The organism is Escherichia sp. Lx600-2 (genome assembly GCF_036662595.1).
GTDB lineage: Bacteria > Pseudomonadota > Gammaproteobacteria > Enterobacterales > Enterobacteriaceae > Escherichia > Escherichia coli.
Genome location: NZ_JAYQWM010000037.1, coordinates 1 through 43,545 on the forward strand (window position 1 = coordinate 1; position 43,545 = coordinate 43,545).

General features: G+C 50.6%; 41 protein-coding genes and 2 pseudogenes. 18 read left to right on the forward strand and 25 right to left on the reverse strand.

Features of this window, described 5'->3' with window-relative positions; all coding sequences use genetic code 11:
- Both ydjO and cedA read right to left on the reverse strand, forming a co-directional pair.
- Positions 1 to 237: pseudogene (ydjO, locus tag OQV04_RS14410) on the reverse strand (protein YdjO); the annotation flags it as partial.
- Positions 238 to 525: 288 nt separating this feature from the next.
- The gene (cedA, locus tag OQV04_RS14415) at positions 526 to 789 is read right to left on the reverse strand and encodes a cell division activator CedA (protein ID WP_001241561.1); all 264 of its coding nucleotides are present in this window, start codon (positions 787 to 789) and stop codon (positions 526 to 528) included.
- A gap of 182 nt (positions 790 to 971) precedes the next feature.
- Here cedA and katE point away from each other — a divergent pair, with 182 nt between their 5' ends.
- Positions 972 to 3,233: a catalase HPII gene (katE, locus tag OQV04_RS14420; protein ID WP_032280983.1), complete on the forward strand. Its 2,262-nt coding sequence runs from the start codon at positions 972 to 974 to the stop codon at positions 3,231 to 3,233.
- A 46-nt stretch (positions 3,234 to 3,279) separates the two neighbouring features.
- Here katE and chbG read toward each other — a convergent pair whose 3' ends face one another.
- From chbG to osmE, 7 genes are all read right to left on the reverse strand, one after another.
- Complete coding sequence (chbG, locus tag OQV04_RS14425; protein WP_032280984.1) at positions 3,280 to 4,038, reverse strand: chitin disaccharide deacetylase; 759 nt, start codon at positions 4,036 to 4,038, stop codon at positions 3,280 to 3,282.
- Positions 4,039 to 4,050: 12 nt separating this feature from the next.
- Entirely contained in the window at positions 4,051 to 5,403 is a 1,353-nt protein-coding gene (celF, locus tag OQV04_RS14430) for a 6-phospho-beta-glucosidase (protein WP_088376190.1), read from the reverse strand.
- A gap of 103 nt (positions 5,404 to 5,506) precedes the next feature.
- Complete coding sequence (chbR, locus tag OQV04_RS14435; protein WP_000983653.1) at positions 5,507 to 6,349, reverse strand: transcriptional regulator ChbR; 843 nt, start codon at positions 6,347 to 6,349, stop codon at positions 5,507 to 5,509.
- Positions 6,350 to 6,356: 7 nt separating this feature from the next.
- Positions 6,357 to 6,707 (reverse strand): PTS N,N'-diacetylchitobiose transporter subunit IIA, encoded by a 351-nt coding sequence (gene chbA, locus OQV04_RS14440; RefSeq protein ID WP_000968919.1) that lies wholly within the window; start codon positions 6,705 to 6,707, stop codon positions 6,357 to 6,359.
- A gap of 50 nt (positions 6,708 to 6,757) precedes the next feature.
- Entirely contained in the window at positions 6,758 to 8,116 is a 1,359-nt protein-coding gene (gene chbC / locus OQV04_RS14445; RefSeq protein ID WP_000073041.1) for a PTS N,N'-diacetylchitobiose transporter subunit IIC, read from the reverse strand.
- 84 nt (positions 8,117 to 8,200) lie between these two features.
- Positions 8,201 to 8,521: a PTS N,N'-diacetylchitobiose transporter subunit IIB gene (gene chbB / locus OQV04_RS14450; protein WP_000412169.1), complete on the reverse strand. Its 321-nt coding sequence runs from the start codon at positions 8,519 to 8,521 to the stop codon at positions 8,201 to 8,203.
- A 299-nt stretch (positions 8,522 to 8,820) separates the two neighbouring features.
- Entirely contained in the window at positions 8,821 to 9,159 is a 339-nt protein-coding gene (gene osmE / locus OQV04_RS14455) for an osmotically-inducible lipoprotein OsmE (RefSeq protein WP_032280986.1), read from the reverse strand.
- 201 nt (positions 9,160 to 9,360) lie between these two features.
- Between osmE and nadE the strand changes: the two genes are divergently transcribed.
- Positions 9,361 to 10,188 carry an ammonia-dependent NAD(+) synthetase gene (nadE, locus tag OQV04_RS14460; protein WP_000175052.1) on the forward strand — a complete coding sequence of 276 codons (828 nt, stop codon included), beginning with the start codon at positions 9,361 to 9,363 and terminating at the stop codon, positions 10,186 to 10,188.
- A gap of 229 nt (positions 10,189 to 10,417) precedes the next feature.
- Positions 10,418 to 11,305 carry an excinuclease Cho gene (gene cho / locus OQV04_RS14465; RefSeq protein WP_000252379.1) on the forward strand — a complete coding sequence of 296 codons (888 nt, stop codon included), beginning with the start codon at positions 10,418 to 10,420 and terminating at the stop codon, positions 11,303 to 11,305.
- Here the strand turns inward: cho and ves are convergent.
- The 7 genes from ves to astC all read right to left on the reverse strand — a co-directional run bounded on the left by ves (position 11,265) and on the right by astC (position 18,885).
- Positions 11,265 to 11,840, reverse strand: a complete 576-nt coding sequence (gene ves, locus OQV04_RS14470; protein WP_000455601.1) for an environmental stress-induced protein Ves — start codon at positions 11,838 to 11,840, stop codon at positions 11,265 to 11,267. The two genes, cho and ves, sit on opposite strands and share 41 nt — an antisense overlap.
- Before the next feature lie 202 nt (positions 11,841 to 12,042).
- Positions 12,043 to 12,528 (reverse strand): ATP-independent periplasmic protein-refolding chaperone Spy, encoded by a 486-nt coding sequence (spy, locus tag OQV04_RS14475; protein ID WP_332642140.1) that lies wholly within the window; start codon positions 12,526 to 12,528, stop codon positions 12,043 to 12,045.
- Positions 12,529 to 12,857: 329 nt separating this feature from the next.
- Entirely contained in the window at positions 12,858 to 13,826 is a 969-nt protein-coding gene (gene astE / locus OQV04_RS14480) for a succinylglutamate desuccinylase (RefSeq protein ID WP_032280989.1), read from the reverse strand.
- Positions 13,819 to 15,162 carry an N-succinylarginine dihydrolase gene (gene astB / locus OQV04_RS14485; protein WP_032280991.1) on the reverse strand — a complete coding sequence of 448 codons (1,344 nt, stop codon included), beginning with the start codon at positions 15,160 to 15,162 and terminating at the stop codon, positions 13,819 to 13,821. The genes astE and astB overlap by 8 nt, the downstream gene beginning before the upstream one ends.
- Positions 15,159 to 16,637, reverse strand: a complete 1,479-nt coding sequence (astD, locus tag OQV04_RS14490; RefSeq protein ID WP_032280992.1) for a succinylglutamate-semialdehyde dehydrogenase — start codon at positions 16,635 to 16,637, stop codon at positions 15,159 to 15,161. The genes astB and astD overlap by 4 nt, the downstream gene beginning before the upstream one ends.
- A complete protein-coding gene (astA, locus tag OQV04_RS14495; RefSeq protein WP_000989419.1) occupies positions 16,634 to 17,668 on the reverse strand; it encodes an arginine N-succinyltransferase in 1,035 nt (344 codons plus the stop codon). The genes astD and astA overlap by 4 nt, the downstream gene beginning before the upstream one ends.
- Complete coding sequence (astC, locus tag OQV04_RS14500; RefSeq protein ID WP_000082006.1) at positions 17,665 to 18,885, reverse strand: succinylornithine/acetylornithine transaminase; 1,221 nt, start codon at positions 18,883 to 18,885, stop codon at positions 17,665 to 17,667. Before astC ends, astA begins: the two co-directional genes overlap by 4 nt.
- A gap of 445 nt (positions 18,886 to 19,330) precedes the next feature.
- Here astC and xthA point away from each other — a divergent pair, with 445 nt between their 5' ends.
- From xthA to ynjE, 9 genes are all read left to right on the forward strand, one after another.
- A complete protein-coding gene (xthA, locus tag OQV04_RS14505; RefSeq protein WP_000673927.1) occupies positions 19,331 to 20,137 on the forward strand; it encodes an exodeoxyribonuclease III in 807 nt (268 codons plus the stop codon).
- A 166-nt stretch (positions 20,138 to 20,303) separates the two neighbouring features.
- The gene (locus tag OQV04_RS14510; RefSeq protein ID WP_247806696.1) at positions 20,304 to 21,014 is read left to right on the forward strand and encodes a TVP38/TMEM64 family protein; all 711 of its coding nucleotides are present in this window, start codon (positions 20,304 to 20,306) and stop codon (positions 21,012 to 21,014) included.
- Positions 21,015 to 21,018: 4 nt separating this feature from the next.
- Complete coding sequence (gene ydjY / locus OQV04_RS14515; protein WP_045177809.1) at positions 21,019 to 21,696, forward strand: lipoprotein YdjY; 678 nt, start codon at positions 21,019 to 21,021, stop codon at positions 21,694 to 21,696.
- Positions 21,697 to 21,711: 15 nt separating this feature from the next.
- Positions 21,712 to 22,419: a TVP38/TMEM64 family protein gene (locus OQV04_RS14520; RefSeq protein ID WP_032280996.1), complete on the forward strand. Its 708-nt coding sequence runs from the start codon at positions 21,712 to 21,714 to the stop codon at positions 22,417 to 22,419.
- Positions 22,419 to 22,967 carry a carboxymuconolactone decarboxylase family protein gene (locus tag OQV04_RS14525; protein ID WP_032280997.1) on the forward strand — a complete coding sequence of 183 codons (549 nt, stop codon included), beginning with the start codon at positions 22,419 to 22,421 and terminating at the stop codon, positions 22,965 to 22,967. The genes OQV04_RS14520 and OQV04_RS14525 overlap by 1 nt, the downstream gene beginning before the upstream one ends.
- 9 nt (positions 22,968 to 22,976) lie before the next feature.
- Complete coding sequence (locus tag OQV04_RS14530; RefSeq protein ID WP_021577572.1) at positions 22,977 to 24,143, forward strand: ABC transporter substrate-binding protein; 1,167 nt, start codon at positions 22,977 to 22,979, stop codon at positions 24,141 to 24,143.
- A complete protein-coding gene (locus OQV04_RS14535) occupies positions 24,116 to 25,651 on the forward strand; it encodes an ABC transporter permease subunit (RefSeq protein WP_032280998.1) in 1,536 nt (511 codons plus the stop codon). Before OQV04_RS14530 ends, OQV04_RS14535 begins: the two co-directional genes overlap by 28 nt.
- Positions 25,651 to 26,304 (forward strand): ATP-binding cassette domain-containing protein, encoded by a 654-nt coding sequence (locus OQV04_RS14540; protein ID WP_032280999.1) that lies wholly within the window; start codon positions 25,651 to 25,653, stop codon positions 26,302 to 26,304. Before OQV04_RS14535 ends, OQV04_RS14540 begins: the two co-directional genes overlap by 1 nt.
- Positions 26,305 to 26,370: 66 nt before the next feature.
- A complete protein-coding gene (gene ynjE, locus OQV04_RS14545; RefSeq protein ID WP_032281000.1) occupies positions 26,371 to 27,678 on the forward strand; it encodes a thiosulfate sulfurtransferase YnjE in 1,308 nt (435 codons plus the stop codon).
- 8 nt (positions 27,679 to 27,686) lie between these two features.
- On the opposite strand, the gene OQV04_RS14550 is transcribed toward ynjE, so the two are convergent.
- Complete coding sequence (locus tag OQV04_RS14550) at positions 27,687 to 28,307, reverse strand: CDP-alcohol phosphatidyltransferase family protein (protein WP_247806698.1); 621 nt, start codon at positions 28,305 to 28,307, stop codon at positions 27,687 to 27,689.
- Positions 28,308 to 28,393: 86 nt separating this feature from the next.
- On the opposite strand from OQV04_RS14550, the gene nudG reads away from it, so the two are divergent.
- Positions 28,394 to 28,801 carry a CTP pyrophosphohydrolase gene (gene nudG / locus OQV04_RS14555; protein ID WP_000781877.1) on the forward strand — a complete coding sequence of 136 codons (408 nt, stop codon included), beginning with the start codon at positions 28,394 to 28,396 and terminating at the stop codon, positions 28,799 to 28,801.
- On the opposite strand, the gene OQV04_RS14560 is transcribed toward nudG, so the two are convergent.
- Positions 28,767 to 29,039 (reverse strand): YnjH family protein, encoded by a 273-nt coding sequence (locus OQV04_RS14560; protein ID WP_000085233.1) that lies wholly within the window; start codon positions 29,037 to 29,039, stop codon positions 28,767 to 28,769. The genes nudG and OQV04_RS14560 overlap by 35 nt on opposite strands.
- A gap of 235 nt (positions 29,040 to 29,274) precedes the next feature.
- Between OQV04_RS14560 and gdhA the strand changes: the two genes are divergently transcribed.
- Positions 29,275 to 30,618, forward strand: coding sequence for an NADP-specific glutamate dehydrogenase (gene gdhA / locus OQV04_RS14565; protein ID WP_000373043.1), 1,344 nt, complete (start codon positions 29,275 to 29,277; stop codon positions 30,616 to 30,618).
- A 116-nt stretch (positions 30,619 to 30,734) separates the two neighbouring features.
- Here gdhA and OQV04_RS14570 read toward each other — a convergent pair.
- The 4 genes and pseudogenes from OQV04_RS14570 to OQV04_RS14585 all read right to left on the reverse strand — a co-directional run bounded on the left by OQV04_RS14570 (position 30,735) and on the right by OQV04_RS14585 (position 35,579).
- A pseudogene (locus OQV04_RS14570) lies at positions 30,735 to 31,774 on the reverse strand (DUF1266 domain-containing protein).
- Positions 31,775 to 31,901: 127 nt separating this feature from the next.
- Entirely contained in the window at positions 31,902 to 33,863 is a 1,962-nt protein-coding gene (gene topB, locus OQV04_RS14575) for a DNA topoisomerase III (protein WP_032281001.1), read from the reverse strand.
- A 4-nt stretch (positions 33,864 to 33,867) separates the two neighbouring features.
- A complete protein-coding gene (gene selD / locus OQV04_RS14580) occupies positions 33,868 to 34,911 on the reverse strand; it encodes a selenide, water dikinase SelD (protein WP_001298241.1) in 1,044 nt (347 codons plus the stop codon).
- Between the two features lie 116 nt (positions 34,912 to 35,027).
- A complete protein-coding gene (locus tag OQV04_RS14585; protein ID WP_000339283.1) occupies positions 35,028 to 35,579 on the reverse strand; it encodes an NAD(P)H nitroreductase in 552 nt (183 codons plus the stop codon).
- Positions 35,580 to 35,739: 160 nt separating this feature from the next.
- Here OQV04_RS14585 and sppA point away from each other — a divergent pair, with 160 nt between their 5' ends.
- The 4 genes from sppA (at position 35,740) to pncA (ending at position 40,222) form a co-directional block, all read left to right on the forward strand.
- Positions 35,740 to 37,596 (forward strand): signal peptide peptidase SppA, encoded by a 1,857-nt coding sequence (sppA, locus tag OQV04_RS14590; protein ID WP_032281002.1) that lies wholly within the window; start codon positions 35,740 to 35,742, stop codon positions 37,594 to 37,596.
- A gap of 115 nt (positions 37,597 to 37,711) precedes the next feature.
- Positions 37,712 to 38,422: an SIMPL domain-containing protein gene (locus OQV04_RS14595; protein ID WP_032281004.1), complete on the forward strand. Its 711-nt coding sequence runs from the start codon at positions 37,712 to 37,714 to the stop codon at positions 38,420 to 38,422.
- Positions 38,423 to 38,553: 131 nt separating this feature from the next.
- A complete protein-coding gene (gene ansA / locus OQV04_RS14600) occupies positions 38,554 to 39,570 on the forward strand; it encodes an asparaginase (protein ID WP_001170162.1) in 1,017 nt (338 codons plus the stop codon).
- A 10-nt stretch (positions 39,571 to 39,580) separates the two neighbouring features.
- Entirely contained in the window at positions 39,581 to 40,222 is a 642-nt protein-coding gene (pncA, locus tag OQV04_RS14605; protein ID WP_032281006.1) for a bifunctional nicotinamidase/pyrazinamidase, read from the forward strand.
- A 92-nt stretch (positions 40,223 to 40,314) separates the two neighbouring features.
- Here pncA and OQV04_RS14610 read toward each other — a convergent pair whose 3' ends face one another.
- From OQV04_RS14610 to OQV04_RS14620, 3 genes are all read right to left on the reverse strand, one after another.
- Positions 40,315 to 41,673, reverse strand: a complete 1,359-nt coding sequence (locus tag OQV04_RS14610) for an MFS transporter (RefSeq protein ID WP_247806707.1) — start codon at positions 41,671 to 41,673, stop codon at positions 40,315 to 40,317.
- A 117-nt stretch (positions 41,674 to 41,790) separates the two neighbouring features.
- The gene (locus OQV04_RS14615) at positions 41,791 to 42,549 is read right to left on the reverse strand and encodes a DeoR/GlpR family DNA-binding transcription regulator (protein ID WP_000719088.1); all 759 of its coding nucleotides are present in this window, start codon (positions 42,547 to 42,549) and stop codon (positions 41,791 to 41,793) included.
- Positions 42,550 to 42,685: 136 nt separating this feature from the next.
- A partial coding sequence (locus OQV04_RS14620; RefSeq protein ID WP_247806705.1) for an aldo/keto reductase occupies positions 42,686 to 43,545 on the reverse strand: 860 nt, incomplete at its 5' end.

The following is a 43,545-nucleotide window of genomic DNA, read 5'->3' on the forward strand; positions in this document are numbered from 1 at the left end:
ATCAAAACTAAGTGCTGGCGCTCTTGGCTTTGAGGCATCATAGTTAATGTTAGACATATAGGCAATCATATAATTAAAGTTTGATTCTGCTATTTCATCGCAGTCACATTGACCCGTTGATATAAAGAAAGTGAGTGCTGTCATAGTAGACTGCAGCCTTTCTTTAAAAGAGTCGAAAGCCAGGCTTTTAATATTTAAATCACCATAATTACTCTGTATTAAGTTTGTAGAAAACATCTCCCGCCTCATATTGTTAACAAATTTATTATCTCATTTAAATCTAAGTCATTTACAATATAAGTTTAAGAGCGACGCCACAGGATGAACTATCAAAAATAGCTCATCATGATTAGCAAAACTTAACCATTTTAAAATAAATAAACAATTAAAGAAAAAAGATCACTTATTTATAGCAATAGATCGTCAAAGGCAGCTTTTTGTTACAGGTGGTTTGAATGAATGTAGCAATGAAATACAAAATTTCAGGCCATGTACCTCCCGGCAAAACCGGGAGGTACGTAATCCTTACTCAGTCACTTCCCCTTCCTGGCGGATCTGATTTGCCCAACGCTGGGCGGATTCAGGCACAGTAAACGCCGGTGAGCGCAGAAATGACTCTCCCATCAGTACAAACGCAACATATTTGCCACGCAGCATCCAGACATCACGAAACGAATCCATCTTTATCGCATGTTCTGGCGGCGCGGGTTCCGTGCGTGGGACATAGCTAATAATCTGGCGGTTTTGCTGGCGGAGCGGTTTCTTCATTACTGGCTTCACTAAACGCATATTAAAAATCAGAAAAACTGTAGTTTAGCCGATTTAGCCCCTGTACGTCCCGCTTTGCGTGTATTTCATAACACCGTTTCCAGAATAGTCTCCGAAGCGGGGTCTAGCTGGTGGTCTATAGTTAGAGAGTTTTTTGACCAAAACAGCGGCCCTTTCAGTAATAAATTAAGGAGACGAGTTCAATGTCGCAACAAAACGAAAAGAACCCACATCAGCACCAGTCACCACTACACGATTCCAGCGAAGCGAAACCGGGGATGGACTCACTGGCACCTGAGGACGGCTCTCATCGTCCAGCGGCTGAACCAACACCGCCAGGTGCACAACCTACCGCCCCAGGGAGCCTGAAAGCCCCTGATACGCGTAACGAAAAACTTAATTCTCTGGAAGACGTACGCAAAGGCAGTGAAAATTATGCGCTGACCACTAATCAGGGCGTGCGCATCGCCGACGATCAAAACTCACTGCGTGCCGGTAGCCGTGGTCCAACGCTGCTGGAAGATTTTATTCTGCGCGAGAAAATCACCCACTTTGACCATGAGCGCATCCCGGAACGTATTGTTCATGCACGTGGATCAGCCGCTCACGGTTATTTCCAGCCATATAAAAGCTTAAGCGATATCACCAAAGCGGATTTCCTCTCAGATCCGAACAAAATCACCCCAGTATTTGTTAGGTTCTCTACCGTTCAGGGTGGTGCTGGCTCTGCCGATACCGTGCGTGATATCCGTGGCTTTGCCACCAAATTCTATACCAAAGAGGGTATTTTTGACCTTGTTGGCAATAACACGCCAATCTTCTTTATCCAGGATGCGCATAAATTCCCCGATTTTGTTCATGCGGTAAAACCAGAACCACACTGGGCAATTCCACAAGGGCAAAGCGCCCACGATACTTTCTGGGATTATGTTTCTCTGCAACCTGAAACTCTGCACAACGTGATGTGGGCGATGTCGGATCGCGGCATCCCCCGCAGTTACCGCACCATGGAAGGCTTTGGTATTCATACCTTCCGCCTGATTAATGCCGAAGGGAAGGCAACGTTTGTACGTTTCCACTGGAAACCACTGGCAGGTAAAGCCTCACTCGTTTGGGATGAAGCACAAAAACTAACCGGACGTGACCCGGACTTCCACCGCCGCGAGTTGTGGGAAGCGATTGAAGCAGGCGATTTTCCGGAATACGAACTGGGCTTCCAGTTGATTCCTGAAGAAGATGAATTCAAGTTCGACTTCGATCTTCTCGATCCAACCAAACTTATCCCAGAAGAACTGGTGCCCGTTCAGCGTGTCGGCAAAATGGTGCTCAATCGCAACCCGGATAACTTCTTTGCTGAAAACGAACAGGCGGCTTTCCATCCTGGGCATATCGTGCCGGGACTGGACTTCACCAACGATCCGCTGTTGCAGGGACGTTTGTTCTCCTATACCGATACACAAATCAGTCGTCTTGGTGGGCCGAATTTCCATGAGATTCCGATTAACCGTCCGACCTGCCCTTACCACAACTTCCAGCGTGATGGCATGCATCGTATGGGGATCGACACTAACCCGGCGAATTACGAACCGAACTCGATCAACGATAACTGGCCGCGCGAAACACCGCCGGGACCGAAACGCGGCGGTTTTGAATCATATCAGGAACGCGTGGAAGGAAATAAAGTTCGCGAGCGCAGTCCATCTTTTGGCGAATATTATTCCCATCCGCGTCTGTTCTGGCTAAGTCAGACGCCATTCGAGCAGCGTCATATTGTCGATGGTTTCAGTTTTGAGTTAAGCAAAGTCGTTCGTCCGTATATTCGTGAGCGCGTTGTTGACCAGCTGGCGCATATTGATCTCACTCTGGCCCAGGCGGTGGCGAAAAATCTCGGTATCGAACTGACTGACGACCAGCTGAATATCACCCCACCTCCGGACGTCAACGGTCTGAAAAAGGATCCATCCTTAAGTTTGTACGCCATTCCTGACGGTGATGTGAAAGGTCGCGTGGTAGCGATTTTACTTAATGATGAGGTGAGATCGGCAGACCTTCTGGCCATTCTCAAGGCGCTGAAGGCCAAAGGCGTTCATGCAAAACTGCTCTACTCCCGAATGGGTGAAGTGACTGCGGATGACGGTACGGTGTTGCCTATAGCCGCTACCTTTGCCGGTGCGCCTTCGCTGACGGTCGATGCGGTCATTGTCCCTTGCGGCAATATCGCGGATATCGCTGACAATGGCGATGCCAACTACTACCTGATGGAAGCCTACAAACACCTTAAACCGATTGCGCTGGCGGGAGACGCGCGCAAGTTTAAAGCAACAATCAAGGTCGCTGACCAGGGTGAAGAAGGGATTGTGGAAGCTGACAGCGCCGACGGTAGTTTTATGGATGAACTGTTAACGCTGATGGCAGCACACCGCGTGTGGTCACGCATTCCTAAGATTGACAAAATTCCGGCGTAAATATGGATAAGGTCACGTCCCCTGGGGAGTGACCTTACCACCTTACTTACACATCAAGATAACTACCCAACCGATAACCACGCTCAGCAATTGCATATTTCAACGACGCTGATGTCAGCACTTCCAGCTCCGTTAACCGTGGGAAACAGTAAGCACTCTGGCGAATCGTATTATCGACAAACGCCGGATGGCACATGACTTCCAGCGAGCGTTCCCCGCGATGGCTGGAATCATCAAGCACTTGCAGGAACAGTGCCTCGCTAATCTCTTCACCATAAAACGCGCTACTGAATCCGTGCGAACTGCGCAGATTAGCCGGTAAATCACCAGCGTTAGATAGCGGCTGACGGTCGATGCGCAACGCAATCCCCTCTTCAGCCGCAAACCTGGCAACAATAGGGACAATCTGCGGGAACATATGCACATGATGATGGCTATCAAGATGCGTAGGTTTGCGTCCAAATAGCTCAATGAAACGCAAATACTGACTGGCAAGCTCCTGAGTAATTTCTTCCAGCGGTAAAGCATCTTCTTCTGCCAACTGCCAGATCCATTTTCCCAGCACACCATCGCGGGTTAACCCCGGCATAGCTGTCAGTGGCTTGCCCATAGTAAGGACAAAGTGCATCCCTATGGCCAGACTCGGTTCATCACGACTCAACTGCACCGCATGGTCAATAGCCTGCCCATTCACCAGCGCCGTCGTCGATGTGACAACCCCATTGCGACAGGCCTCGATAATGCCGTAGTTCTGACCTTTGCTTAAGCCAAAATCATCGGCATTAACAATCAGTAAGCGTTCCATAATCAGCCTCGGTTAATGTGCTTTTTTAAGCTCTGCGATGCAGTCGGCAAAATTTGGCAGCCATTTCTCGTGCGCCAGAATCATCTCGCGTGCCAGCAGCTCAGCATCGCGATCGGAATGCACCAACGGACTAAGGTTTAGCGCCAGTAACACATCGTTAAATTCTCCGCTAAGTGCGGCGTTGCTGGCAGCAATCTCGAAGCCTTTAATGGTGTGAATCAGCCCCATCACTTTATCATCGAAATGCGTAATGCGCGGATGTGGCGTCGCGCCATCGCGCCCCAGCTTACAGGTCATTTCTACCGCCCAGTCTGCCGGAATATTATCAATATGCCCATGATGCGGGATATTAACGTAATGTTCTGCTTGCTTGTCGTTGTAGATAGCGTTGATCACTTCGCACGCTGCATCAGAGTAATAAGCCCCACCGCGCTGTTCCAGTTCTTTCGGCTTAACTTTCAACTCCGGGTTTTTATACAGCTCAAAAAGTTGTTTCTCGACTTTCTGTACTACCTGCGCTCGTGCGCCGCCTTTGTAGTATTCGCCCATTTCAATAGCCAGCATCTCTTTTTGCTTGAAGTAATAAAGCAAATAAGAACACGGCAACAGATTCAGAGAACGAATTAAGCCTTCGCTAAATGGCAGATCGAAAATATTTTTAACGCCAGATGCTTTTAACTGCCCGGATGCCACACCATCAAGCAATTCGGCAAAGCGCGACTTGCCATTTACCAGCACATCCTTAATGAACACCATATGGTTGAGGCCGAAAAGATCGATAGATAAATCATCGCTGTCTTTCAGCATCAGAACATCGCGAATAAACATCTTCATGCCGATCGGAATATTACACACGCCGATAAAGCGTTTAAATCCGGTATGACGATAAACGGCTTCAGTGACCATTCCCGCCGGGTTAGTGAAGTTAATCACCCATGCATTCGGACAAAGTTCTTCGACATCTTTTACGATGTCAAAAATCACCGGAATGGTACGCAGACCTTTAAACAGACCGCCCGCGCCGTTGGTTTCCTGACCAAGATAACCATGACTTAATGGAATACGTTCATCCAGTTCGCGCGCCGGTAATTGGCCTACGCGCAGTTGGGTAGTAACGAAATCAGCATCTTTCAATGCTTCGCGGCGATCCAGCGTTTTATAAACCTTCATCGGGACGCCAGCGTTATCAATCATCCGTTGGCAGAGATCGAAAATAATATCCAGTTTAGCTTTGCCACCTTCGACATCCACCAGCCATAATTCGCTGACCGGCAATTCGTGATAACGCTTAATAAATCCTTCCAGTAACTCCGGGGTATAGCTGCTCCCGCCACCAATAGTGACGACTTTTAATTTCTGGCTCATAATTTCTCCCTTCAGTACAGAATACTGATATCTGGCATATCTGCCCCCCGGACATAAATAACCCAGCAACAGGACAGATATGTGAATTGTCAGGTATAACGACTTACTGATTAAATTCAGTCAATTTCTTACGATAGCTCTTAGGCGTAAAGGACGTTAATTTCTTAAACGTTTTAATAAACAAACTCGGGCTACTATAACCGGCCTCAAACGCAATATCCGTCACTGAATAGTTGGTCATTTCCAGTTGTTTTTTGGCAAAATTAATACGGATTTCATTAATAATCTGCATTGGCGTTTTGCCATAATATCGTTGAGTCGCTCGCGTCAAATATTCCTGTGATTTGGCTGACAACGTCACCATATTCTCCAGCGCCGATTCACTAAACTGCTCTTTATCATGCATCTTTTCTACCGTACTTTTCAGCCACTGCGGTACATCATCAATCACCTGTTCTTCGCGGTAATGACGTAAACGGTTAATGACATAAAAAGTAACCATCTCAACAAACTCTTCCAGCCCTGTTTCGCGGAAATTCAATGAAGAAATCACTGTTTCCACATAGGTGAGAAAAGCGTTATTGGTCCGGTATACCTGCGAAGCGACAAAGCAATAAGGCAACAACGGCAGGTAATGCTGCTCAAAAAAGCGTTTACTGATCCCAACGTTCAATATACGCGTGGCACCAAACTCATAAAAACTTTGATGGTGCGAACCTAACGGAATAAAAACAAAATCGCCCCGTTCCAGTAACACGCGCTTACCGTTAATCTCCTGGAAATAACGCCCGGTTAATACCAGAGTAAATTCATAATAGTCGTGCTGATGCAGTCCGCTGATACTCTCAGTTTTGTTATAGATAAACACATGGAAGTTTTTGCCATTAAACAACTGCTGTTCTCGGGCAGTGGCAATTTCCGGCGCGTTAATCACTGGCTGCATCATCGACTCCTTATGCCTTCAGTTTTTCATGAAGCTCAATTAATTCAGTAATCAGTTCACGCGCAAGCATGGACGTCATTAAATGATCCTGAGCGTGGACCAGCACCAGACTCACTTTCATCTTACCTTCGCCCGCATCGCCTTCAATCAGTTTCGTCTGTACCAGATGCGCTTCATTCAATGCCATCCGTGACTGATCCATCATGGCTTTTGCTGCGGCAAAATCGCCCTGCTTCGCCTGTTTCAGTGCCGCATACGCCAGGCTGCGCGCTTGTCCGGAGTTGATGATAAGCCCCATCACCACTTCTTCCAGCTCTTCAGCTTCCGTTTGCGTATCGGGAATATTATCGAGATCCATCATACATCGTTCCTCTCTATTCTTACCGGCACGATTACCCGTACCGGCATCGATTAAAATTTCAGGGCGTTAGCGATATCTTCTTCGCTCTCTTCTTTATCAATCGCGTTTTGTGCTTTGTTAGCCACCACAACAAAGGGCAGATAAATTAACGTTGCGATACCAAGGTTGAAGAGTGCAACCAGCAATGCGGCGACGCTACCGTTGGTGTTAAAGAAGGCTCCCAGACCGGTTGGCATGGTCCACGGTGCAATATTGGTCACCGGAGGAATAATGCCCATGTAGTACGCTGCCAGGGTGATTGCCGCCAGAATCGGTTGTACCAGTACAAACGGGATAAACATCACCGGGTTCATGATAATTGGCAGACCAAACAGAATCGGTTCGTTAATCTGGAAGATGCCGGACGGCAGCGCCAGTTTTGCCACCTGACGATAATCAGCACGGCGAGAGGCGATAAAGATAGCCAGGATCAGGCCTAAAGTCGCACCACTGCCCCCAAGGAAAATAAAGGAGTCCAGCATCGGCTTGGCCCAGATATGGAAGGTCTTACCGGCTGCCAGCGCCGCTTCGACGGAACCATATTGCTGATAGGTCGCGATATTTTCCAGCGCCCACGGCGTCATAATGCCGTTGTCCAGTGCGGTCAGCGCCAGCGCGCCATGAATACCGAAGAACCAGAGCAGTGGAACAAAGATCACATAGGCCCAGCCCACCACGCTACCCAACGATGCCAGTGGGGTTGAGATGGTATCCATAATGATCTGATGGAAGTTGGTGCCCCAGGTATTCAACGCCCAGGCAATAATCCCCATCACGGAAAGAATAATAAAGCCGGGAATTAATGCCGAGAAGGAACGCGATACTGAAGCAGGTACGCTGTCGGGCAGTTTAATGACCCAATTGCGGCGGACAATAAAGGTAAACATTTCTGCCACCACCAGGCCAATAATAATCCCGGAGATGATATTCGCCCCACCTAACCAGTTTGCGCCAACCGCATAGGCCTCACCGACACTATATGGGGTGACGGTCATAAATGCTGCAACGGATAACAACCCAGCCGCCAGCGCATCGACTTTACGCTCTTCTGCCAGCGCCATGCCAATAAAGAACGGTGCCATTAAAGACATTATCCCTAATGTTCCGTTATATACGTTGCCGCCAATACCTTTCAGACCATTAAGTGTTTCAATGGTTGAGGCGTCGAGGCGAATACCTAAGGAATAAAAAAACGACCCCTCCCCAAAGCTTAGAAAAACGTTGTTAATTAATACAAACATGGCCCCCGCAAGGGTTAACGGCATTAAGCGAATAAAGCCATTTTTGATTGCATTAACGTGTGGCTGCTTTCCTATTTTAACTGCAAAAGGGAGGAGTACCTTTTCAAGCGATGCAATAACATTACTCATAGAAAAATACCCTTAAAAACCGCAATTTAAATATTGCGGTATTGATTTATGAAATAACTCTTTGACGGGAAAATTTAAAATAAATTAATTTGCTGCGGCTTTTTTAATCGCTGCAACCGCAGCCTTAAGCACGCCTAAACCATCGACTTTGCCATAAAGCAGCGAGTCAATTACTTCAACCGGTTTGTTGGGTAACAAACGCTGGATTTCGGGCAACATATAAGCAATCTGCGGCCCTAATAACACGACATCGGCATTCTGACCTTTTTCACCAGCCAGTGTTTCCGGAAATGCTTCAATAATGACCGGAACTTCATATTTTTCTGCCTGTGCGCGCATTTTTGATACCAGTAAAGAGGTAGACATGCCCGCAGAACAAAACAGATAAATGTGTTTCTTTTCCATAAAACTGCCCTCATCGACGATTATCTGTCAGCCAGACACTCCGCAAGCCTTAACCTGCTTCCATGCTCTGGGTAACTTGCGAAACCAACATGACTTTTTTTGTGGCTGAAAGGAGTATACGGTATAGACCTGAGCAATAGTATTTCTTTGACCTTATAAATTGTCTCTCCTTGACCTGCGGTTATGACCCTCTTCACATTTCGGGCAAATAATTCGCGAAGATAATTAAGAACTCAGGCCAAAAAAAAACCGGCGCAATGGCCGGTTTCCGTTGTTACTCAAGCTTTCAGACGAAGTGATTACTTCGCAGCCTGTGGATCAGTGTCGTATTCAGCACAGGTCTGATAACCGGAGTTGATGACATGTCCGGTATCATCTAACGCGACAAAGTAGGTTTCTGCTTTACCATCACGTTGACCCAGGATGTAGGTCTGGCAAGTACCACGAGCATGGATCATGCTCACTTCAGACGAAGGTTTACCCGCAATTTGTGCAACCTGCGCCCGGCTCATGCCTTTTTTGACGTCTTTCACCACAGGCTGTACAAACTGGTCTTTGGTACGATCATAAGCCGTACAACCCGTCAGCATGGTTAATACCGCCGCTGCACTCAGAATTCCTGCCATATTCTTGTTCATATTCCGTCCTCTTGTTTATCAGCGTGTTAGATAAGCCTGGAATACATTGGGCGCTTTTTCAAGCCCATGAACGAAACGGCTCCGCTTTCAGAGGATTCCTGTATGACGTTTTAACCACCATTCAGCCCGCTGTCGCTTGTCGTTTCAGTGGCAACGGGTTAGCTTTAAGGAAGTTTTGTCTTTTCTGTCTGGAGGGGTTCAATGACATTGCAACAACAAATAATAAAGGCGCTGGGCGCAAAACCGCAGATTAATGCCGAAGAGGAAATTCGTCGTAGTGTCGATTTTCTGAAAAGCTACCTACGAACTTATCCGTTCATTAAATCACTGGTGCTCGGGATCAGCGGCGGTCAGGACTCCACGCTTGCCGGAAAGCTGTGCCAGATGGCGATTAATGAGCTGCGCCAGGAAACCGGCAACGAATCACTGCAATTTATTGCCGTACGCCTGCCCTATGGTGTTCAGGCCGACGAACAAGATTGCCAGGATGCCATTGCCTTTATTCAACCGGATCGCGTATTAACCGTTAATATCAAGGGCGCGGTATTGGCTAGCGAGCAGGCATTGCGGGAAGCAGGCATTGAACTGAGCGATTTTGTCCGTGGCAATGAAAAAGCGCGTGAGCGGATGAAAGCACAATATAGCATTGCGGGTATGACCAGCGGTGTCGTGGTGGGCACCGATCATGCAGCAGAAGCCATTACCGGATTCTTCACTAAATATGGTGACGGCGGTACGGACATTAATCCGCTGTATCGTCTCAACAAACGTCAGGGTAAACAGTTACTGGCGGCATTAGGTTGCCCGGAACACCTTTATAAGAAAGCGCCAACGGCCGATCTGGAAGATGATCGCCCTTCTCTGCCAGATGAAGTGGCACTCGGCGTGACCTATGACAATATCGACGACTATCTGGAAGGGAAAAACGTACCTCAACAGGTCGCCAGAACAATAGAGAACTGGTATCTGAAAACCGAACATAAACGCCGTCCGCCAATTACCGTTTTCGATGATTTCTGGAAAAAGTAATAATTTGCACATATTGGATTGTGCGAAAAAGAGTAATTTGTTCACGCCGGATGCGGCGTGAACGCCTTATTCGACCTACAAAACTATGCAAATTCAATACATTGCAGGAGTCGAATAGGCCTGACAGGCGTAGCACGTCAGACGGTGTAACCTTTGTCATCGACCCGCCTCTTTTTTAATCGCTTCCCGCCTGTTACACTGGATAGATAACCAGCATTCGGAGTCAACAGTGGTACGGCGTTTAACTTCTCCGCGGCTCGAATTTGAAGCTGCGGCAATTTATGAATATCCCGAACATTTACGTTCATTCCTTAATGACTTACCCACCCGACCAGGGGTGTATCTGTTTCATGGCGAAAGTGACACCATGCCGCTCTATATCGGCAAAAGCGTTAATATCCGCAGTCGGGTGCTTTCTCATTTACGCACCCCGGATGAAGCCGCCATGCTACGGCAATCCCGGCGAATTAGCTGGATCTGCACCGCAGGCGAAATCGGCGCTCTGCTCCTTGAAGCGCGATTAATCAAAGAACAACAGCCGCTGTTTAATAAACGGTTGCGCCGCAATCGCCAGCTCTGTGCCCTGCAATTAAATGAAAAGCGCGTCGATGTGGTGTATGCCAAAGAGGTGGATTTTTCACAAGCCCCCAACCTGTTTGGCCTGTTTGCCAATAGGCGCGCAGCTTTGCAAGCATTGCAGACCATCGCTGATGAACAAAAACTTTGTTATGGCCTGCTGGGACTGGAACCGTTAAGTCGCGGTCGTGCATGTTTTCGTTCAGCGCTAAAACGTTGCGCCGGAGCATGCTGCGGTAAAGAGAGCCATGAGGAACATGCGCTACGCTTGCGCCAGTCTCTGGAGCGTTTGCGGGTGGTGTGTTGGCCTTGGCAAGGGGCGGTGGCGCTGAAAGAACAGCACCCGGAAATGACTCAATATCATATTATTCAAAACTGGCTGTGGCTGGGGGCGGTTAATTCGCTGGAAGAAGCGACAACGTTAATTCGGACACCCGCCGGGTTTGATCACGACGGTTATAAAATTCTTTGTAAGCCGCTGCTTTCCGGTAACTATGAAATTACTGAACTTGATCCGGCGAATGACCAGCGAGCCAGTTGATTTCACTGAACAACAGTTTACCTTGCGGTTGTAAAAGCCGCAGGGTGTGCCTGCCATCGAACCAGCACGCGCCCTGGTCGGTAGTGAGCAGTTTGTCGCCCAGTTGCCACGCCCCGTTAATCACAAACACCACCCCGCCGCGTGAGCCAAAGGTAGTAAACGTACGTTCGGCAATTCTGACTTTCGCCTTACAGACATCCAGGCGCGTCATAATATTGAAATCCATCGACATCTGCCCTGCCGTCAGTTTCGCTTTTACCACCTGGTCCGCCGCAAAGGCAAAAGGCTGTAACGGTTTTAAGGTATGGTTAAAGCGGTCTGCGCTTTCAAGGAACATCTCGCCGCCTTCCAGCAACGTCACTATCCTTTCCATACCGGGAAACAAAGAAAACTCCCCATTCGCCGCGATGGATGCAATGCTGGCACGCCAGTAAAAATCACGTTTTGCCGGTGGGAAAGTGCAAATTTCGCGCGTTTCACCGGCAGCATTTCGCCACAGATTCACCGACATTTTACGCATATCAAAGTATTCCATACTCACTCCCGGCCCGTTCTTTTCATTGTTATCGTTCAGGTAACCGTGGATGGTTATCGGCAACTCGGGTGATTTACGTTAGTGGTGATCAGGCTTTTTTTACAACTGTTTGAGAAGAGAAAAGAAAACCGCCGATCCTGTCCACCGCATTACTGCAAGGTAGTGGACAAGACCGGCGGTCTTAAGTTTTTTGGCTGAAAGATTATTCAGCAGTTGCAGGCATTTTACCTTTTGCCGCTGGACGTTCTGTCAGACGCTTCTCAAAATTAGTATTAAATTGCTTTTTCTGTTCCGGCGTCAGGATGTTGTAAATTTTGTTCTGGGTTTCCATGTGCGCCAGCATGTTAGCTTTGCGCTGTTCTTCCATTTTTGCGATCTGCGCTTCAGCTTTTGCTTTATCGAAGGTATCGCTGGCAATGATGTCATGCATTGCGCGGCGTTCTTCCAGCGGCGGACGTTTCATCTGGTCACGCTGGCCTTTCATGATTTCGCGGATCTGCTGTTTTTGCGCGTCGGTCAGGTTCAGGTCTTTGAACATCATGTCCTGATGCGGACCGAACTTGCCTTTATGGTGCATCATCGGCTTCGCGTCAGCCGGTGCTGCGGTAGTGGTGTCTGCGGCATGGGCCAGGTTAGCCGCGCCAAGAGCCAGGGTAGAGGCAACAAACAGTGCAGTTAATTTACGCATATTCTATATCCTTCCTTTCAGTTATTTATTACGGCTTTCTTAAGTAGCGTGCCGTGTTGACGAGATTAACTTTACTGACTTTAGCGTCAATTAATCAGAGCAACGGTAAAACAATGAAAGTGTAAAAAACACTTTTGCGCCAATTATGGAGAAAAAAAGAAAATTTGATGGAGAGTGATGAGCGAATATTACAACACGATGATTTTGCAGAGATTATGAAGAACTATACCGGATGACTGGTGATAAATAAAGCAAATAACCAGGATTAATCTGTATTAATTTATAAGAAAGCAACTTAATACCCGCAGAATGATTTCTGCGGGTAAGTATTAGCTTATTTTTTCGAGCATTAATCCCGCGCGTAATCCCAACGCTACCAACGGATTAGGGAATAACACATACTCTACATCATGGGTTACGGTAAAACGTTCCTCTCCGTCCTGCGCCAGCAATGTTCCTTTCTCAAACGGCATAAAATTCAGCGTGTCACTTGCCATATGCATTTCGAAGGACGGCGAGTGGCGAGTAATTTGCGAAACCACCCGATAACGGAGCGGCGGTGTTCTCACGATACCGATACTCTCACCAGATAGCAGCGCAGCAATTGCGCTGGCAGTTACTGCAAACTGGCGAAGATCGTTTTGCCCAAAGGGCAACGCTTTGCCAAGTTCCAGCGTACAGGCCAGCGCGCCAAAATGTCTGGCGCTGAAATGGGTAAACGTACCACCAGGCTCCTGATGGAACACCAGCGCCTCCAGCCCCGCCGCACCCAGCCACGTCAGAAATTTCTCGTCCCAGGGAATGTCGCGTTGCGGTAATACACCGAACTGCGGATGCAAGGAGCCACGAATTGCGGTATGTAGATCAAGGTGCCAGCGCACAGATTCTTTGCCCTGGTCATAAAAATCTTCCAGGCACTGTTCCAGTTCGCGCGCCCGACAGGTTTCTCCGCTTTCAGCAAATAGCTGCCAACGACCGCCAAACATTCGGTTCATATCGCTATGGCAATAACGTTTCCCTTGCTTCAGCGCAGGAGGATTCCCGAGGATCACCAGCAACCGCCAACGTAACGGGATCTCGCCGTGAGATATCGCGCCAAGCAACGCGTCCAGCATCTCCACAGGTGCCGTCTCATTACCGTGTATTCCCGCTGAAATCACCAGTGCGCCTTGCGGTGGCGTTAATGGCGTCAGTTCCAGCACACCATCGCCCAGCCAGCGCCAGCGAACACCGTTGATTTCTCGCTCGGTGATAACCGGTTTTTTACTCGTTAAGGTCAGAGCAAGAAAATTATCCATTGCCCCCTCCCTCGCGCTGGAACGGATAAACCGAACCGAGATTCAGTAATTGGCTCAATACATCCAGTGCTTCCCGCCCTTCGCGCAGCAATTGCGGGTCGGCCAGATCGGCAGCAGTAAGACGATCGCGGTAGTAACGATCCACCCAGTCATTGAGCGCATTAAACAAGGTATCGTTCATCATCACCGCCGGATTCACCGCCCGGCGTTCTTCTTCTGTCAATACCACCCGCAACCGCAGGCACGCCGGGCCGCCGCCATTCGCCATGCTTTCACGTAAATCAAAGACTTTTAGTTCGCTAATCGGGTTGTCAGCGGCAAGGAGTTCATTGAGATAACCCCATACTCCGGCGTGTTCCCGACACTCCTGAGGCAGCACCAACATCATGGAACCATCATCGCGGCTCAGCAGTTGGCTGTTGAACAGATATGTAGACACCGCATCCGACACGGAAACCTGCGCCGTGGGCACCTCTATTGCCATAAAGCTATTGACCCGAGCACGCAGGTTTGCCAGTAACTGTGACTGGCGAGCGAACGCCTGTTGGTGGCAAAACAGCACCTGGCGGTTACTCACAGCAATCACGTCATTATGAAAAACGCCCTGGTCGATAACGTCCGGGTTTTGCTGGGCGAAAATCACCTGTTGGGGATTCACCTGATTCAGCCTTGCCACCGCCTCGCTGGCTTCGCGAGTCTGCCGCGCCGGATAGCGGGAAGGCCGGGTATCATTGCCTTCTTCTCGCCCGTAGACAAAAAGTTGCATACCCGGTTCACCGTAATGACCGCCGAGACGATTGTGGTTTGCCGCCCCCTCATCACCGAGCAAGGCTACCTGCGGCAACGCCGAATGGACACTAAATTTCTCTTCGTCGTTAAAAATCGCTTTTAACAGCGATTCAGTGACGGGCGCTTCCAGCGAACGGTGAAATTTATTGTTCAGGTTAGCAACGGTGAGATGCACTTTGCCATCCAGCGTATCGGCAGATGGCGCGATCGTTGCCGCATTGGCTACCCACATTGGCGAAGCGGAGCTGACGCTGGAAAGCCAGTGCGGTGCCTGGCGTGCAACTTTTTCCAGTACCTGCTCATCGCTACCACTGAATCCCAACTGACGCAGCACCGGAATAAACGGACGCTCGTGCGGCGGGATCACGGCCTGGGGGAATCCCGCATCGGCAAGGGTTTTCATTTTCAGTAAGCCCTGTTTCGCCGCCAGTCGCGGGTTAGAGACCTGAAAACGGTGACGGGTAGAGGCTTTATTACCAAACGACAAGCCCGCGTAATGATGCGTCAGCCCTACCAGCCCGTCGAAATTAACTTCCCAGGCGTTCATCGCACCACCTCATCGGAAAAATCCAGCCCGGGGTTAAGCGTTGCGGGCAAAGTTAACGAGTCCGACTCCAGGCTCGCCATCGGCCAGGCGCAGTAATCTGCGGCATACCAGGCGCTGGGGCGATGGTTACCGGAAGCGCCAATGCCGCCGAATGGCGCGGTACTGGCAGCGCCGGTAAGCGGTTTGTTCCAGTTAACAATCCCCGCCCGCGCCTCCAGCAACAGTTGATCGAATTTTTCCCGCTCGGGGGAAACCAGACCGCAAGAGAGGCCAAAGCGGGTGTTGTTCGCCATCCTGATCGCCTCATCGAAGGTGTCGTAACGCCAGACGCGCAATAGCGGCCCGAACACTTCTTCATCCGGCACGCCTGCAACACCCGTCATTTCAATAATCCCCGGCGTCAACAGCGATGTTCCTGCGCGCAGTAAACGTGGCGCAAGCAGCGTCCGTCCGCCCATCGCTTCCAGTTCCTGCCAGGCGGTAACCACCTGCTGTGCGGCCTGCTCAGAAATCAGCCCGCCAATAAACGGCTGCGGTTCGTCGTCCCAGTTGCCCGGCGTTAACCTTTGGCTGACGGCAACCAGGCGGGCAAGAAATGCATCGCCCTGCGCTCCACTTTTCAACAATAAACGGCGGGCGCAGGTGCAGCGTTGCCCGGCAGTGACAAATGCCGACTGAATGGTCAGATGGACAGCGGCATCGATATCCGCCGCCTCATCGATAATTAGCGGGTTATTACCGCCCATCTCAAGGGCGAGAATTTTCTCCGGCTGACCGGAGAGCTGGCGATGCAGCTGGTAGCCGGTATTGGCGCTACCGGTAAACAGCAAACCGTCGAGATCCTCCAGCGCACTCAGCGCCTGACCCGTTTCACGCCCGCCCTGCACCAGGTTCAGCACGCCCGGCGGCAAGCCAGCCTGCTGCCATAAACGCATTACCGCTTCGCCACTCCACGGTGTCAGTTCGCTGGATTTAAAGATAATGGTGTTACCTGCCAGCAATGCCGGAACGATATGTCCGTTCGGCAAATGACCAGGGAAATTATACGGCCCAAACACCGCCAGCACGCCGTGCGGGCGATGTCGCAGGCTCGCCGCGCCGTCCGGCATTTCACTACGCTGCTCGCCGGTACGAACGTGATACGCCTTAATTGAAATCGCGATTTTATTGATCATCGCCGTCACTTCGGTTGCCGCTTCCCAGCGCGGCTTGCCGGTTTCTCGGGCAATGATTGCGGTTAATTCGGCTTTATTGCTTTCCAGCAATCCGGCAAAGCGTTCGACAACTGCCTGACGTTCAGCAAATGAGAGCCGCGCCCAGCGCGGAAACGCCGCACGGGCTGCGCGACAAGCCTGCCCGACCTGAACGGCATCGGCATCATTGCCTTGCCATAACACCTCGCCCGATACCGGATTACGCTTCACACGCGATGCACCCTGGCCCGTTATCCAGTCACCGTTAATCCATAAAGTCATGCTGTTTTCTCCTCTGCGCACAGGCGCACCAGACGAACGCGATCCCCGGCGTGGCATTTCAGGGCATCCAGTTGTGCGGCGGTTAATATCAAACGCTCGGTTGCCGGATCGGTACGCACCAGCACCACGCGGAAATGGTGATAATTTTCATTGGCGACCAGGCAGGCCGGAAAATCGCCCTGCGCAGGCTGCCCTTCTGCCACTTCCACCAGCCGACTTTTACGGATGGCGCGCACGCGGTCGATGTCACACTCAAGCGTCGGCCCACCGTCGAAGATGTCGATATAATTACGGTAGCGAAAACCTTCTTTCTCCAGCACCGCGCGGGCAGGCGCGGTTTGCGGATGTACCTGACCGATGACGTCCTGGGCTTCCTGGGATAAAAAGTGCGTATAGATCGGATGTTTCGGCATCAGTTCTGCAATAAATGCCTTTTGCCCGGTGCCGCAGAGAAAATCGGCGCGGCTAAAATCCATCGAAAAGAAGCGTTTACCGAGGCTTTGCCAGAACGGTGAATAGCCGTGTTCGTCAATCACCCCGCGCATTTCAGCAACCACTTTGTCATTAAACTTGTCGCGAAAAGCCGCCATAAACATAAAGCGCGATTTCGACAGCAAATAGCCGTTGCCCTCTTTGCGCCAGTCCGGGTCGAGAAACAGCGTGCACAGCTCGCTGCTGCCGGTGTGATCGTTACTGAGAAACAGCGTCGGCAGCGCGTTATAGACATTCAGCTCTTTCGAAGCGTGAACCAGCGTGCCGACGCGATAGTTGTACCAGGGATCGTTCAGCCCAACTGCCACCTCAATGGCACAAATCCCCGCCACGGTGCCTGTCTCGCTATCTTCCAGCACGAACACATAGCCCTGCTCACTTTTGGGCAGTTCGCCTTGCCAGGTTTTGATTGCCCTTTCGATACGCGCCGAAAGCGTGGCTTCATTGGCGGGAAGCGACGTCAGGCCGCCGCCCGTTTTGCTGGCAAGCTGCATCAGCGCCGAGACATCTGAGCGTTCAACGGGACGGATGACCATCATGATGAACCTCCGCTCACAAAGCGTTCACAGGCCGCAGCAAAGCGATCCAGTCCGGTCGTCACCTCTTCTTCGCTGACATTGAGCGCAGGCGCAAAACGCACCACATTACCGCCAGCAATCAGCACCATCACGCCCGCTTTCGCCGCCTCCTGAGAGATCTGTTTCGCTTGTCCGGCGTAATCGGCATTCAGTACACAGCCAATCAGCAAACCTAAGCCGCGAACTTCACTGAACAAACCATAGCGGTGATTAATAATATTAAGACGCTCAACAAACCAGTCGTGACGTTGCTTAACCCCGTTAAGCATCTCTGGCGTATTGATGAGCTCCAGCACTTTGCCTGCCACCGCCGAGGCCAGCGGATTGCCGCCATAGGTGGTGCCATGAGTGCCAACGGTCATCACGCTGGCGCACTCTTCGGTTGCTAACAACGCACCGACCGGGAAACCGCCGCCCAGCGCTTTGGCGGTAGTTAACAGATCAGGCGTCACGCCGTAGTGCATATAGGCATACAGTTCCCCGGTGCGCCCGACGCCGGTTTGTACTTCATCAAAAATCAACAGCGCATTGTGGCGATCACACAATTCACGCAGACCTTGTAAAAATGCGTTGCTGGCTGGCACCACACCGCCTTCCCCCTGGATGGGTTCGACAATCACCGCACAGGTAGAGTCGTCAATCAGCGCGCTGGCAGAGTTAATATCGTTATATGCAGCATGACGGATATCTGGTGGCAGTGGCGCAAAATCCTGTGAATAGGCTGGCTGCCCACCCGCACTAACAGTAAACAGCGTGCGACCATGAAACGCATTTTTAAACGCCACGATACCGCTCTTATGGCTGCCGTAGCGGTCGTGAGCGAATTTACGCGCCAGTTTTAGCGCCGCTTCGTTGGCTTCCGCACCGGAGTTACAAAAGAAAACGCGATCGGCAAACGTGGCGTCGATCAATTTTTTCGCCAGTCGCAGTACCGGCTCGTTGGTGTAACCGTTGCCGGTATGCCAGAACTTACTCGCCTGTTCGTTCAGCGCCTCACGCAGTTCCGGATGCGCATGGCCCAGCGCGTTCACCGCAATACCACCCGCGAAGTCGATATACTCTTTCCCCTGCTGATCCCACAAGCGCGAACCTTCGCCACGTACCGGTATAAACGGTGCCGGAGCGTAAACAGGTATCATCCATTCATCAAAGTTTTCACGCGTAATTGGCTGAGACATAGCGACCTCTACAGTAAATAATTCGTTATTTATATGTTAATAATAAGTAATGTTTGCGCTGTAAATGTAGATTGCAGGGTTCGTGCCAGCCAGTGATAAAAGTGCATAAACCGCGGAGGCTAACTGGAAATCAAGGAGTTATAACCAAACCATATGCATTTAAAGTGCATATTAAGTGAATACGTTTGCGATGTGGGTGAATAAAAAGAATAAAAAACGCAATGTTATGCAGAAGTAAAATATAATTCTGGAATTGTGATCATTGACGAAATTTACTGGAAATTACTGCGCCATTCTGACGCAGCGCGCACCAAAAGCGGGCATTTTTTGCGCCATCGTTGACATCATTAACAACCATCGATCAAATCACTTAACAACAGGCGGTAAGCAAAGCGAAATTCTGCTACCATCCACGCACTCTTTATCTGAATAAATGGCAGCGACTATGAAATTTGTCTCTTTTAATATCAACGGCCTGCGCGCCAGACCCCACCAGCTTGAAGCCATCGTCGAAAAGCACCAACCGGATGTGATTGGCCTGCAGGAGACAAAAGTTCATGACGATATGTTTCCGCTCGAAGAGGTGGCGAAGCTCGGCTACAACGTGTTTTATCACGGGCAGAAAGGCCATTATGGCGTGGCGCTGCTGACCAAAGAGACGCCGATTGCCGTGCGTCGCGGCTTTCCCGGTGACGACGAAGAGGCGCAGCGGCGGATTATTATGGCGGAAATCCCCTCACCGCTGGGTAATGTCACCGTGATCAACGGTTACTTCCCGCAGGGTGAAAGCCGCGACCATCCGATAAAATTCCCGGCAAAAGCGCAGTTTTATCAGAACCTGCAAAACTACCTGGAAACCGAACTCAAGCGTGAAAATCCGGTGCTGATTATGGGCGATATGAATATCAGTCCTGGCGACCTGGATATTGGCATTGGCGAAGAGAACCGTAAGCGCTGGCTGCGTACCGGAAAATGTTCTTTCCTTCCGGAGGAACGCGAATGGATGGAGAGACTGATGAGCTGGGGATTGGTTGATACCTTCCGCCATGCGAATCCCCAAACAGCAGATCGTTTCTCATGGTTTGATTACCGCTCAAAAGGTTTTGACGATAACCGTGGTCTGCGCATCGACCTGCTGCTCGCCAGCCAACCGCTGGCAGAATGTTGCGTAGAAACCGGCATCGACTATGAAATCCGCAGCATGGAAAAACCGTCCGATCACGCCCCCGTCTGGGCGACCTTCCGCCGCTAATTTAGCAGCTCTCCTGGCTCAAACTGGGTCAGGAGAATTAACCTTGAGAAAAATCAACAAACTGTCAGTAATGATTTGTTGCCTGCCGTCCTTTGTTATACCGTCACTGCGTTTTTAGTTGTCTGACCACTTCTCTATTATCAAGTTTGATATAGGAAACACCACGATGAACGCTGAGCGTAAATTTCTGTTTGCCTGTCTTATTTTTGCGCTGGTCATTTACGCTATCCACGCTTTCGGTTTATTCGATCTGCTCACCGATTTACCCCACTTACAGACACTCATCCGCCAGAGCGGATTGTTCGGTTATAGCCTCTATATTCTGTTATTCATCATTGCCACCCTCTTTCTGTTACCAGGAAGCATACTGGTGATCGCGGGAGGAATAGTTTTTGGCCCGCTCTTAGGGACACTACTCTCATTAATTGCCGCAACGCTGGCCTCCTCGTGCTCATTCCTGCTGGCGCGCTGGCTGGGACGTGATTTACTGCTGAAATACGTTGGCCATAGCCATACCTTCCAGGCCATTGAAAAAGGCATTGCGCGTAATGGTATTGATTTTCTTATTCTGACCAGCTTAATCCCGTTGTTTCCTTACAATATTCAAAATTACGCTTACGGATTAACCACAATCGCCTTCTGGCCTTATACCCTTATTTCGGCACTCACGACCCTGCCCGGTATTGTTATTTATACCGTGATGGCAAGCGATCTCGCCAATGAAGGCATTACGCTGCGCTTTATTTTACAACTCTGTCTGGCGGGCCTGGCGCTGTTTATTCTCGTCCAGCTCGCCAAACTCTACGCCCGACACAAACATGTGGATCTGTCTGCTTCGCGCCGCAACCCACTTACTCACCCAAAAAATGAAGGATAGAACGATGTTGCAACATTATTCAGTGTCATGGAAAAAAGGACTGGCTGCACTCTGCTTACTGGCTGTTGCTGGGCTTAGCGGCTGCGATCAAAAAGAGAATGCGGCGGCAAAAGTGGAATACGACGGACTTTCGAACAGCCAACCGCTGCGCGTCGATGCCAATAACCATACGGTAACCATGCTGGTGCAAATTAATGGTCGTTTCCTCACCGACGACACTCGTCACGGTATTGTGTTTAAAGATGGCTCCAACGGACATAAATCGCTGTTTATGGGTTATGCGACCCCGAAAGCATTTTATGAAGCCCTGAAAGAGGCAGGTGGTACACCGGGCGAAAACATGACGATGGATAATAAAGAAACGACTCATGTCACGGGCAGCAAACTGGATATTTCGGTCAACTGGCAAGGGGCGGCAAAAACGTATTCCTTCGATGAAGTGATTGTTGACAGTAATGGCAAGAAACTGGACATGCGCTTTGGCGGTAATTTAACGGCAGCAGAAGAGAAGAAAACGGGTTGCCTGGTATGTCTGGATAGCTGCCCAGTCGGTATCGTCAGCAATGCGACATACACTTATGGTGCGGTCGAAAAACGCAGCGAAGTGAAATTCAAAGGTAATGCGTCGGTTCTCCCGGCCGATAACACGCTGGCAACGGTTACCTTTAAAATCGCCGAATAACAACCTTGATTAAGGATGATGAAGATGCAATCGCGTAAAATCTGGTACTACCGTGCCACCATCATCATCCTGTTGTTCGCTACGCTGCTTGCATGGGCGCTGCTTCCGGGCGTCCATGATTTTATCAATCACAGCGTTGCGGCGTTTGCCGCTGTGGACCAACAGGGTATTGAACGTTTTATTCAGTCTTACGGCACGCAGGCGGCTGTCGTCTCATTCTTTTTGATGATTTTGCAGGCCATTGCCGCGCCGCTACCCGCATTCTTGATTACTTTTGCTAACGCATCACTTTTTGGCGCATTCTGGGGCGGCGTGCTGTCGTGGACCAGTTCTATGGCTGGCGCGGCGCTATGCTTCTTTATCGCCAGAATAATGGGCCGTGAAGTGGTGGAAAAGTTAACAGGCAAAACGGTACTCGACAGCATGGACGGCTTTTTTACCCGCTACGGCAAACACACCATTCTGGTATGTCGGTTATTGCCTTTTGTCCCTTTCGATCCAATCAGCTATGCTGCCGGTTTGACTTCAATACGTTTTCGCCAGTTTTTTATCGCCACCGGGCTCGGTCAGTTACCGGCGACCATTGTCTATTCCTGGGCGGGTAGCATGTTAACGGGTGGTGCATTCTGGTTTGTCACCGGACTGTTTATTCTGTTTGCCCTGACCGTGGTGATTTTTATGGCGAAAAAAGTATGGCTTGAACGCCAGAAGAGGAATGCCTGATGGGGTTACCACCGCTTAGCAAAATTCCTTTAATTTTACGCCCGCAGGCGTGGCTGCATCGTCGCCATTACGGTGAGGTGCTAAGTCCAATTCGCTGGTGGGGGCGAATTCCGTTTATCTTTTATCTGGTGTCGATGTTTGTCGGTTGGCTGGAGCGCAAACGCTCACCGCTCGATCCAGTGGTGCGATCGCTTGTCAGCGCGCGTATTGCGCAAATGTGCTTGTGTGAGTTTTGCGTGGATATCACCAGTATGAAAGTCGCCGAGCGTACCGGCAGCACCGATAAACTGCTGGCAGTGGCTGACTGGCGGCAAAGCCCGCTCTTCAGCGACGAAGAGCGGCTGGCGCTGGAGTACGCCGAAGCCGCCAGCGTTACGCCGCCAACTGTGGATGATGCCCTGCGCACCCGACTGGCTACACATTTTGACGCTCAGGCACTCACCGAGCTTACGGCTTTGATCGGCTTACAAAACCTGTCGGCTCGTTTTAATTCTGCCATGGACATTCCTGCCCAGGGGCTGTGCCGACTTCCTGAAAAACGTTCTTAAGGAGAGATGATGCGCCATTATGTGTGGTTGCTGGGAATGTTATCGCTGTTTTCTTTGACAACGCATGCCAGCGACTGGCAGGAAATTAAAAACGAAGCCAAAGGGGAAACCGTCTGGTTTAACGCCTGGGGCGGCGACACCGCGATTAATCGCTATCTCGACTGGGTTAGCGGTGAGATGAAAACGCATTACGATATAAACCTGAAGATTGTTCGTCTGGCGGATGCCGCAGACGCGGTGAAGCGCATTCAGACCGAAGCTGCTGCCGGACGTAAAACGGGCGGCTCGGTGGATCTGCTCTGGGTGAACGGCGAAAACTTCCGCACCTTAAAAGAGGCCAAGTTATTACAAACGGGCTGGGCGGAGACTCTGCCCAACTGGCGCTATGTCGACACACAGCTGCCGGTGCAGGAAGATTTTTCAGTGCCTACAGAAGGGGCTGAATCGCCCTGGGGGGGCGCACAACTGACATTTATCGCCCGCCGCGATGTTACGCCACAGCCACCACAAACGCCGCAAGCCTTACTGGAGTTTGCTAAAGCCAATCCCGGCACGGTTACCTATCCGCGCCCACCGGACTTTACCGGCACGGCGTTTCTTGAACAGTTGCTGATTATGCTGACGCCCGATCCCGCCGCATTAAAAGAAGCGCCGGACGATGCAACTTTCGCCCGTGTCACTGCTCCCTTGTGGCAATATCTTGATGCGCTGCATCCGTATTTGTGGCGCGAAGGAAAGGATTTCCCGCCTTCGCCCGCGCGGATGGATGCTCTGCTGAAAGCCGGAACATTGCGCCTGTCGCTGACCTTTAACCCCGCGCATGCGCAGCAAAAAATCGCCAGCGGCGATTTGCCTGCAAGCAGTTACAGTTTTGGCTTTCGTGAGGGGATGATTGGCAACGTGCATTTCGTCACCATTCCTGCCAACGCGAATGCCAGTGCTGCGGCGAAGGTAGTTGCCAATTTCTTGCTCTCACCCGATGCGCAATTGCGTAAAGCAGATCCCGCTGTCTGGGGCGATCCTTCTGTTCTCGATCCGCAAAAACTGCCTGATGGGCAGCGCGAAACATTGCAATCAAGAATGCCGCAAGATCTGCCGCCGGTACTGGCTGAACCGCACGCAGGTTGGGTAAATGCGCTGGAACAAGAATGGCTACACCGTTACGGTACGCATTAATCTTTTTGCTGTGGGCGATGGTGGCGGTGATTTATGCACCGCTGATCCCGGCAGCTCTCACGCTGATATCGCCTGCTTTGTCGTTGACACACTGGCAGGCGTTATTTGCCGATCCACAGTTACCGCAGGCATTACTGGCAACGCTGGTGTCGACAACCATCGCGGCGGTCGGGGCGTTGTTGATTGCCCTGCTGGTGATTGTGGCGCTGTGGCCTGGGCCGAAATGGCAGCGTATGTGCACCCGTCTGCCGTGGCTGCTCGCCATTCCCCATGTGGCTTTTGCCACCAGCGCCCTTCTGCTCTTTGCTGACGGAGGGCTGCTTTATGACTATTTCCCGTATTTCACTCCGCCAATGGACAAATTGGGTATTGGGCTGGGCTTCACGCTGGCGGTGAAAGAAAGCGCATTTCTGCTGTGGATCTTAGCAGCAGTATTGAGCGAAAAACGGCTGTTGCAGCAGGTCATTGTGCTGGATTCGCTGGGCTACAGCCGCTGGCAATGCCTGAACTGGCTGCTGTTGCCCTCTGTCGCGCCTGCGCTGGCAATGGCGATGCTGGCGATTGTCGCCTGGTCGCTGTCGGTCGTGGATGTGGCGATTATTCTTGGGCCAGGTAATCCACCGACGCTGGCAGTAATTAGCTGGCAGTGGTTAACTCAGGGCGACGCCGATCAACAAACGAAAGGCGCACTCGCCAGCCTGCTGCTGATGTTGTTACTCGCCGCCTACGTTTTGCTAGGCTATCTGCTATGGTGTACCTGGCGGCGTACTATTCCCCGCGTAGATGGCGTTCGTAAGCCTGCCACGCCTTTATTGCCAGGCATTACGCTGGCGAGTTTTTTACCCTTGACCGGTGTGCTGTGTGTGGTTCTGCTGGCGATCCTCGCGGATCAGTCGACGATCAATAGTGAAGCGCTCATCAACAGCCTGACAATGGGGCTGGTGGCGACATTCATCGCTTTGCTCCTGTTACTGCTGTGGCTGGAATGGGGGCCACAGCGTCGCCAGTTGTGGCTATGGTTGCCCATTTTATTACCCGCTCTGCCACTGGTGGCGGGCCAGTACACGCTGGCGCTATGGCTGAACCTGGATAGGAGCTGGACGGCGGTGGTCTGGGGGCATCTGCTGTGGGTAATTCCGTGGATGCTGTTTATCCTGCAACCCGCCTGGCAGCGCATTGATTCACGGTTAATTTTGATTGCACAAACACTGGGCTGGTCGCGGGCCAAAATCTTCTTTTACGTGAAATGCCCACTCATGTTGCGCCCTACGCTGATTGCCTTCGCGGTGGGATTTTCAGTCAGTATTGCGCAGTATATGCCGACGCTGTGGCTGGGCGCGGGGCGTTTTCCGACGCTCACCACTGAGGCGGTGGCATTAAGCAGCGGCGGCAGCAACGGTATTCTCGCCGCCCAGGCTTTATGGCAACTGCTATTACCGCTTATTATTTTTGCCCTGACCGCGTTAGTCGCAAAATGGGTAGGTTATGTCAGACAAGGACTCCGCTAATGCTCTGCGTGAAAAATGTTTCGCTACGTTTACCAGAAAGTTGCTTGCTGACAAACGTTAACTTTACGGTGGATAAAGGTGACATTGTCACGTTAATGGGGCCGTCTGGCTGTGGAAAATCCACTCTGTTTTCATGGATGATTGGTGCACTGGCTGGACAGTTTTCTTGTACAGGTGAGCTATGGCTCAATGAGCAACGGATTGACATGCTACCCACCGCACAGCGTCAGATTGGCATTCTTTTTCAGGATGCACTGTTATTTGACCAGTTCAGTGTCGGGCAAAATTTACTGCTGGCGCTACCGGCGACACTTAAGGGGAATGCCCGACGTAATGCCGTGAATGATGCACTTGAGCGTTCAGGCCTTGACGGAGCTTTCCATCAGGATCCTGCCACTTTGTCTGGCGGTCAGCGAGCGCGCGTTGCTCTGCTTCGCGCCCTTCTCGCTCAGCCAAAAGCGTTGCTACTGGATGAGCCATTCAGCCGTCTTGATGTGGCTCTGCGTGATAATTTTCGCCAGTGGGTGTTCAGCGAAGTTCGCGAACTGGCGATCCCCGTCGTTCAGGTAACGCACGATCTCCAGGATGTTCCTGCTGATAGTTCTGTTCTGGATATGGCGCAGTGGTCAGAAAATTACAACAAACTGCAATAACGCAAAGTTTTTCTCAATGCGTCAGTTCAGAATGGCGCACTCAAAACTACAATGTCGGGATTTTCGATGAAACGTGTTTCTCAAATGACCGCGCTGGCAATGGCTTTAGGGCTGGCTTGCGCTTCTTCGTGGGCCGCTGAACTGGCGAAGCCTCTTACACTTGACCAGCTTCAACAACAAAATGGCAAAGCGATAGATACTCGCCCCAGCGCGTTTTATAACGGCTGGCCACAAACCTTAAATGGCCCTTCTGGTCATGAACCTGCCGCCTTAAACCTCTCTGCTAGCTGGCTTGACAAAATGAGCACCGAACAGCTCAACGCGTGGATCAAGCAACATAACCTGAGAGCCGATGCCCCGGTGGCGCTGTACGGTAATGGCAAAGATGTCGACGCCGTCAAAACGCGACTGCAAAAAGCAGGTTTTACGCATATCTCCATTCTGAGTGACGCGCTAAGCGAACCTTCCCGTCTGCAAAAACTGCCGCATTTTGAGCAGCTGGTTTATCCGCAATGGCTGCATGACCTGCAACAAGGTAAAGAGGTTACGGCGAAACCTGCCGGTGACTGGAAAGTCATTGAAGCGGCCTGGGGCACTCCTAAGCTTTACCTTATCAGCCATATTCCCGGCGCTGACTACATCGATACCAACGAAGTGGAAAGCGAACCGCTGTGGAACAAAGTTTCTGATGAACAACTAAAAGCGATGCTGGCAAAACACGGCATTCGCCATGACACCACGGTCATTCTGTACGGGCGTGACGTATACGCTGCAGCGCGTGTGGCGCAGATTATGCTGTATGCAGGCGTGAAAGATGTGCGCCTGCTGGATGGCGGCTGGCAAACCTGGTCCGACGCGGGTCTGCCCGTTGAGCGCGGTACGCCACCGAAAGTGAAAGCGGAACCGGATTTCGGCGTGAAGATCCCGGCGCAACCGCAGTTGATGCTCGATATGGAACAGGCCCGTGGACTGCTGCATCGCCAGGATGCATCGCTGGTGAGCATTCGTTCGTGGCCAGAATTTATCGGTACGACCAGCGGTTACAGCTATATTAAACCAAAAGGTGAAATAGCCGGAGCACGTTGGGGACACGCTGGTAGCGACTCGACGCATATGGAAGATTTCCATAACCCGGATGGCACCATGCGTAGCGCCGATGATATTACCGCTATGTGGAAAGCATGGAATATCAAACCAGATCAGCAAGTTTCATTCTACTGCGGCACCGGCTGGCGCGCGTCCGAAACCTTTATGTACGCACGAGCAATGGGCTGGAATAACGTCTCCGTTTACGACGGCGGCTGGTACGAATGGAGCAGCGATCCAAAAAATCCGGTAGCAACCGGTGAACGCGGCCCGGACAGCAGCAAATAACATTGCAATTACTGACGCTGGAGCGACTTCAGCGTCAGATACCCACTCCACACCCGCGTAAAGGTCGTCATCCAGCACAACGCACCGAAGATCCACGCAAACCACGCAAACCATGCAGGGAATAAACATCCCAGCACAAACAGTAAGATCGTTTCTGTGCCTTCGGTTAATCCCCCCAGATAATAAAACGATTTATGCGCATAACCGGGATTATCAATATGATGTTTCGCCGCCAGCGCAGCAAAAGCGAGAAAACTGCTACCCGTGCCGATAAACGCAAACAGCAGCCAGCCGCCTGCCAGGGCGTTTTGCTGCGGTGCGGCGAGGATAAACCCAAAAGGCACCAGCGCGTAAAAAAGAAAATCGAGAGAAATATCAAGAAAGCCGCCCGCGTCGGTAAGCCCTCTGCGCCGCGCCAGCGCACCGTCCAGACCATCAAGCAGCCTGTTCAACAAAATGACGACTAGCGCCGCCAGATACCAGCCCAGCGCCAGAAACGGCAGAGCCAGCACGCCGATGGCAAATCCCACTAATGTTAAACCATCTGGCGTAATGCCCGGTTTATCAAGAACCCGCACGCACTGATGCAACAACGGTTTAATCCGGGGATGAAGATGGCGGTCTAGCACAGGCACTCCTTAAATATAAAGCCTTTCTGATTGAGCAACAGTGCGGATATTATGGCATTTTTCGCTTATCTGCCCGTGTGTAATTTATGAAAATGATTGAAGTTGTTGCCGCCATCATTGAACGTGATGGCAAAATTTTACTCGCGCAACGCCCCGCCCAGAGCGATCAGGCGGGATTATGGGAGTTTGCCGGTGGTAAAGTCGAGCTGGATGAAAGCCAGCAGCAGGCGCTGGTGCGTGAGTTAAACGAAGAATTGGGCATCGAAGCAACTGTGGGTGAGTATGTTGCCAGCCATCAGCGAGAAGTTTCGGGCCGGATTATCCATCTTCATGCCTGGCACGTACCCGACTTCCACGGGACGTTACAGGCACATGAACATCAGGCGCTGGTCTGGTGCTCACCTGAAGAGGCGCTGCAATATCCGCTGGCCCCTGCTGACATTCCATTATTAGAGGCGTTTATGGCTTTACGCGCCGCCAGACCAGCGGATTAGTGCTAAGGGTTTTGTCATCCCGCTGGCATTGCAGCAGTATTCCCTCGGCTTTAATTACCGCGCCTTCAGAATAATTTTTATCCTGATAAACGCAGCACTGAGTACAGGGCTGCGCTGATTGCCCGCCTGAACTGAACACTTCTGGCGGTACGTTTACCTCCACGTCCGGACGATAATGCGGGTTAGCCAGTGCAATTAATGGAAATGCTAATACTACGGCGAACAATGCTCGACTCACAGGGAACTCCTTAACGTTATTGTCTCTGCTACTGATAACGGTAGCCGGGTGGCAAAACTTTAGCGTCTGAGTTATCGCATTTGGTTATGAGATTACTCTCGTTATTAATTTGCTTTCCTGGGTCATTTTTTTCTTGCTTACCGTCACATTCTTGATGGTATAGTCGAAAACTGCAAAAGCACATGACATAAACAACATAAGCGCAATCATATTAATATATAAGGGTTTTATATCTATGGATCAGACATATTCTCTGGAGTCATTCCTCAACCATGTCCAAAAGCGCGACCCGAATCAAACCGAGTTCGCGCAAGCCGTTCGTGAAGTAATGACCACACTCTGGCCTTTTCTTGAACAAAATCCAAAATATCGCCAGATGTCATTACTGGAGCGTCTGGTTGAACCGGAGCGCGTGATCCAGTTTCGCGTGGTATGGGTTGATGATCGCAATCAGGTACAGGTCAACCGTGCATGGCGTGTGCAGTTCAGCTCTGCCATCGGCCCGTACAAAGGCGGTATGCGCTTCCATCCGTCAGTTAACCTCTCCATTCTCAAATTCCTCGGCTTCGAGCAAACCTTTAAAAATGCCCTGACTACCCTGCCGATGGGCGGTGGTAAAGGCGGCAGCGATTTCGATCCGAAAGGAAAAAGCGAAGGTGAAGTGATGCGTTTTTGCCAGGCGCTGATGACTGAACTGTATCGCCACCTGGGCGCGGATACCGACGTTCCGGCAGGTGATATCGGGGTTGGTGGTCGTGAAGTCGGCTTTATGGCGGGGATGATGAAAAAGCTCTCCAACAATACCGCCTGCGTCTTCACCGGTAAGGGCCTTTCATTTGGCGGTAGTCTTATTCGCCCGGAAGCTACCGGCTACGGTCTGGTTTATTTCACAGAAGCAATGCTAAAACGCCACGGTATGGGTTTTGAAGGGATGCGCGTTTCCGTTTCTGGCTCCGGCAACGTCGCCCAGTACGCTATCGAAAAAGCGATGGAATTTGGTGCTCGTGTGATCACTGCGTCAGACTCCAGCGGCACTGTAGTTGATGAAAGCGGATTCACGAAAGAGAAACTGGCACGTCTTATCGAAATCAAAGCCAGCCGCGATGGTCGAGTGGCAGATTACGCCAAAGAATTTGGTCTGGTCTATCTCGAAGGCCAACAGCCGTGGTCTGTACCGGTTGATATCGCCCTGCCTTGCGCTACCCAGAACGAACTGGATGTTGACGCCGCGCATCAGCTTATCGCCAATGGCGTTAAAGCCGTCGCCGAAGGGGCAAATATGCCGACCACCATCGAAGCGACTGAACTGTTCCAGCAGGCAGGCGTACTGTTTGCACCGGGTAAAGCGGCTAATGCTGGCGGTGTAGCAACGTCAGGCCTGGAAATGGCACAAAACGCTGCGCGCCTGGGCTGGAAAGCCGAGAAAGTTGACGCACGTTTGCATCACATCATGCTGGATATCCACCATGCCTGTGTTGAGCATGGTGGTGAAGGTGAGCAAACAAACTACGTGCAGGGCGCGAACATTGCCGGTTTTGTGAAGGTTGCCGATGCGATGCTGGCGCAGGGTGTGATTTAAGTTGTAAATGCCTGATGGCGCTACGCTTATCAGGCCTACAAATGGGCACAATTCATTGCAGTTACGCTCTAATGTAGGCCGGGCAAGCGCAGCGCCCCCGGCAAAATTTCAGGCGTTTATGAGTATTTAACGGATGATGCTCCCCAGGGAACATTTCTTATGGGCCAACGGCATTTCTTACTGTAGTGCTCCCAAAACTGCTTGTCGTAACGATAACACGCTTCAAGTTCAGCATCCGTTAACTTTCTGCGATAGCAGCAGATATGCCAGTAAAGAAATCCCATTAGACTATTTTTTTGATAATCTTCTTCGCTTTCGAACAACTCGTGCGCCTTTCGAGAAGCAAGCATTATATAATGCCAGGCCAGTTCTTCTTCAATTGTCCCGTTTTGAAAAGCTGTGCTTGATATCGAGATCATCCATGATAATTCCGCCGCCCATATTAGCTTCGCCGAGGATTTACCGGAGCTATGATTAGCGCAATCAGAGATATAGTCTGAGGGAAAACAGCAAATTTATTCAACAAGGCGATAACCTGCTCTGGGGCTTCCTCCATGTTTGCTTTAAAGGTATTGGCTCCATGGTCGCCAGAAAGAAAATGCTCCATTAAGGCACAATAACTTTCGCTATCTTCGATACCCCATTGATCCTCTAAAGACTCGCGTCTTTTACTTATGATATCGATCGAGTCAAAAGGAAGCACATGATATTGGAAGGTATCTTTGCCAGGTTCAGGCTTTCGCGGCCAGAACTCCAGCGTTTCAGACCATTGCTTATGATAGAATCGATAAGGTGCGATCAATTGTAGCGCCTGTAATTTCTCGATACTGAGCGGCTCAATACCTTTAGCCTGATAATAATGCAGCTGTTCTTTTTTTGCTTTAAAACCGGCCCGAACAATAAGCCCCATCATAATTAATAGATAAAGAAAAGAGCATCCCGCGGTAATCAGGCCTCTTTCATTCAAACCTTTGGATGTTATCGCTGCGAATACAAACATTACAGCGACAACACATGTTAAATACCCCCCCCACTTACAAAGCAGCATGGCCTTATTTTCTTTAATCATCCGTTCAAAATTACTATTAAATATTTCCCAGCCATTAAAAGAATACTTCTCGCTCCCAGGATGGTTTTGTAATAAAACTTTTTTCATCACATTCCCTGTTATTACATACTTTAGAGGCGATAATTTTATCCATGCAAAAAAAATATCCAACGAATTTTCTTGATCCGCTGGATATTTCAGAATATGACTCGAATAGCACGAAAGATTCGCTCGCTTACGCTATCGCCCCGCTTCCGGCTTCATCTGCTGGCGGACTTTTTTTCGCACTACGTTTACGCGGTGTAGCCTTTTTCTTATCAGCACTGCCACCACTGCCCGGAGCCACAATGCCGCGAAACTGCCGCACCGGAGTACGTTTGGCTTGATCAATAAGCTGATATAGCGTCCCCACCAGCGGCTGCATAAAGTCCTGATAGCGACACTGCTTTTCGCTGATTTGCGTCAGCACCGATTCCCAGTGCGCGGTCATGTCCGGTCGCGTAGCCATTTCTGGCAGCGAATGGAATAGCGCTTTTCCGGCGTCGGTGGAGTGGATATAGCGCCCTTTTTTGGTGAGGAAACCACGCTTGAACAACAGTTCAATAATCCCGGCACGCGTTGCTTCTGTCCCCAGACCATCGGTCGCACGAAGGATCTTTTTCAGATCTTTGTCCTGCACAAAGCGCGCGATCCCGGTCATCGCCGAAAGCAGTGTTGCATCGGTAAAATGGCGAGGCGGCTGGGTTTGCCGCTCTACCACTTCACCTTTTTCACACAGCAACTCATCGCCTTTCGCCACCACAGGCAATGGCGTACCGTCGTTTTCTTCATCGCGCTCTTTGCTGCCTAACAGCGTGCGCCAGCCTGCTTCAGCAAGAAAACGGGCTTTAGCGACAAATTTGCCTTTGGCAATGTCCAGTTCGATAACACACTTGCGGAACACCGCATCCGGGCAGAACTGCATCAGATACTGACGGGCAATCAGGTTATAGACCTTCGCTTCGTTCTCCGTCAGGTTGATCGCAGAACTCCGTGCGGTCGGAATGATGGCGTGGTGCGCATCGACCTTTTTGTCATCCCAACAGCGGTTGCGTATATCTGGATCTACCACTGGCTGCGGCAACAGATCCGGTGCATGAACGCTGATGGCATTCATCACCGCGTGGCGTCCGGCAAAATGTTCTTCTGGCAAATAGCGACAATCGGAACGCGGATAAGTGATTAGCTTGTGTGTTTCGTACAGCTTCTGGCAGATATCAAGCACGTTCTGCGCACTCAGACCAAAACGTTTTGCCGCTTCAATCTGCAACGTCGAAAGCGAAAAAGGCAGCGGCGCGGATTCTGATTCCCGTTTATCGTTATAGCTGGTGACAATAGCCGGTTGACCACTAATGCGGTTAACCACATGCTCCGCCAGTGGACGATGTAACAAGCGCCCTTCTTCATCCTGGTACGGTTCACACGCTTCGCTCGGTTGCCAGATAGCGGTAAACCGCTCATCGGCAGGTGTCACGATATGTGCTTTGACTTCAAAGAAGTCTTTCGCCACGAAGTTTTCAATCTCTTCATCGCGGCGCACCACCAGCCCAAGCACGGGCGTCTGCACGCGTCCCACGGAAAGCACGCCCTGATAACCGGCATTGCGACCGAGAATGGTATACGCACGGGTCATATTGATGCCGTACAGCCAGTCGGCACGCGCTCGCGCCAGCGCAGAAACGCACAGCGGTACAAACTCACTGTTGGAACGAAGACGGTCGATCGCCCGCTCAACCGCCTGCGGGTTCAGGTCGCTTATCAAGCAACGCTGCACCTGCTGGCGCTTTTCCGGTGCCAGTTGTAGATAGTCCAGCACTTCATCCACCAGCAGTTGCCCTTCGCGATCCGGGTCCCCGGCGTGAACGATTTCGCTGGCTTCATGCAGGTACCGTTTGATGACGTTAAGTTGTTTGGTCACGGAGGGTCGGGGCTGTAATTGCCACTTTTCCGGGACAATCGGCAAATCCGCAAGATTCCAGCGCGCATAGCGGCTGTCGTAGGCGTCTGGCTGCGCCTGCTCAAGCAGGTGACCGATACACCAGGTCACCACCTGACCATTACCGCACTCGATAAAGCCATCGCCTTTACGGTGCGGTTTGGGCAGGACATCAGCAATGGCGCGCGCCAGACTCGGTTTTTCGGCAATAAACAACCGCATTGAATTAACGGATCTCAACCATGGCACGACCGCCGCGCGCTGGCACCAGTTCGCCAATCGCCGTCAGTTCAATGCCAAACTCGGCGGCTGTAGCTTTAACCTCATTTTCTGCTTCCGGCATGACCGCCAGCAGCAAACCGCCAGAAGTTTGCGGATCGCACAGCAAATCGCGCACTTCACGCGGCATTTCACCCATCAGATGACCGTAGCTGGCAAAGTTACGTTCGGTGCCGCCAGGCACTGCACCCAACTTAATGTACTCTTCAACCCCCGGCAATTTCGGGATCGCGTCATAGTCAACGCGCGCCTGCACACCTGCGCCCTGACACATTTCGCTCAAATGCCCCAGCAGGCCAAAGCCCGTTACGTCGGTCATCGCTTTTACGCCTTCAATGTTGGCAAAGGACGCGCCTGCGATGTTCATCCGGCACATCACTTCCGTCGCCAGTCCCTGATGTTCTGGTTTCAGCAGTGATTTTTTCTCAGCCGTGGTAAGAACGCCGATCCCCAGCGGTTTCGTCAGGAACAGTTTACATCCGGCTTGTGCGGTACTGTTTTTCTTCACCCGCTCGGTCGGTACGATCCCCGTCACCGCCAAACCAAAAATCGGCTCCGGCGCATCGATGGAGTGACCGCCAGCCAGCGCAATACCCGCCTGACGACATGCATAGCGTCCACCTTCAGTCACTTCGCGGGCAATTTCCGGGGAAAGTTTGTTAATCGGCCAGCCGAGGATCGCAATCGCCATAATCGGTTTGCCCCCCATCGCGAAGATATCGCTGATGGCGTTAGTCGCCGCAATGCGGCCAAAATCGAAAGGATTATCAACGATCGGCATAAAGAAGTCGGTGGTACTGATAACGCTGGTGCCATTGCCCAGATCGTACACCGCCGCATCGTCGCGGGTTTCATTACCCACAAGCAAATTCGGATCAACAAACTTCGCCTGCTCACTGTGCAGGATGGTTTCCAACACTTTTGGGGAAATTTTACAGCCGCAACCAGCTCCGTGGCTGTATTGGGTCAAACGAATCGAGTTCTCGCTCATGGACATCTCCTGTCAATGCAATCCGGGTATGGTAACCCTCATTCCGTGAAGTGATAAGTGAGAGTGTCTGAATTCCTGCGCCTTTGCTCACAATCCAGACAGTTTCGCGACAATTATCAGAAATAAGTGACAAACGGCGTCGGGTCCGGGACGTTTATCGACGTAGATGCTTTCAGCTGCGGCGTGCCGAGGTAGAGAAAACCGACAATTTTATCCTGCTCACGGCAACCGAATGCTTCACGCACTACCGGACTTTCAGTTAATGCGCCACTGCGCCAGATGCCGCCAAACCCCTGGGCAACGGCTGCCATTTGCATCGCCATGACCGCGCATCCGGCAGACATTTCCTGTTCCCATCGCGGGACTTTATGATTTTCTTCGCATTTCGCCACCACCGTGATGATGAGCGGTGCGCGGAACGGCGCATTACGGGCTTTGTCGATAGCTTTGTCATCACTACCGGCAGCAATCGCCCCCTGTTCCAGTACGGCGCTGAAACGCTCGCGCCCTTCCCCTTCAATCACAAAAAAATGCCACGGTTGCATGGACTTATGGTCCGGCGCACGCATACCCGCACGCAGGATGTTTTGCAGTTGTTCACCCGTTGGCGCGGGTTCAGCCAGGCGGGAGGCGCTACGGCGATTGATCAATAGTTCGAGTGCATCCATTTGATTAACTCCTGTCATGATATTTATTCACAAAATTAACACGAGAGTGGATTTTGTTACAGCACAGTCCGCAATTCCTGCTGACAAGTGCCGGTTGGGTCATTACGATAACCACATCTATTGCGCCTGTGACAGGTGTGACCTTAAGTTGGGAGAATACATGCGAACCCTTTGGCGATTTATTGCCGGATTTTTTAAATGGACGTGGCGTCTGCTGAATTTCGTCCGTGAAATGGTACTTAACCTGTTCTTTATTTTTCTCGTGCTGGTTGGTGTGGGGATCTGGATGCAGGTCAGTGGTGGTGATTCGAAAGAAACGGCCAGTCGTGGTGCACTGCTGCTGGACATTTCTGGTGTAATCGTCGATAAACCCGACAGTTCTCAGCGGTTTAGTAAATTAAGCCGCCAACTACTTGGTGCCAGTTCCGATCGTCTGCAGGAAAACTCACTGTTTGATATCGTCAACACCATTCGCCAGGCGAAGGACGACCGCAATATCACCGGTATCGTGATGGATCTGAAAAACTTCGCAGGCGGCGACCTGCCGTCTATGCAGTACATCGGCAAAGCCCTGAAAGAGTTTCGTGACAGCGGGAAACCGGTTTATGCCGTTGGCGAGAACTACAGCCAGGGGCAATATTATCTCGCCAGTTTCGCCAATAAAATTTGGCTGTCACCGCAAGGCGTGGTGGATTTGCACGGTTTTGCTACCAACGGTCTGTACTACAAATCGTTGCTGGATAAGCTGAAAGTTTCCACCCATGTGTTCCGCGTGGGTACGTATAAATCTGCCGTTGAACCGTTTATTCGTGATGACATGTCACCGGCAGCCCGCGAAGCTGACAGCCGCTGGATTGGTGAGCTGTGGCAAAACTATCTGAATACTGTTGCCGCTAACCGGCAGATCCCTGCTCAGCAGGTATTCCCTGGCGCGCAAGGGTTGCTTGAGGGTTTAACCAAAACCGGTGGCGATACCGCGAAATATGCACTGGAAAACAAGCTGGTCGATGCACTGGCATCGAGTGCGGAAATCGAAAAAGCACTGACCAAAGAGTTCGGCTGGAGTAAGACTGATAAAAATTATCGCGCCATCAGTTATTACGATTACGCATTGAAAACGCCGGCAGATACCGGTGACAGCATCGGTGTCGTCTTCGCTAATGGCGCAATTATGGATGGCGAGGAAACTCAGGGGAATGTTGGCGGTGATACCACTGCGGCACAAATCCGCGACGCTCGCCTTGACCCGAAAGTGAAAGCGATTGTCCTGCGTGTTAATAGCCCAGGCGGCAGCGTTACCGCGTCTGAAGTGATTCGCGCTGAACTGGCAGCAGCCCGGGCAGCGGGTAAGCCTGTGGTTGTATCGATGGGCGGCATGGCGGCATCTGGTGGTTACTGGATTTCCACGCCAGCTAATTACATTGTGGCTAACCCCAGCACCCTGACCGGTTCTATTGGTATCTTCGGCGTGATCACCACCGTAGAAAATAGTCTGGATTCGATTGGTGTTCATACTGATGGTGTCTCAACTTCACCGCTGGCAGATGTTTCTATCACCAGGGCACTGCCGCCGGAAGCGCAGCAGATGATGCAGTTAAGCATTGAGAATGGCTATAAACGCTTTATTACGCTGGTTGCTGATGCGCGTCATTCGACGCCGGAGCAGATTGATAAAATCGCCCAGGGCCACGTCTGGACCGGTCAGGACGCAAAAGCTAACGGGCTGGTCGATAGTCTCGGGGATTTCGATGATGCGGTCGCCAAAGCAGCAGAGCTGGCAAAAGTGAAACAGTGGCATCTGGAATACTACGTTGATGAACCGACCTTCTTCGACAAAGTGATGGACAACATGTCTGGTTCTGTCCGGGCAATGTTGCCAGATGCGTTCCAGGCCATGTTACCTGCACCGCTTGCCTCGGTAGCCTCTACCGTTAAAAGTGAAAGTGACAAGCTGGCCGCGTTTAACGACCCACAAAACCGTTATGCGTTTTGCCTGACCTGCGCCAACGTGCGTTAAATCCTGCAAAAATGTGGTCGATATGCTGTCGGCCACACTCCTGAATCGGACTGTCTTTCACTCCCTCTCTCCACTACATTCCCTTGCTCATTTAGCATCTGATATGGAGTCATCAGTGAACAAGGCCCCCTCTTTAATTGCCGCTATCGTCCTCGGACTGGGGATTAGCGCCTGTGGTTATTTTGTTGGTGATGGTGTTAAACATTTAAAAACCAACAACCGTTATGTGAATGTGCGCGGGCTTTCTGAAAAAGAAGTTCGCGCAGATACGGCAGAATTAACAATTGCGATTAACTTTAAGGGTAATGTTCCCGGCGAACTGTTCCCGAAACTGGAAGACGCGCAGAAAAAAATTGTTGCCGAACTCAATGCTCAGGGGATTAACGAGAAAGAGATAATCCTGGGCCAATGGACAAGCAAGCGAACTGATTCCTTCTATCTGAAAGATGATCCCACAATGCCACGCTATAACGCAGACGGGTCAGTGACGATAAAAACCCATAATGTTGCTGCTGTCGAAAAAGTCGTCGCGAAATTAAACGAACTGCAAGTCGCTACGGATGGCGCTATCGCTGAGAGCAAAGTCGCCTATCGCTTTAATGGTATTGGCGCACTGCGCGCTGAGATGATTGCTGCCGCCACCAAAGATGCACGCAACGCCGCACTACAATTTGCAACGGACTCAGGTAGCCAGGTGGGGTCAATTAGCGATGCCTCACAAGGCGTATTCCAGATCTTTGCCAGTGGCAGTGATGAAGATGATCCTACGGCGATTAATAAAACGGTACGCGTAGTCACGACCGTAACCTATGCGTTGCAGGATTAACCACTTTTCTCCGGCGGGACACTAATCCCTCCGTCCTGCCGGACTTTTCTCATATCCACAGAGTATCCAGGTGCGCTCGCTGCCCCTCACGTATATACTTTTGCTCTTTCGATATCATTCATATCAATATCATGCAAAAGAAATCAATTTACGTTGCCTACACGGGCGGGACCATCGGGATGCAGCGTTCCGAGCAGGGTTATATACCGGTGTCAGGTCATCTACAACGCCAACTGGCGCTGATGCCGGAATTCCATCGCCCGGAGATGCCAGATTTCACCATTCATGAATATACGCCGCTGATGGATTCTTCAGATATGACGCCGGAAGACTGGCAGCATATTGCTGAAGATATTAAAGCGCACTATGACGACTATGATGGTTTTGTCATTCTGCACGGCACCGATACGATGGCATATACCGCCTCTGCGCTGTCGTTCATGCTCGAAAATCTCGGTAAACCGGTCATTGTGACAGGGTCACAAATCCCGCTGGCTGAGTTACGCTCTGACGGACAAATTAATCTGCTGAATGCGTTGTACGTTGCGGCGAATTATCCGATCAACGAAGTAACGCTCTTTTTCAATAACCGATTGTATCGCGGCAACCGCACTACCAAAGCCCATGCCGATGGTTTTGATGCGTTTGCCTCTCCAAACCTTCCTCCGTTACTGGAAGCAGGTATCCATATTCGTCGTTTGAATACGCCACCAGCCCCGCACGGTGAAGGGGAATTGATCGTTCATCCAATCACGCCACAACCAATTGGCGTAGTGACGATTTATCCGGGGATTTCTGCTGACGTCGTGCGCAATTTTCTGCGCCAACCGGTGAAAGCATTGATTCTGCGCTCATATGGCGTGGGTAATGCGCCACAAAACAAAGCCTTCCTGCAGGAATTACAAGAAGCCAGCGATCGCGGTATTGTGGTGGTCAACCTGACACAATGTATGTCCGGTAAAGTGAATATGGGTGGTTATGCCACCGGTAACGCCCTCGCCCATGCTGGCGTTATTGGCGGTGCAGATATGACTGTAGAAGCCACGCTAACCAAACTGCATTACCTGCTTAGCCAGGAACTGGATACTGAAACCATTCGCAAGGCCATGAGCCAAAACCTGCGCGGCGAACTGACGCCGGATGATTAAGGAGACTGCAATGCCCCCTCGCGCCCTGTTACTGGTCGATTTACAAAATGATTTCTGTGCTGGTGGCGCGCTCGCCGTGCCGGAAGGTGACAGTACGGTGGATGTCGCTAACCGCCTGATTGACTGGTGCCAGTCGCGCGGTGAAGCGGTTATCGCCAGTCAGGACTGGCACCCGGCGAATCACGGCAGTTTTGCCAGCCAGCACGGTGTAGAGCCTTATACGCCAGGCCAACTCGACGGTTTGCCACAAACCTTCTGGCCAGATCACTGTGTGCAGAACAGTGAAGGCGCACAATTACATCCGTTACTGAACCAAAAAGCGATCGCAGCGGTGTTCCATAAAGGCGAAAATCCTTTAGTTGACAGTTACAGTGCCTTTTTTGATAACGGCCGTCGGCAGAAAACCTTTCTCGATGACTGGTTACGCGATCATGAAATCGATGAATTGATCGTTATGGGCCTGGCTACTGACTATTGCGTGAAGTTTACCGTGCTGGACGCGTTACAGTTAGGTTATAAGGTAAACGTGATTACCGATGGTTGTCGTGGCGTGAATATCCAGCCCCAGGACAGTGCGCACGCGTTTATGGAGATGTCAGCAGCTGGGGCAACGCTATATACGCTGGCAGACTGGGAAGAGACGCAGGGGTAATTTTACGCTGGCCTACAATTCTGTACTGGCATTGTAGGCCAAATAAAACACGTCAGTGGCACATCTGGCAATTGATGCCATCAACGAAAGATTTAATTCACCTCAGAAATCTCTTCCAACGACACCTTCCGCGTTTCGATGCCAAAAATGGAGAGAACCAGCGCACAGAGCAATAACATGACACCAAGTACCATAAACACCGTGATCGACCCATAATGTGTTAATAATGCCGCAACGCCATAGGGCGTGAAGACTGCGACGATCCGTCCGACGGCATTAACGAAACCCGAACCGCGCAGGCGTAAATGCGTTGGCCAAAGCTCCGGGATATAAACCGCCGACGCGAAGCAAACATACATGTATAAAAAGAAGATCATCACCAGGCCATAGATTAAAATCGCCCACTCTGTAGTCTGAATTGAATAGATATAGCCTAACACGGCAATAATAATAAGTAAGGTGGAGCCAAATAACCGACGAGGAAAATGATCAATAATTAATGCCGCAATAAATATTCCTACCGGAGCGCCAATCATAATAACAGCGGTCATTAATATTGATTTATCGACATCAATGCCGGAGTTAACAAATATGGTCGGTATCCATACGGTGATGGTATAAAGCGAAATGTTCATTGCAATTAAAACAGTAATCGCGACTAATGTACGTCGTAACATTTCACCTTTAAACAGGAGCCAGAAAGTACCCTTGATTACTTTAACCTTGCTGTTGCTCTGATACGAAGTAAGCGGGGGTAAACGAATACTCTTCTCTCTTTCAATTTGCTGCTCTACTTCACGAAGTTGGCTTTCTGCACCTGCGATTTGCCCTTTCCCTGCCAGCCATCGTGGCGACTCAATAAAGTATTTACCTGAAAGAAACCAGGCTAACAGTATGCCAATACCACCCAGCAGAAACATTATCCGCCAACTAAAAAAAGCGATAACCACCACACCTATCGCCGCAGACAGCATGGGCGACCAGTTACCAACAAATGAGAGCCGCGCGGACCATTTTCCACGCACCGTCGCGGGGATAAACTCCGTAAATGAGGCATAGCCAACCATAATCAGCGCCCCCATTCCTGTTCCCATCAGGAAGCGAAAGAAGATGAGCCAGTACATATCAGGGACAAAAGCGGCCCCTGTTGCAGCAATACCGACGATGAGAAGATTTATGCGAAACGCCCTGCGCCGCCAAAAGTAATCACCGATGAACCCACCGGTAAGAGAGCCGATGAAATAACCAAACATTAATGCCGAGGTAAAGGCGGCATTGAGGAAATTATTTGACCATCCATTGCTTACCAGCTTTGCTAAGACGACATTACCGGAGTAACTCAAAAACCCTGTTAATAACAGACTAAAGCTTATAATACCAAATATACGATAATGAAACCGGGCCAAAGGCAAGCGGTCCAGTCTTGCGCCAATTTGATCATATTGTTCCATTGGGTGCCTCGGATTTGCTAAAAAAGGTAGCAATTGCGGCAAATTCACTTGCCGCATCTTTATCATCATTTTATTTCCAGGCGCAGGAACAAATAATATTGACAACGTGTGCTTAAATTACCACACCAGCTGGATATTATTGTCTTTGCAAAATGCTATCCACTCTGCACCCGGTGATTTATCAGTTATTATGTAATTAATATGACTAAAGTCAGCTAACTGGACAAAAGCTTTGCGATCAAACTTAGAGTGATCAACCAATAACGCAACTTCTGTCGCCTGACGGATCATTGTCTTTTTGATTTCAGCTTCCGCTTCATTAGAGTCCAGCGCGCCGCTGTTAATATCAAGACCTTTACAACTCATTACCATGATATCGACATGGTAGCGGCTGATGATCTCTTTAGTAATTCTTCCTTGCAGTGAAAGTGTATTTTTGTTTAGTTCCCCACCCGTTGAAACGACTTTAATTTCTGACTGAGCCAGAACATGAATCGCTTCCGCCGAGTTGGTTAGCAACGTCAGGTCACTACGGTCCTGTAACAATTTGAGCAATTCCATTACGGTACTACTGGAATCGGCTGCCATGGTGGTTTTATTGTCGATAAAGGGTAGTGCCTTGCGTGCAATAAGCTGCTTCTCTTCATAAAACGATGAAGCGCGCTTATAAAAATGGATATTCTCCGTCAACATCGCTGTATTTAAAACAGCACCACCATAGGTTCTGGTCAAAAAGCCTTCATCTTCCAGCTTCTCAAGATCGCGGCGAATGGTTTCTTCGGTTACCTGAAAAATCCCACTCAAATTTGAGACTGTCACCTTTTTATCGTTGGCAACCATTTGCTTAATTGCCTGAATCCTGTCTTTTGCCGCCACGATTACACCCCTGTATCTTTTTACATCACATTAGCGCGATTATCGCATAACCGATGTTTACTTTCAAAATAACCTGTTTGAATCACAGATTTTCATCACAGTTTTCACAGAAACAGAGGTGAATCGTGTTGAGTATTTAACGCTCCAGGGCCTCTGCCATTTCCCTCATCAATGTTGCGTCTGCATCCGATAAGTTGATATTCAGTGCTGCGACATTTTCGCGTACCTGTTCCGGTGCAGTAGCCCCACTAAGAATGGAGATTAAATCACTCTGTTTTAATATCCACGCCAGTGCCAGAGTGGGAATTGTGCACTGATAACGAGCACAAAGTGGCTGCCACTGTTCAAGCATATCAATCACTTTCAGCATGTTTTCACGCTGGAACCAGACTTTATTTGCCCGAGCGCCGCCCGGAACGTAATCACGAGTGATGGTGCCGGTCAACAATCCCTGCTCTAGCGGGGAATAAACCTGAACCACAATGCCATTATCACGACATAGCGGCAGCAGTTCGTTTTCCATTGCCCGGTCGAGGATACTGTATTTCGCCTGAATAATATCCAGTTCACCATATTGCAGATACTCGCGGATATGGTCAGCATCGACGTTAGCAGCGCCTATAGCGCGAATTTTCCCTTCAGCCTTTAACTCATTAAGCACTGCGACAGTTTCAGCGATCGGCGTATAAAATGGCGGCACCGACTGCCAGTGCGTCATGTAGATATCGATGTAATCAATACCCAGACGTTGCAAGCTGGCTTCTACCTCTTCGCGGATAGATTCCGGGGAAAGGTTTTTATACAACTGCCGATCGCCAACTTTGTTGAATAAACTTCCTTTTCGTTCCCAGACAATGCCGCATTTGGTTTCTACTACAACCTGTTCACGGGGCAGTTTTTTTAACGCCTGACCGACGATAAGGTGATGCTGCCAACTTACTGATTTAGTGTATGATGGTGTTTTTGAGGTGCTCCAGTGGCTTCTGTTTCTATCAG

Excerpts from the sequence above, each read along its gene's own strand:
- nadE (WP_000175052.1), top strand. The coding sequence starts at position 9,361 with ATGACATTGCAACAACAAATAATAAAGGCGCTGGGCGCAAAACCGCAG.
- astC (WP_000082006.1), bottom strand. The coding sequence starts at position 18,885 with ATGTCTCAGCCAATTACGCGTGAAAACTTTGATGAATGGATGATACCT.
- chbR (WP_000983653.1), bottom strand. The coding sequence starts at position 6,349 with ATGATGCAGCCAGTGATTAACGCGCCGGAAATTGCCACTGCCCGAGAA.
- ansA (WP_001170162.1), top strand. The coding sequence starts at position 38,554 with ATGCAAAAGAAATCAATTTACGTTGCCTACACGGGCGGGACCATCGGG.
- ves (WP_000455601.1), bottom strand. The coding sequence starts at position 11,840 with ATGGAATACTTTGATATGCGTAAAATGTCGGTGAATCTGTGGCGAAAT.
- astD (WP_032280992.1), bottom strand. The coding sequence starts at position 16,637 with ATGACTTTATGGATTAACGGTGACTGGATAACGGGCCAGGGTGCATCG.
- chbA (WP_000968919.1), bottom strand. The coding sequence starts at position 6,707 with ATGATGGATCTCGATAATATTCCCGATACGCAAACGGAAGCTGAAGAG.
- OQV04_RS14525 (WP_032280997.1), top strand. The coding sequence starts at position 22,419 with ATGGGGTTACCACCGCTTAGCAAAATTCCTTTAATTTTACGCCCGCAG.
- chbC (WP_000073041.1), bottom strand. The coding sequence starts at position 8,116 with ATGAGTAATGTTATTGCATCGCTTGAAAAGGTACTCCTCCCTTTTGCA.
- sppA (WP_032281002.1), top strand. The coding sequence starts at position 35,740 with ATGCGAACCCTTTGGCGATTTATTGCCGGATTTTTTAAATGGACGTGG.
- OQV04_RS14510 (WP_247806696.1), top strand. The coding sequence starts at position 20,304 with ATGAACGCTGAGCGTAAATTTCTGTTTGCCTGTCTTATTTTTGCGCTG.
- OQV04_RS14520 (WP_032280996.1), top strand. The coding sequence starts at position 21,712 with ATGATGAAGATGCAATCGCGTAAAATCTGGTACTACCGTGCCACCATC.
- pncA (WP_032281006.1), top strand. The coding sequence starts at position 39,581 with ATGCCCCCTCGCGCCCTGTTACTGGTCGATTTACAAAATGATTTCTGT.
- topB (WP_032281001.1), bottom strand. The coding sequence starts at position 33,863 with ATGCGGTTGTTTATTGCCGAAAAACCGAGTCTGGCGCGCGCCATTGCT.
- astB (WP_032280991.1), bottom strand. The coding sequence starts at position 15,162 with ATGAACGCCTGGGAAGTTAATTTCGACGGGCTGGTAGGGCTGACGCAT.
- OQV04_RS14610 (WP_247806707.1), bottom strand. The coding sequence starts at position 41,673 with ATGGAACAATATGATCAAATTGGCGCAAGACTGGACCGCTTGCCTTTG.
- ydjY (WP_045177809.1), top strand. The coding sequence starts at position 21,019 with ATGTTGCAACATTATTCAGTGTCATGGAAAAAAGGACTGGCTGCACTC.
- OQV04_RS14585 (WP_000339283.1), bottom strand. The coding sequence starts at position 35,579 with ATGGATGCACTCGAACTATTGATCAATCGCCGTAGCGCCTCCCGCCTG.
- astA (WP_000989419.1), bottom strand. The coding sequence starts at position 17,668 with ATGATGGTCATCCGTCCCGTTGAACGCTCAGATGTCTCGGCGCTGATG.
- gdhA (WP_000373043.1), top strand. The coding sequence starts at position 29,275 with ATGGATCAGACATATTCTCTGGAGTCATTCCTCAACCATGTCCAAAAG.
- selD (WP_001298241.1), bottom strand. The coding sequence starts at position 34,911 with ATGAGCGAGAACTCGATTCGTTTGACCCAATACAGCCACGGAGCTGGT.
- OQV04_RS14540 (WP_032280999.1), top strand. The coding sequence starts at position 25,651 with ATGCTCTGCGTGAAAAATGTTTCGCTACGTTTACCAGAAAGTTGCTTG.
- chbG (WP_032280984.1), bottom strand. The coding sequence starts at position 4,038 with ATGGAACGCTTACTGATTGTTAATGCCGATGATTTTGGCTTAAGCAAA.
- cedA (WP_001241561.1), bottom strand. The coding sequence starts at position 789 with ATGCGTTTAGTGAAGCCAGTAATGAAGAAACCGCTCCGCCAGCAAAAC.
- xthA (WP_000673927.1), top strand. The coding sequence starts at position 19,331 with ATGAAATTTGTCTCTTTTAATATCAACGGCCTGCGCGCCAGACCCCAC.
- OQV04_RS14535 (WP_032280998.1), top strand. The coding sequence starts at position 24,116 with ATGGCTACACCGTTACGGTACGCATTAATCTTTTTGCTGTGGGCGATG.
- katE (WP_032280983.1), top strand. The coding sequence starts at position 972 with ATGTCGCAACAAAACGAAAAGAACCCACATCAGCACCAGTCACCACTA.
- OQV04_RS14530 (WP_021577572.1), top strand. The coding sequence starts at position 22,977 with ATGCGCCATTATGTGTGGTTGCTGGGAATGTTATCGCTGTTTTCTTTG.
- nudG (WP_000781877.1), top strand. The coding sequence starts at position 28,394 with ATGAAAATGATTGAAGTTGTTGCCGCCATCATTGAACGTGATGGCAAA.
- astE (WP_032280989.1), bottom strand. The coding sequence starts at position 13,826 with ATGGATAATTTTCTTGCTCTGACCTTAACGAGTAAAAAACCGGTTATC.
- osmE (WP_032280986.1), bottom strand. The coding sequence starts at position 9,159 with ATGAACAAGAATATGGCAGGAATTCTGAGTGCAGCGGCGGTATTAACC.
- chbB (WP_000412169.1), bottom strand. The coding sequence starts at position 8,521 with ATGGAAAAGAAACACATTTATCTGTTTTGTTCTGCGGGCATGTCTACC.
- ynjE (WP_032281000.1), top strand. The coding sequence starts at position 26,371 with ATGAAACGTGTTTCTCAAATGACCGCGCTGGCAATGGCTTTAGGGCTG.
- celF (WP_088376190.1), bottom strand. The coding sequence starts at position 5,403 with ATGAGCCAGAAATTAAAAGTCGTCACTATTGGTGGCGGGAGCAGCTAT.
- spy (WP_332642140.1), bottom strand. The coding sequence starts at position 12,528 with ATGCGTAAATTAACTGCACTGTTTGTTGCCTCTACCCTGGCTCTTGGC.